This is a genomic window from Pseudomonas sp. PvP001 (assembly GCF_040546375.1).
Taxonomy (GTDB): domain Bacteria; phylum Pseudomonadota; class Gammaproteobacteria; order Pseudomonadales; family Pseudomonadaceae; genus Aquipseudomonas; species Aquipseudomonas coleopterorum.
Map to the genome: position 1 here is coordinate 3941325 of NZ_JBEPNQ010000001.1, position 57671 is coordinate 3998995.

The following is a 57671-nucleotide window of genomic DNA, read 5'->3' on the forward strand; positions in this document are numbered from 1 at the left end:
CTGTTGCGTTGGGCAACCAAAGCGCCGCGCATGCCGAAAAAGCGGCAATGGTTACGCGGGGCACGTCGGTGCAAAGATTGCGGGCCATACCCCAGACTGCTTGAGCAACGACCGCAACTGCGACGATTTTGAGTCCGCTCAATAGGCCGCTTGGGAAAGTGCTTCCCCACGTCGCCATACCCTGAGCAAATAAAACCAGGATGATAGCTGATGGCAATGTGAAACCGGCCCACGCAGCAATGGCACCTGACAAACCGGCACGCGATAGCCCCAATCCTATGCCAACTTGACTGCTCGCAGGTCCTGGAAGAAATTGGCAAAGCGCGACCAGGTCGGCATAGCTGCGATCGCTAAGCCATTGCCGTCGAACAACAAACTCCTCGCGAAAGTACCCCAAATGCGCAATCGGGCCTCCGAAAGACGTAAGTCCCAAGCGTAAGAACACTAGAAACACTGACCAGGCGGAATCAGGTCTTATCACTTTCGTGCCGTTTTCTGCTGACAATACTCAAGCTCCACGGTAGCTGATGCCATTGGATTACTGAATTCCATCCACTCGGATTTGGAGCAAGCTCAGCACTCAACATTGGGATCGAGATGAGCCCTATCTGGCAAAATGTTTGTCTAGATAGAACGCTGGTTCACCCGTTTGGAAAGGGCCTCGGCGTCTTCCTTGCGTTCCGAATAGCGGTCTACCAGGTAAGTCTCTCGACCTCGTACCAACAACGTGAATTTCACCAATTCCTCCATCACGTCCACTACCCGATCGTAGTAGGCAGACGGCTTCATGCGCCCGGCTTCGTCAAATTCAAGGAAGGCTTTGGGTACCGAGGATTGATTCGGGATCGTGACCATACGCATCCAGCGCCCCAGGATACGAAGCTGATTGACCGTATTGAATGACTAGGATCCACCACATACCTGCATCACAGCCAATGTCTTGCCTTGCGAGGGTCGTACTGCGCCCAACGCCAAAGGTATCCAATCGATCTGCGCCTTGAACACGGCCGACATCGACCCATGCCGTTCCGGCGAACACCACACCTGACCCTCGGACCACAACACCAGGTCGCGCAGTTCCTGCACTTTTGGATGTTCCACCGGTGCATCATCAGGTAACGGCAGACCTGAAGGGTCGAAGATGGCCGTCTCTGCGCCCATGAGGTTTAGGAGTTGCGCTGCCTCCTGGGTCAGCAACCGACTGAACGAGCGCTCACGGGTGGATCCATAAAGCAACAGGATGCGAGGCTTGTGATCGGGCTGCATACCCTGGCTAAGCTTCTCAGGCGTAGGCACATCGAGCAGGGTTAGGTCCAGGCTGGGAAAGTCTTCCGGATATTCGGATGTAGGCTCGATCATTACAGCGCTCCAATCCTGTCCAACGCATGCTTGAGCTCTGTTGAACTGAGCGCATCCAAATCCAAAGCAAAGAAGGCCGTAAATCGGTTCCGGATAGTTGTCACGGTGGCATCAAAGGCTGCCTGCTTCTCCTCGTCGCGGCCAATGACATCCGAGGGGTCAGACAGCCCCCAATGACTCTTGATAGCTGGGCCAAAATAGACGGGGCAGGGCTCGCCTCCAGCCTTGTCACAGACGGTGATCACAACGTCAGGGGGATTATCCTGGAAGCTCTCTGAACCCTTGCTATGTAGCACTGACGTATCGATGCCGAGCGCTTGGAGGGTACTGACCCGCCCGAGCATTAAGTCGTCCGCTCGGAAAGCTGCCGGAGCTTACTGCTGTGATGCCTTCAGGGGCCAAGTGGTTGAACAGCGCCTCAGAAAGCACGCTCCGACAGCTATTAGCGGTACACATGAAAAGGATTTTCATCGGTGGCTCCTAGGCTTGGATGCTGAGCCGCAGGGCGAGTGCGGCCAGGGTAATAAGCAGAACAGGGATGGTCAGCAGGCTGCCAACTTTGAAGTAGTATCCCCACGTGATGCGGATGTGTTTTTGAGCCAGTACGTGGAGCCACAGCAACGTGGCCAGGCTACCGATCGGAGTGATCTTGGGCCCCAAGTCGCAGCCTATGATGTTGGCGTACACCATGGCCTGATGGACCACGCCTGTGGCCTGACTGGCCTGGATGGATAGGGCACCGATGAGCACGCTGGGCATGTTGTTCATAACAGACGACAGCAATGCAGCCACCACACCGGTACCCATAGTTGCAGTCCACAGGCCCTGTTCAGGCAAAGATATTGAGCAAAGACGTGAGAGCGCCCGTGAGCCCTGCGTTGCGCAGTCCATAGACGACCAGGTACATCCCTAGCGAAAACACCACGACTTGCCACGGTGCATTTTTGATAACCGTACGGGTAGAAATCACGTGACCTTTGCCGGCGATCACCAGAAGGATGAGTGCGCAGCTGGCTGCCACCGCGCTGATCGGGATCCCCAGCGGCTCGAGCGCAAACAGGCCGACAAGCAGTAGTGCCAAGACCCACCAGCCAGCGACGAAGGTAGCCTTGTCACGGATGACAGTCTCAGGTGCATCGAGCTGCTGCGGATCGTAGATGGTGGGTATGTCGCGCCGATAGCACAGCCACAGCATGAGCAAGGTCGCCGCTACGCTGACAACGTTCACAGGCCACATGACCGCGGCATATTCAGCAAAGCCAATCTGGAAGAAATCGGCCGACACGATATTGACCAGGTTGGACACCACCATGGGCAGGCTCGCGGTATCGGCGATGAAGCCTGCAGCCATGACAAAGGCCAGAGTAGACGCCGGGCTAAAGCGCAAGGCTGTGAGCATGGCAATGACGATGGGGGTCAGGATCAACGCGGCGCCATCGTTTGCAAACAAAGCTGAAACAGCGGCGCCCAGCAGGATCATCAGGATGAACAACCGGATGCCCTTGCCTTGGCCCAACCGTGCCATGTGCAAGGCAGCCCACTCGAAGAATCCGGCCTCATCCAGTAACAGGCTAATGATGATGACAGCGATAAAAGTGGCAGTTGCATTCCACACGATGGCCCATACCGTAGGTACGTCGCCTAGACCAACCACACCCGTAAGCAAAGCCAGTACTGCGCCGGCAGCGGCGCTCCAGCCTACGCCCAATCCCTTCGGCTGCCAGATGACCAACGCAAGTGTCAGAACGAATATTGTGATTGCAGCAACCATATGGACACTCTCCAGCAAAATCAGCAGCACGCGGCCTGGCGGACCGGACGATCTTCCATTAATGCAAGACGGCTCGCGTCTTGATCTATCCAGGACTGATTAGCACTGCGTGTTATCTGGAGCACCTGCAAAACCCATTCGGGCAATTGTGGATGCAAGCCGTAATAAATCCACTGCCCCTGACGGCGGTCCACTAATAACCCGCAATTACGAAGTTGGGCTAAATGCCGAGAGATTTTCGGCTGACTATCATCCAGCGCCCAAATCAGCTCGCAGACACAGAGCTCGTCTTGGTCAGCGAGCATGAGCATGATGCGTGTGCGCGTTTCGTCGCCAAGACACTTGAAGACGGTCGCCGGTGACAGATCCATGAGCGTTCCTAGATATGCATGTATTCGAATATTCGAATATACACATATTGTTCTGACTCCGCACGCCACAGGAAGGATTCTTTTTTTCCTGTCTGTCAATACTTAAACCGCAAATTAGGTTGATTTATGACTTTCGAGACATACGCAGGCTTTTACGCTGTTACTGGTGATAAAATACGTTGTTCCCATTGGGACGTGCGGTGGTAGGGCATAGCATATCGATCATCTGCATTCGGCTGCTATAGATGACCTAAACGGTTTTAGATCGATTGGCAAGGGAAGAATGCAGCCTTGATTGCGCACAAAGCTGGCGGTTTCGGACTTGGAATCGGCGAAAAAGGTACGGCGTTGCTTGGTCATCAGACACCTCTCTGTGGCGACCATTTTCGCCTAAAAACGTGTCCGGGGTTAGTAAACCACTACAGAGTAACAGGCGAGGTGTGTCGTACTTCGGAGAGTTTCCATCGCATAGAATGCCTGCATCATAGGCATCGCAATTTGACAGCGCGAGGTCTAAAGCCTGCAAATCAAACATAGCGGGCCTTCGAATGGCAATTTCTTGACAATAGAAGGGTGCGTGCAAGCAGTGTTACCTAATCAAATCACCGCGCAGCAGGAAATTTCGTTACAAGCGCGCGAAGACCTTCTGCTGTTGCCGAACGTTGCGCAATTGACACGCTGGGTGAATTCCCAGTCCACGGACAATAAAACGTTGCCGTATTTCGATCCGTTGGATGGCGGGGTCTTCGCCCGAGTATTGATCTTGTTGGAATCGCCGGCTCGAACGGTCAGTCGTCCACGGTATGTCTCACGAGACAATCCAGGGCCCGCACAACGCAACCTCAAGGGTTTCATGGAGCAGGCTGGATTGGCACGCCAAGAGACAGTCCTTTGGAATCTGTACCCTTGGCTGCCCAACCTCGAAAAAACCAAGGGTGCGCTCCGCAGAGCGCAAATTGACGAGGGTATAGAGATGCTGATCACCCTGCTGCCTCGTTTCCCAGATCTCGTCACTGTCGTGTTTGCAGGGCGTGTCGCTCAGCAGGCAATGCCGCGTATCCGGTTAGCCTTTCCTGATTTCGAATTGCTGGAAATGCCCCATCCCAGTCCGCTTTCTGTTTGCACTCACCCAAGTGTCCGGCAACGCATCCTGTCCGCACTGTTTCACGCCAAACAGTCGGTTGAGTAGCCAAAGGCTCAGGCTTTGCTCGCCTTGTTCAGCGAGGCGATACAAGGCGACACGAACAGGTTGCCGCGATAGGCTCCCGCCAGGGTTTTGGCCGCGACGATGATCCACATGACAACCAGCAGCAACACCAGCACCATGCCCATGATGTCAAAGAAAGCGAGGTGCAGCATTGAACCCAGTTTGAGGGTAGTCACGGCGTACACCCCCAGTGGAAAGGTGAAGCCCCACCAGCCAAGGTTGAAAGGGATGCCTGCCTTGAAATAACGCCCCGTGATCAGCAGCGCCAATACCATCCACCACAATCCCAGCCCCCAGAACAGCACACCACCGATCAGGCCGATGCCCTCGGCGACGGCACCGATGCTGGCCATTCCATGGGCAGCGAAGATCGTCGGAGCATCGTTGCCTAGCACCAACATCCCCAAAGCACCGGTGCCGATCGGCCCCAACGACAACCAGCTCGATGCCGCCATGCTTTCATGAGGTAATTTGTGCAACGCCATGCGTAGCAGCAGGATCACCAGGATGCTCAAGGCGACCGGCACCGAGTAAGCCCATAGCACGTAGCTGGTGATAAGCAGGGTGAACTGTGCACTCGCGTCAGCGAGGTGCGGCGCGAGGAGTCCGCCACTTGCGGCGGCTACCTCGGCCGCCACCACAGGCAGTAGCCATACCGCTGTCATCTGATCGATGCTGTGCTGCTGGCGAGTGAACATCATGTATGGGATCAATACCCCGCAGGCCAATGCCATGGCGACATCGATCCACCACAGCATCTCAGCCACAGCGACAACCCCATCTCCCCACTGCGGTACACCATAAAGCAAGAAGCCATTAATGATGGTCGCTAGCCCCATTGGGATAGTGCCGAAAAACATTGATACGGTGGAGTGACCGAAAATCTGTTTGGCCTCATCAAAGAACAGAACCCAACGGCTCGCGTACATCACTGTGAACAGGCAAAACAGCGCGATATTGAAAAACCACAAGGCTTGCCCTAACGCTTTGGGCCATTGTGCAGCGAATGGCAGTTGGCCCAACGCCAGAGCCAGAATCCCGGTCCCCATCGTGGCGGCGAACCAGTTGGGTGTGAATTGCCGGATTACTTCCTGCGGATTGGACAGGGCAGCCAGTGGATGGCTGCCGCCCATGATCGCTGCGAGTCGTGTGTCACTCATAGTGTTACTCCCGCTTCGTTATTCATTCGATGTGGCATGCCTGAAGTGTAGTTCGATGAACATAGCGGTAAAAACGGATAATATGGGTTTTGGTTACCTATCAACAAGGTAGATCCTTTGAAGCTAAGTCTGCGTCAACTGCAAATTTTCTGCGCCATTGCGCAACAGGGCAGTACCACCAGCGCCGCCATTGCGGTTTCACTTTCGCAGTCGGCCACCAGTGCTGCACTTAACGAACTGGAAAACGCGCTGGGTACTCGGCTGTTCGACCGCGTCGGCAAGCGCCTGGTGCTGAACGATAACGGCTTGGCCTTACTGCCTCAGGCCAGAAGGATGCTGGAGAACGCACAACAAATAGAGACCCGTTTCCTTCCAGGGCATGCCGAGCTGAAGACACGCTTGCGAGTGGGCTGCAGTACCACCATTGGCAATTATGTTCTGCCATTGATCCTTGGTGAGCTACGCCAATCGGCGCCGCATTTACGGGTCGATGTGGACATGGCGAACAGCATGGCTATTGCAAGGAAAGTCGCTGATTTCGAGATCGACATGGGCCTGATCGAAGGACCGTGTCACCTGCCCGAATTGAATGCCGAGCCATGGCTTGTGGATGAGTTGCTCATCGTCGCAAGCCAGCGACATCCTTTGGCGCTCAGGCAACAGGTCTCGCTTGATGACCTTCGGACCGCTGAGTGGCTACTCCGCGAGCCAGGGTCCGGTACCCGTGAAGAAGTCGAACAGTTGCTGCTGCGTCATCTGCATAATCTTGCTGAAACCCACCAGATCGGTAGTTCAGAGGCCATCAAGCATACCCTTGCACAAGGCATCGGCATCAGCTGCTTGTCGCGCTGGGTAGTGAGGGATCTGCTGGTTTCTCAAGAGCTCATTGAACTGCCGCACGCCTTGCCTATGCTAACCCGACGCTTTTTCTTGATCCGTCACCGGGACAAATTCATTTCACCGGGTCTCGGTCGATTTTGGGAGAGCTGTGGCCAGTTTGCGAACCAACCCTTTCTGGACCTATGTAGAAAATAGGTAGGTGATACCTTAACAAGTTGTTTCCGGAACTTAGAAGAGACGCATAAGGTCAGCTCGTTGCCACATGCCACCAACGAGTTGCATTTGCCAAGGCGCTATCCCATGCCTGGCCGACCCTGATGAGGAATCTTTGATGAATGTACTGAAGAAAAAAATAACTGCCCTTACGCTGGGTATTACCTTGGCAACATCGCTGAGCGCCTTGGCAGCGGAAGATCGCTGGACCTTCGACGGCGCTATTCACAACAACTCGCTGGCTATCAGCCCGGATGAAACGACGGCGGTGGCCTTCCTACAGCCAGCGTCCTGACGTCGTGGTCTACGATTTGAAAACTGGTAAGGTTCGTCAGATTCTCACCGGCTACATCACGCCGCGCAACATTGTATTTTCGCCAAAGGGTGATGTGTTCTACCTCTCCGACAGCAGCTTGGGAGTAGTACGCAAGATAGACACCAAAACCTTGAAAGTCATTGCAGACCTGCCGTTGGGCGCAGGTGCTTTTGGTACCACGCTCAACAAGGACGGCAGCTTGCTCTACGTCAACAATCAAGCGGCCAGCACGCTGTCGGTCATCGACCTGGAGCATCAGCGTCCTGTCGCCGTGGTACCCGGTTTCTCTCAACCGCGCCAGGGCATCCGGTTGAGCCCTGACGGTAAAACCGTTTATGTCACCAACTTTCTGGGTGACAAGATCACCCTGGTCGACAGCAAGACTAATGCGATCGAAGGTGAAATTACTGGTTTCAATAAGCTGCGGGCCATCTCTATTTCTGCCGACGGTAACACCTTGTACGCGGCCAACAGCGGCAGTAACAGCATTGCCATTGTTGACACTCAAAAGCACGTCATCACGACCACCGTTATGGTGGGCAAAGACCCCTACGGTGCAGCCCTGACGCCAGACGGCTTGCAGGTCTACACAGGCAACCTAGGCGACAATAGCCTTTCAGTGATTGACACCAAAACGCTGAAAGTGACGACCACGGTGACCGGTTTGAAGGCACCTCGCCAAGCTATCGTCTTCACCAAAGATAAGTCGAAGGCTTATGTGCTCAATGAAGATCTGAGCATCTCCACAGTCGACCTCGCCAGTAACAAGGTTGTATCTACGCTCACGTCCGACTGATTGACACAGCCAAGGCCTTCTCGGAGGCCAAGTACTCCATGATCAGAACCTGTCAGGCGGCTTGGACTACTCGGGAAATCGCCGGAATATTGTCCTAGGCTTGGATGCTGAGCCGCAGGGCGAGTGCGGCCAGGGTGATAAGCAGCACAGGGATGGTCAGCAGGCTGCCAACCTTGAAGTAGTATCCCCACATGATGCGGATGTTTTTTTGAGTCAGTACGTGAAGCCACAGCAACGTGGCCAGGCTACCGATCGGAGTGATCTTGGGCCCCAAGTCGCAGCCGATGATGTTGGCGTACACCATGGCCTGATGGACCACGCCTGTGGCCTGACTGGCCTGAATCGATAGGGCACCGATAAGCACGCTGGGCATGTTGTTCATAACAGACGACAGCAATGCAGCCACCACGCCGGTACCCATAGTTGCAGTCCACAGGCCCTGTTCAGCGAAGACATTGAGCAGAGACGTGAGAGCGTCCGTGAGCCCCGCGTTGCGCGGCCCATAGACCACCAGGTACATCCCTAGCGAAAACACCAACCTGCCACGGTGCATTTTTGATAACCGTACGGGTAGAAATAACGCAGCCTTTGCCGGCGATCACCAGAAGGATGAGTGCGCAGCTGGCTGCCACCGCACTGATGGGGATCCCCAACGGCTCCAGCGCGAACAGGCAACAAGGAGCAACGCCAAGGCCCACCAGCCGGCGACGAAGGTAGCCTTGTCACGGGTGACAGTCTCAGGCGCATGAAGCTGCTGTGGATTATAGGTAGTAGGGATGTCGCGCCGATAGCACAGCCACAGCATGAACAAGGTCGCCATCACGCTGACTATGTTCACGGGCCACATCACCGAAGCATATTCAGCGAAGCCTATTCGGAAGAAATCCGCTGACACGATATTGACTAGGTTGGACACCACCATCGGTAGGCTCGCGGTATCCGAACCCAGCAATAAGGGCGATGTTCTCCACCTAAAAATACGTGGACACCATCACTCTTATCGTCAGGATTCCCATGCGCCAAAGAACCTCTTATCCCAAACCCCTCAAAGCCCAGATAGTCCAAGAATGCCTGCAACCTGGCGTGTCCATGGCCAGTGTTGCCCTGCGCCACGGCATCAATGCCAATCTGGCTCGAAATTGGATACCTCTTTATCATGATGTTCAGGCTCCGGCGTTACCTGCCTTCGTTCCAATAAAAATGGAGCCCATAGCTCGGCCCGATCAGCCATTGCTGGTGAGTCTCGAGATCCCTTTCGGTCAGCAAACCATCACCGTCAAATGGCCTTCGGCAGATCCTGATGGCTAAAGCCCTTCACAACTGGATGTTGACCCAGCGCGATCTTGTGCCCAACGGATCAGCGACGGCTAAAGCCTTGGATTACAGCCTTAAACGCTGGGTAGCGCTGACGCGCTACCTGGAAGATAGTGCTGTGCTCATCGACAACAACCAGATCGAGAACTTGATCCGGCCGTGGGCGCTCGGGCGGTCGAACTGTTTGTTTGCTGGGTCGCTGCGCAGCGGCAAGCGGGCGGCAGCGATCATGAGCCTGATCCAGTCGGCGCGCATCAATGGGCATGATCCGTATGCTTATCTCAAGGATGTGCTGACGCGGCTGCCGACGCAGCAGGCCAGCGAGATCGAGCAGCTGCTGCCGCATCAGTGGATGCCCGCCTGATCTGTGCAAGGTTTTTTTGCTTGCCGCTTACATTGCATGGACTTAATCAGGGCAGGGACTCGCCTTGACCAATAGAGATCGGCTGAAGCAGACACTTGAATTTACGAGTGAGATGCGACTCGATGCTCCTGTCACTCATGACAAGCTTTTAGGAAAGCTATTCGTCCTTCTACCTGATGACCAAGTTTACATCTCCGGGAGAGATCGCTATATTCGGGCCCTGGAGATGGCATTCCTCCACTTACCAACCGCTGCGCCCGTAGCAGCTGATGATGCCTACAGACACCTGATCAAGACAGGACTGTAGGCGTTCGCGCGAAAAAATTCCTTTTTGGTCAGGCTCACTTTCCTTGTGTGGCCGACCCTATGTCAAAACTCAGAAAACCTGAACAACTCGTTCTGCTTCCCTACATCGGGAAATGGCTGGTACTTGCCAGCGCCGTGGCACTTTTGGCGGGATCGGCATCCGCGCTATTTCTGTTCTCCCTCGATCACGCCACTCAATGGCGCGAGACCCACCGCTGGGCGATCTGGCTGCTGCCGCTGGCAGGCTTTGGTGTAGGGCTGGTTTACCACCTGATTGGCAAGCCGGTTGACGCGGGCAACAACCTGCTGATCGACGAGATTCACGACCCGAAGCAAACCGTGCCGCTGCGCATGGTGCCTCTGGTGCTTGCGGGTACGCTAATCTCGCATCTGTTTGGCGCATCGGTCGGACGCGAAGGCACCGCCGTGCAAATGGGCGGTGCTCTGGCCGATCAGATAACCCACCTGTTCCGACTGCGCCCCGAAGATCGCCGAATCATGCTCATGGCAGGCATCAGCGCAGGCTTCGCTTCGGTCTTCGGCACCCCGCTGGCGGGAGCATTGTTCGGCCTTGAAGTGCTCGCCATTGGCCGCATGCGCTACGACGCGTTGTTTCCATGCATGGTCGCCGCGATCGTCGCCGATCAAGTCGGGCTGCTCTGGGGCGTCGTCCACACCCACTACGTCATCGGCGAGATCGCGCCCGTGCAGTTCTGGACAGTGGTGGCAATAGTTGTCGCAGGCATCGTGTTCGGACTCGCGGGGCTGCTGTTCGCCACCGCCACCCATACCCTCGGGGCGTGGATAAAAAAGCTGATTCCCTATTCGCCTTTGCGCCCTGTTCTCGGCGGGATAGTGGTGGCCACGGCGGTGTGGGCATTGGATGCCTATCAGTACGTCGGCCTAGGTATTCCGAGCATCGTCCAGTCCTTTGCCGCCCCCGTTGCGCCATGGGACTGGTTCGGCAAACTCGCGTTTACCGTCGCATCACTCGGCACAGGCTTCAAAGGTGGCGAGGTCACGCCGCTGTTCTATATCGGCGCGACGCTGGGCAACGCGCTTGCGCCGCTGCTACACCTCCCATTCTCGATGCTCGCCGGTATCGGCTTCGTCGCAGTCTTCGCCGGCGCCGCCAACACACCATTGGCGACCATCGTCATGGCCATGGAGCTGTTCGGCCCAGAGATTGCTCCACTTGCCGCGATTGCCTGTATCGCCAGTTATCTAGTGTCCGGCCATACCGGGATCTATCACGCCCAGCGCGTGGGCCACAGCAAACACCGCCATGCCCTACCGACTGATATCCGTCTTTCGGACATCAATAAATTTCACTCTCAGCGCAACGCCGTGAGCGCCCCGAAAAAAGTCGAGGAGGACGAACCAAAATGAGCAAGTCAGACCCCGATTCATGAAGTAACAGGCGGTCACCTGGGCCTGTTCGAAATGCCACATCCGAGCCCGCTTTCAGTGTGTACAAATCCCAACGCAGCCAAGGCTATCGTTGTGACGCTGTCGCGGGCATCAAGGCGGCTACATGATTTGAATTAACGCTGGGCCTGCTTTGCCTTGAGAGAAGCAATGCACGGGGATACGAACAGATTCCCTCGGTAAGCACCTATGGTGGTCTTCGCCGCCACCACCAACCACATTACCGCCAACATCAACACCAAAATCACACCCAGAACGTCAAAAAAAGCCAAGTCCAAGATCACGCCCAATTTCAGAGTGGTCACGGCGTAGACGCCTAAAGGAAATGTGAAGCCCCACCAGCCCAGGTTGAATGGAATACCACCTTTCGCATATCGGGCAGTGATAAGCAGTGCCAAGAGCATCCACCACAAGCCAAGGCCCCAGAACAAAATGCCAGCGATCAGGCCAATCCCTGCTGCCACGGCTCCAACATTAGCCATGCCGTGAGCGGCAAAGATGGCAGGGGCGTCGCCGCCGATAACCAGCATGCCCAGCGCTCCTGTTCCAATAGGCCCCAGCGATAACCACGATGATGCAGCCATGTTCTCGTGAGGCAGTTTATGAAGCGCCAGGCGTAGCACCAGGATCACCAGAATGCTCAAGGCTACAGGGACGGAATAGGCCCATAGCACGTAGCTGGTAATCAGCATATTGAACTGCGCGCTCGCGTCGGCTAAATGTGGAGCGATCACCCCACCACTGGCGGCAGCGACTTCCGCAGCGACAACGGGAAGTAACCACACAGCAGTCATCTGGTCGATGCTGTGCTCTTGCCGCGTGAACATCATGAATGGAATGAGAACACCGCATGCCAGTGCCATGGCGACATCTAGCCACCACAGGCCATGGGCTAATGGTATTAGAGCATCACCCCAGGTAGGTACGCCATACTGCATCAAGCCGTTGATGATGGTTGCCAGCCCCATCGGGATCGTGCCGAAAAACATAGAGACGGTTGAATGACCGAAGATTTGCTTGGCTTCGTTGAAAAAGAAAACCCAACGTGCCGCGTACATAAGCGTAAAGGCACTGAAAAGCACAATGTTGAACAGCCAAAGTGCTTTTCCCGCGTATGACAGCAGCGCGATATCTCCTGGAAGCTGTCCTAATGCCAGGGCCAGAATGCCCGTACCCATCGTGGCGGCGAACCAGTTCGGGGTGAACTGCCGGATCGCTTCCCTTGGATTTGAGAGCGCCGACAGCGGCTGCCCTCCTTGCATTACTTTTGACAAGCTGATGTCTCGCATGGTGCCTCCACGGCGTACTTCATCGGAGCAGTGCCTACAGAATAGCGGGGTGAATTTATCTAGGAAAACGGGTAATTTCTCTATGCCATACCCACTTAATAGGTAAGTTCGTGAAGCTGACTCTCCGCCAGCTGGACATTTTTCGAGGCATCGCTCAGCTGGGCTCCACGACCCGGGCGTGTCACTGGCTTTGTCTCAGTCAGCTACGAGCGCTGCCCTCCAGGAGTTGGAAAGCGCGCTGGGCACCCAGTTATTTGATCGGGTCGGCAGACGCCTAGTGCTGAATGAAAACGGGCAAACGCTTCTACCTCAGGCCATCCGGCTGCTGGAAGCGGCGGCACAAATTGAAGAAGGTTTTCAAAAAGGACACGACGGCTCGGATGAGGATCGGTTGCAGCACTACAATTGGCAATTACATCATGCCCCTGCTGATCGAACGTTTGGCTGCGCGAGCGCCGGGCATTCAAGTCGATGTCATCATGGGCAACAGTGCAGATATCGCCAAGCAAGCCGCACAGCTTTCGATTGATATCAGCTTGATTGAGGGGCCGTGCCGCCAACCCGAGCGGACGATTCGTCCATGGTTTGAGGACGAACTAGCGATCATCGCAGCCTCAAATCATCCCCTTGCCGCTCAGGAAAAGGTCACTTCAGACGACCTCAATGCCGCTACCTGACTGATTCGCGAGGACGGCTCAGGAACTGCTGATGAGGTGCTTCAATGGCTACTTCCCTACCTTGGCGCCTGGAGCGACGCTCGCCGGATCGGTAGCTCTGAAGCCATTAAGCGAATGGTCGCTTCCGGAATCGGAATCAGCTGTCTGTCTTACTGGGTAGTGAGCGATGCAATCGCGGAAGGTAAGCTGAGGTTGTTGAACCATGACCTGCCGCGTCATAAGCGACAGATCCACATCGTGCATCACCGCGAAAAATTTATTTCTCGATTTCTCGAGGTTTTCTTACGGACTGTGGAAGACTTTGAGGTGAGTGGGGCTGAAAGCCTCGAAATCACATCCAATTCAGTGTGAGTTTGCTGAACGCTTACCACACGATGGCCCATACCGTAGGTACGTCGCCTAGACCAACCACACCCGTAAGCAAAGCCAGTACTGCGCCGGCAGCGGCGCTCCAGCCTACGCCCAATCCCTTCGGCTGCCAGATGACCAACATAAGTGTCAAAGCGAATATTGTGATTGCAGCAACCATATGGAGACGCTCCGGCGAAATCAGCAGCATGCGGCCTGACGGACCGGACGACCTTCCATTGATGCAAGACGGCTTACGTCTTGATCAATCCAGGACTGATTAGCACTGCGTGTTATCTGGAGCACATGCAAAACCCATTCGGGCAACTGTGGATGCAAGCGGTAATAAATCCACTGCCCCTGACGGCGGTCCGCTAATAACCCGCAATTACGAAGTTGGGCTAAATGCCGAGAGATTTTCGGCTGACTATCATCCAGCGCCCAAATCAGCTCGCAGACACAGAGCTCGTCTTGGCCAGCGAGCATGAGCATGATGCGTGTGCGCGTTTCGTCGCCAAGACATTTAAAGACGGTCGCCGGTGACAAATCCATGAGCAATCCTAAAAGATGTTTATATGTGTGTATTCGAATATACACATATTTTTATGATAGCGCATGATCAGGAGCGATTTTATTTATGCCGTCCTGTCAAGACTAAAACTGCAAATTAGGTTGATTAATGACCTTGAGAGTCTGGACAGATCCTTTGACGTGTTACTGGTGATAAAATAGGTTATCACCAGTAATAAACCGTTTTCGGGTAAAGTGGACGAATAGGCGCCAAAACGTCCTGGCAAGGACCCAATTGCGGTGAGGATTCCTCAGATGACCAAAAACATGGTGAACGTTCAGAGTAACGTTGTTGCAGTGCGAGAAGGGGAGAGGCGGCTGACTGCGATCGAGTTTCAGCAGCTGGCCGCGGTACCGGCCGCGGTCGAATGGTTTGCCAACATCGACAATCCACGCACGCGCCGTGCCTATCAAAATGACCTGACGGATTTCTCTTCCTTTATAGGGCTGGCCAGTGCCGATGACTTTCGCCAGGTCACCCGATCGCATGTCTTGGCCTGGCGTGCGGATCTGGAAGGGCGCGGCCTGGCAGGAGCTACCATTCGCCGCAAACTCGCGGCGCTGGCCAGCCTGTTCGATCACCTCCTGGACAGCAACGCCGTGGCCGGTGGCAACCCGGTGCATGGCGTCAAACGGCCCCGGATCGAAACCAATGAGGGCAAGACACCGGCCCTGGGCGATCACCAGGCCAAGGCACTGCTCGATGCGCCGGATGAGACGTCGCTGAAAGGCCTGCGCGATCGGGCCATCCTGGCCGTGTTGCTGTACCACGGCCTGCGCCGGGAAGAAGCTGCGCAGCTGCAGGTCAATCACCTGGTCGAACGTCGAGGCATTCGACACCTCATGGTGCACGGTAAGGGCGGCAAGGTGCGATACCTCCCGGTGCATCCCGTGGCAGCGGATCGAATTCATGCTTATCTGGAACGTTCAGGGCATGGGCTGGCCAATCCAAAGGCGCCGCTGTTCGTGCCATTGCGGCACTGGGCAAGGGGCCTAGGCGTCACGGCCAATGGTATCTACACACTGGTAGAGGCATACGCAAAAAAGGCTGGCATCCAGGTCGATGGACTTGGGGTCCATGGCCTGCGTGCTACAGCGGCCACCAATGCCCTGGAGCATGAGGCTGACATCGCCAAGGTGCAGGCCTGGCTGGGGCATGCCAACATCAGTACAACCAAGATCTACGATCGGCGGGAGAACCGGCCGGAGGACTCACCCACGTATAAGATTCGATATTGACCCCAACTGACCGAGAAAATAACGAGGTGCGTACGTGAAAACGAGCTCCTTAGCCGTGCTCTGCGTTACACAAACCACATAGGAGTGGGCAAAAAACAAAGATTTTTAGGTGCGATGCACAAACAGTGATTTGCTACTAAACTTGTATTTTTCCTTGTCGGATTTCCACGATGCAATCAGAGCTCAAGTCACTCTCGAAAATTTTTTCAGAGGTTATTTTTAGGATACCCGACTATCAACGAGGTTATTCTTGGGAATCAAAGCACTTAAAAGATTTTTGGAATGACATAGAACAGCTACCAGACAACAAAAGTCACTAAACGGGAGTACTTACTCTAGAGCCAGTTTCGGAAGACAATTATGAAAAGTGGGAAGACGATATATGGATAATTGAATCCAAGCACTATAGCCCTATGTATGTAGTGGATGGCCAACAGCGTTTAACTACTGCCATTATATTAATGCAGTGCATACTAGAAAGAGTGCCAGAAGACGAACTGCTTAATTTTACCGAAAAAAGTGAAATTCGGAAGAAATATATATGTGAGCTTAAAGGAAAAGGGATATCCAAATCGTATATATTTGGATATGAAAAAGACAACCCTAGCTATGAGTTCCTTAAGCAAAAGATTTTCGGCGATGAATCCGTATTACACGGGCTACCTGAAGAAACTATATATACTAAAAACCTAGTCGCCGCTAAAGAATTTTTCAGTAGCAAGCTGAGCGATCTGTCCATAGATGATCTAGAATATATTTTCACGACCTTAACGCAGCACTTACAGTTTAATATATTTTACATAGAAAAAGACCTTGATGTTTTTGTAACGTTTGAAACAATGAACAATAGAGGCAAACCACTATCTCATCTTGAATTGATGAAGAACCGCCTTATTTATCTTTCCACGAAGTTTCAAGTAGAAACTTCAGAAAGCAATCATCTCCGCAAAGCTATTAATGAGAGCTGGAAGTCTATATATCATTATTTAGGGAAAACCAATCATCGCAAGCTTGATGATGATGAGTTCTTACGCACGCACTTTATAAGCTACTTCGGTCCTAAGCTAATGGATACCTCAGAAAATAGCAAAGATGTAAGTAGTTACCTAGACTACGAAGAATCGTATAAAGATTATTTATTAAATGACATATTTACACCAAAAAAAGTTCTCAATAGCAGCTTCAACCGTGGAAAGGTTTCAAACACGCAAAGTAACGGCAATCAAATTGACAAAAAAGTAAATAATACTCTCGATATCTCAGACGTTTACGGATATTCGCAAAGCATCAAAAGTCTAGTTAAAACATACTATTTTGTTGCCCATCCAAACGATAGCGATTGGACGGACTATGAAAAGTTAAAATTGAGCCAAATCAATAGGTTAGAGGAAAAAAGCCTAATGATGTTGTGCGCTGCTATCATGCATAAACTGAAAAGTCTGATGCTAGAGCTGCAGCTTTGATGGCTATAGAAAGGGTGGGATTTCTTTTTAAACTACGTAGGTATTTCTTTGATTTCGATATGATAGGAATGACTGTAAATCTATTTTCCGGAAAAGTCGGTTTTGGTCCCATTACCAAAGCTTTTATGGATGCTGGAGATAGCTTTGCCAAATCCAAAGAACTCAAGGATGCTATAATCTCGATCGGCAAGCCTTCTGGTGGTGGATACTATGGCTGGAGACAACTACGTTATTTTATGTATGAGTACGAGCAAGAGCTTCGTATACAATCAAAAACAAGCCGGCAATTACTTCGATGGTCTGAAGATCTAGGTCGAGAAAATTTCGAAAAAGATCATAAAACAATCGAGCACATCTATCCTCAAAAAGGCGATGGAAATGCCTGGTCTAAAAACTTTTCAAAATATAGCATCAAACAAAGAAACTTACTGAAAAATTCTTTAGGCAACCTTCTCCCCGTGTCGCATGGAAAAAACTCATCACTGAGTAATAAATCTTTTATTTTGAAAAAAGGTGATGAAGCTCATCAAGTAGGATATATGTATGGTTGTCTTTCCGAAATTCAGGTTTCGACAAATAAAGATTGGACCGCAATAGAAATCCTTCGTCGCGGATTATATCTTTTAGATTTTCTCGAAACCAGATGGAAAGTGAACTTGGGCAATGCAAAAAATAAGGTTTCGATCCTTGGACTGGATTTTGTTTTAGAAACTGAGAAAACCACCATAGCGGCAATCCAGTCCATTAAATTGCCAGTACCAAATCCGCCGTTAGCTAAGATAGAGTATCGTGACGATATAGTTGCATTTTAATAATTGTAAACGCTGAGTACTAATCACTAGGCGCTGCTCGGATCAAATTGATCGTCGAACAACTGCGGTGTCGCCCTACTCAGCTTTTGCCTTGCGGTAAACTGGCCTGTGCAGAGGATAAAGCTTGCCCAAGATATTCAGCTCGTTATCCGCCGTAGCAGTACGTTTTCGCTGTTCTAAGGTAAAATTATGCCGCTCTACAATATGGCTGATAATGTGACTACCTCGGCCACAGACGATCGACTTCGGCCAAGAGCGGTCATCGAGTGTATCTACCAATATGGCCCGATTCACCCATTTTCCCTGCTTCATTGCCTTCAGCAGCTTCTTGGGCAAGACAATACAGATCACCTTGGGCCTTGGTGCGGGCTACGTACAGTTTTTTTGCGAGTTTGCGGGTTGGCCTGATGTAGCCTCTCAGCCACATAGTCTTTCCAGACACCCGACCATATCACAACGCAAAAATCGTTAAAGTAATCCATACCCTTGCTTGCGCCCAGTTTTCAGAGTGGCAGCCGTACTTGTAGTGTTCGCTCAAAAATAGCTCACGATAGCTGGGTCAGCATGCAACACGTTGGCCCGTCCTTGGTAATGAACGGTAATGATCCCGCTACCCGGTCCGCATCGGTGCCAATCGAAATTTGTAGCTTTGCGCTGATGAATTCGCAGACTGTTTTTGCGCATCGCCAGCTGCGGCCCAACGTGGCCTTGTCTTCCGTGATATCTTTGAATTGTTTTACTATGTGGACCGTTGCCATTCTTATCCTGAGGCGTCCGGGGCTAACTCTACGCAGCCTGCCAGGGTTTATAAGATGAGTATCTCAGGACACGCGTGAGGCCACGGTTGCGATAAAAAGCTGCGAGATCCCTTCAACCAAGGAATAGGTTCAACGCCAGTGTTTACAGTAATTCGCCCTGGGCAATCGCTTCCCAATCAAGGCCGTTTTCAGGCCTACCTCGTCTGCGACAATTGGGACGATTGGTTCGCGTATCGAACGATGTTCACTCTGTTCGTATTCGACGGAGCTGGCGTCCGCCATAGGCCAGGCTCTGTAAAAATTGGGGAAGTGGGGTTAGTTGGAGGACCTGGCGGCCCGGAAACCCCGCGAGGCACACGCTTTCCAACGCTTACTGACCACTTCAGCCAGCTCGATCCTTCGGTGCACTTTTCACTTGGCCAAGACGAGGACTACTACGAAACACTGACAGGTCTCTCCTACGGGTTTGGTGTGAAGGTGCTCAGGGCACTGTGTGACTGTGCCTATGATTTGGGCATTTTTCGGCGTCACAAGGGGGAAGATGTTATGTCCGTTTCCCTGTTGCGATCTGTGCACGAGTCGTCGGTTCTCAATCGGCTGCATCGACTCGCTCATGGCAACCCCATACTGACCAAGTTTGAGTTTCAGTTCACGTTTCCGCCGGCTCCGCTGGGTGAAAACGAGATTCCATGCATTCCGCCGATTATGAACTTCAATGTAATCCCTAACTCGGAACCCCCAACAAATCTGCACGTGCTGGTTGGCCGCAATGGTGTAGGGAAAACGCGTTGCATCCAAAGCATAATCAATACGATTCTTGAAAGAGATAGCGACACGGCCCCTCGCGGGCAATTGATGCGTCTAGGGGAAAATAAAGAAGAGTGGGCATTTTCTCGCTTGGTGTCCGTTTCATTCAGCGCCTTCGACAGTTTCGAGCTCCCGCCAGTCGGCCAGCAGCGCACAGCAGCTACCTTTGTTGGCCTTCGAACCCAGCGACCATCAGATGGGAAGATGCTTGATGAGCTCAAGACGCCTGACGCACTGGCTACAGATTTTGTGGACAGCTTGTCTGTATGCCGTAACGGCCCCCGAAGGGATCGTTGGCTGCGCGCGATTCAAACGCTTTCTACTGATCCGCTTTTCGGTGAAACAGGCGTGGAAACTTTGGTTGAGCATGAATTCGATTGGCAGGAACGAGCCAGGCGTTTCTTCAAGCTGCTTAGTTCTGGGCACGCGATTGTGCTACTGACGACCACGCGCCTTGTTGAGTTAGTCGATGAGCAGACGCTAGTCGTGCTCGATGAGCCCGAGGGACATTTACACCCCCGTTTGCTATCAGCATTCATCCGTACCATCGCAGACCTCTTGGTCGCAAGAAACGGATTTGCGTTGATATCTACTCATTCTCCGGTTGTACTGCAGGAGGTGCCTAGAAGCTGCGTGTGGATGCTGCGACGCACCAGAGCACTGGCGGCTGTAGAGCGCCCCTCTATCGAAACCTTTGGTGAAAGTGCAGGGGTGTTGACCCGAGAAGTATTTGGGCTTGAGGTCTCCAACTCCGGATTCCATCAACTGATAGCAGCCGTCTCGAACCAGCCGGGAACCTCGTTTGAGGCAGTTGAGCGGCACTTTGGTGGACAATTGGGAGCAGAGGCGCAAGCACTGGCCCGAGGGTTGGTCATCAGGCGTAGCAATCCATGATCCGCTTACCGCTACCGACCTTCGACGTGGCCGAAGCCGTGCAAGTGTGCGCGTCCGGTATCACGATAGCGGAAAGGGCTCAGGCGCTGTTAGATGCATTACCGGTGATTCAGTATACTGAGACGGCGTATCGTGAACTTGCTCCGTACGGAAGGCTCTACGAAATGCAGCGCAGCGATCAGGTTACACCTGATTTGGACGGGGCCCTGATGTCCGATGCCTTTCCCAACCTGAGAATCTCTGACCGAAGCTACGTGGTCGATCTGAAGCGGGTGACCTGCGCGGGTGCCAGCAGCTCGTTGCGCATGATGCTGGAATACATCCGCGTCACAAACGGCAATTCCCTGGCCCCCGCGGTAGAGGAAATCCTGGGTTGTGACGAACAGGAACAGGTTTCTGGGGTATCGACGGTTTCTGTCGACTCGGATCCCACTTTGCCACAGGCCTTGAAGGTGGCACTTGAGCTGATGCAGAAAAATATCGAGGAGCCACTGAGCCTTGATGATCTGGCAGCGTGTGGGGGGATCTCGAAAAGACAGCTGGAGCGCCGCTTTTTCCACTTTGTCGGGGCAGCGCCCGCTCGCTACTATCTCGAACTGAGACTGACCCGGGCCAGGCAATTGGTGCTGCAAACCAATCGATCCATAACGGACATCGCCATGGCGACCGGATTTGTGAGCATGCCGCATTTCCACCGGCGGTTTCGCGATTTCTTTGACGCTGCTCCCGGGAGTTATCGGGCGACCTACGAAGTTCAAAAATAGACGGCTCATCAAAAAATTAGTATTTATTTTTTATTTGAGGATAATGAGCTACTAATTTTCTGTGAAATACATCGCAAGATCATATGGAGATACAAATGCCCAGCGACAACGTTGGTCTAGAGAGCGGCGCTGCTGATTCCTCCAGGGATCGCATTGCTTTGGGCGAAGAAATTCGCAAGCTGCGCAAAGCTCGCTCGAAGACCCTGGCAGAAATATCATTGGCAACTGGACGGTCGATAAGCTTTATCAGCCAGCTTGAACGTGGTCGCGCCGAGATTCCAATTTCCGATCTGAAGCGCATCGCGCTTACTCTTGGTGTACCGCTGGATTGGTTTTTCATGGTGAATGGACAACCAACAGCAGAGTCCGGGAGAGTGATTCGTGCTGCTAGCCGACGGCGGTTGGGATCATTGACAGGAGGGCTTACGGAAGAATCGTTATCACCTACTATCGGAGGAGCGTTCGAGATGTTCTTGAGCACGATGGCCTCCGGCGCCAGCTTCGAAGCCAAGACCACCCGCGGAACCGAAGAAGAAGGTTTTCTGATTAGTGGACAGCTGAATCTGTGGATAGGCGAGCACCCTTTTAGCCTGAATGCGGGAGACAGCTTCCGTATCGTCAATGAGCCGTATCGCTGGGAAAACCCAGGCGAGGTTGACGCCGTTGTCATTTGGGTCATCGCACCCCCAGCCTTCTAGCTGAACCGAGGAGGGTAGAGAAAACCTTGGTATTTATCAGGCTCATGCTGATATGAGGTTGAGTTAATAGTCCAGTCGATTTACCCCTCATTGCGCTTCCTTTATCAATCGAGCCTTGGCTGTGGGCGTGTCCCATGGGTTTCGATGGGTGAGCGCGACTCGGCAGCTCCGCGGTGGTCCGCCGCGAGATGTTCCGTATCCCTCAAGCAGCCGTATCCCTGAAAAAACCCGGTATCAATGTCAACGCTTCGTCGATTGCCCATACGACCTGCGTCAGGCGCCTAAACCCTGCCAAATCGTCTCCATTGATCATGACTATCAATCCACGACGGATCCACAAAAAAAATAAGTGCAAAAATTATTCTTATGTGCATAATCATGTTGTAATATTTTTACCAAGAAAATATCTGAGAAAAAACTGCACTCGGTCTTGGGGATTAATCGTGAACGACGTCGCTGACATAGCCAGAATGGAGCTCGGGGCTGAAATGCCTGGAAACCCCTTCGCTTGGGGCAACGAAATTCGCAAGCTGCGAAAAGCACGGGGCAAGACCCTTGTCGAACTCGCATTGGCAACAGGTCGGTCGCCTAGCTTTCTCAGCCAACTTGAGCGCGGTAATACCGAGATATCCATAACCGACCTGAAAAAGCTCGCAGCAGTGTTGGGGGTTACCGTAGGGTGGTTTTTTACCGCCGATAGCAGACCTACTGCGGAAACAGGGCGTGTTGTGCGTGCAGACAGTCGTCGGCGGTTAGGGGGATTTCTCGATGGTATTACCGAAGAGCTTTTGTCGCCGGACATCGGTGGGATGTTCGAAGTGTTCCTCACCACGTTTGCTAAAGGTGCTACACGGCCTTCCGCAACGCCCCGTAATACTGAGGAAGAGATTTTTGTTATCAGTGGGCAGTTCGATATATGGATAGACAAGAATAAATTCAGCTTGAAAGCAGGTGATAGTTTTCGAATTGTGCGTGAGTCGTACCGGTGGGTGAATACCGGCGATGGTGAGGTTAAAGTTCTCTGGGTCATTGCTCCGCCGACTTACTGAATACTGCTCCCTCGATGACCGGGGGCTCTAAGAATCCGTTGTACCATGAATTTCTAGTGGCGTGGGGTTGCAGACCTGGAGTGTGCTCAGTCGTTAGCTGAGTCTTGAGGCGCGACTAAAATCTTCAAGGTCCATGTCTGAAATAAATAGCTTGCGCGTGAAGGTGTGAAAAAGCAGACACTGCAGGGTAGAGTCCAAATAAAACTCCGTTTTCGGATCGAGATTGAAAATCTGATCAAGCAGATGTCATACGACTGTTTTTCTATTTCAGGAGATACCTAAGTTGGCTTCCTCATCCGATAAACGTATTGACGTGACGCCGCCGCAGATTGAACCGACCGATTCGGGTTGGTATAGGGCGAGCGGAGTAGGCTTGGCGCTCAATCCTCTTACCGCCGATGTAACCTGTGAATGCCTGGTGATTGGTGCGGGCTGGATGGGATTACATGCCGCACGTCGCTACGCTGAACTCAATTCCAATGCCCAGGTTGTATTAGTTGATGCGGGTCGAATTGGTAATAATGCGTCCGGTCGATGCATGGGCTTTGCCATCGACCTGGCACACAATCCCCGCAAGCGTGACTTTGTCGAGGACTTGAAAGGCAACCACGAAGAGCTTCACGTAAACCTCGAAGGCACCTCATATATGAAGAGTGCAGTTGAGGCCGGTGTGGAGTGTGACTGGGATCCCCAGGGGAAATATCACAGTGCGGCGACAGAGGGTGGCGTGGCCGACCTCGTGCATTTTTCCAAGGCCCTTGACGCTATGGGGCAGAAGTACAGCTGGGTGGACGCCGAAGGGATGCGTGACTTGACAGGCAGTCAGCATTACCTCAAAGGATTGCATCACCCCGGTACTGTTCTTCTTCAGCCTGCAAAATACCTGATGAATGCGGCGCGCGCGCTTCCGAAAAATGTCAGGGTTCATGAAAACACAGTTGTGACGTCTGCCAAATTTGGCAAACCCCATCACGTGTTCGAAACCGCAAATGCCGTCATCCGGGCGCAGAAAGTAATCATCTGTGCCTCAGGATATCTGACAAATTTCGGCTTCTATAAGAATTCCGCCATTCCGGTTTACACGTTTGCCAGTATGACGCGTGAGCTCACTGAAAAGGAAATCTCAACCTGCGGGTCTGGCGCGTTTGGTCTGATCCCGGCCAATAGCTTTGGTACTACTGTACGCCGCACAAATGACAACAGGTTGATATTCCGTAACGTCTATTCGTACGCCAAGAAATACAAAACGACCACAGACGACGTAAATCAGGCGCGTTTTCAACAACAGATATCGTTTGACCGGCGTTATCCAGAACTCGCCTCCATGGGATTCGACTACAGCTGGGGAGGGTTGCTGACCTTGGCCCAGAACGGCGGAATGATCTGGGGTGAACTGGCCGAAAACGTTTACGGTTCGGGTATCTGCAATGGCACTGGCGTATCGCGCGGCACCGCTTTCGGGAAAGCTCTCGCTGAGCTGGCCTCAGGCATGAACTCCACCACGATTGAAATTCTCAAGCGCCGTAAGGCTCCCTCACGAGCGTATCCGGAAATCATCACGTCCCTGGGTGTGAAGTTCGTAACAGGGCGTCGATTCAAAGAAGCTGGACAAGAAATTTAATAATAGGAGAACTTGCGATGGCAAATCTGGCCGGCATCAATCTTGCGATGCAAACCACGTTTAATGATCGTGGCGAAATAGATTACACCGCGTTCGAGATACTGATCGAGCAATATATTGAGGCGGGCGTGCATGGGCTGGTGCTCGGCGCGGGTACAGGTCAACACCCGTATCTGACAGAAGCTGAATGCAACAAGCTTTATGAAGTTGGCGTCAAGCGGATCAACCGCCGTGTCAACGTCATTTGCCAGACCTCGGCATTGAACATCGATGAAGTGGTGCGCCGCTCTCAGCACGCCGAAGGCATAGGCGCCGACGCGCTAATGGTCTTGCCACCGTATCTGGAAGGTCCGAGGGATGAGGATGGCCTGTTTGAGTTTTATCGCGAAATCGACGCCGCTGTAAATATCGATATTATCGGTTACAATATTCCATACGCCACGCAGATCTCGATTTCCCCGCCGCTCTTAGGCCGTCTGCAACAGTTGAAAAACTTTAACTATATTAAAGATAGCGGCGGCGACTTCACCATTCAGCAGCAGTACCTCCAAAGTGGGGGCGGCGTATTGAACGGCGCCGACACCATCACGTTGTACGCTTTACTGGCGGGAACAAAAGGGGCTATCTGGGGCGCGGCCAATTATATGCCCCGCGAGGCGGTGGATCTGTACAACCTGGTTCAGGAAAAGCGCTACGACGACGCATTCGCGTTGTGGAGCCGCATGCTGCCGTCGTTGCTGCTGGTTCAGACTACAAACTATATCCCGGCTGTGCTGTACGCGGCTCACTTGCGCGGCTTCGGCACTGGCAATTTGCGCAAGCCACTACGGTGTATCAGCGAGCAAGAAGCAACGGTGCTCAAAGCCGCCCTTGAACCACTTATCAACGGCTGACTCGCGGAGTGTAAAACCTGACATCGGCCCCGCGTCTTGATTCTGCGATCATTTTTGCCTTCTCAGGAAATTGTTTGCAGTGCTGATTTCTACGGCTATTTAGCCGTGTGGATACCGATGACGATGCGGGCTTCAGTCGGTGCCAGGGTCTGTAATTGTTCGTCAGACTCTTCGATTGACTATAAAGAAACAGACGTCTGATACCGGGTGGAAGGATAAGCGGGGAATTCGCCGGAAAGTGGCCGTACAGGTCAGGCAATAGACGATGCCCGGTCGGCGCAGATGAAGGCGCTCGGCCGAAACAATAATCAGCTTCCGGATAGGCCTATGAATATGATTACTCACCCTTCTCACACAGTCGCAGCGCCAATCGTGGAGTGTCGCGGCGTTTGGAAAATATTCGGCAATCAGAGCGCTGCGGCAATAGATGCCGCCAAGCGCTTTACAGAAGGCAAGGACGCGTTACTGAGACAGCATGGCTCGGTCGTCGCGGTAGCGGACGCGACTTTTGCCGTGCAGCAAGGAGAGACGTTTTGCATCATCGGCTTGTCCGGTAGCGGAAAATCGACGTTGATCCGGCATTTCAACCGGCTGATCGCCCCGACCTGCGGTGAAGTACTCATCCATGGGCAAGACATCTGCAAAATGGCCTCTGGCGACCTGAGAGACTTGCGCTCCCGGAAAATGGGAATGGTATTTCAGAACGTTGCTCTGTTGCCTTATCGCACTGTGTTGGAGAACGTGATGTTACCCCTTGAGGTACAAGGCATCAATAAATCCGATGGTGTGCGCAAGAGCCAGGAGGCTCTGGACAAGGTTGGTTTGGGCAATTGGGCCAATCGATACCCGGAAGAGCTTTCCGGAGGCATGCAGCAGCGCGTGGGGATCGCGCGAGCATTGGTAGCCGATCCGGATGTACTGCTGATGGACGAGCCGTTCAGCGCGCTTGACCCCTTAATCCGCAAACAACTGCAGATCGAATTCAAAAAGCTCTCATCTGAGCTGCGTAAAACCACCATTTTCATTACTCACGATATCGATGAAGCCATCCGTATCGGTGATCGCATCGCAATCATGAAAGAGGGCAGGATCATCCAGATCGGTACCCCTGAAGAAGTAGTGCTCAACCCAGCTGACGAATACGTCGCCAGTTTTATGGAAGGTATCTCTCGGCTGAAGTTGCTCAAGGCGCGCTCGATGCTAAAGCGTATCGACAGTCAGGACCTCTCCCAGTTTGGCGGACGTTCGCTCGACGCTCTGGCCAGCGTCGACATCGATGCCGATCTCGAGACGCTTATCGATGTAGCCGTTGGCAAACGGGAAGACGTGGTAGCTATCAAGCAGGATGGCCAGATAGTAGGCACCGTTTTGCCGTGAAACTTTGCTCAGGGCCGTTCGCGGCCTCGACCTGGCTTGATTCATGAAGCCTGGAACGCGTTATGGGGGGAGAGTATGAATACAGTCATTGAGGCATTCGACACCGTTGTCGATACAGCTCTTGCCTGGTTGATCGACGAAGCATCCGGATTCTTTGCGGCGATCAGCACCGGTATGGAAGCTGCCTATGGTGCTTTTAATACCCTGCTGATGTTTGCTCCCTGGTGGGTGCTGGTGCTGATTGTGGCGCTGGTCGGCTGGAGAGTGAATGGTGTGTTGTTTGCCCTTGCCGCCGCCGCTGGCCTCTGGTTGTGCCATGCCATGGGCTTGTGGACTGAAACCATTGCCACGCTCACTCTGGTGTTCAGCTCAACTTTGCTGGCCCTTTTGATTGCTATCCCACTGGGGGTGTTGGTGGGGTTGTCGGCAAAATGGAAGCACAGTGCCGAGCTAGTGCTGGACTTCATCCAGACCATGCCACCGTATATCTTCTTGCTGCCAGGTATCGCCTTACTCGGGTATGGACCGGCGACGGCAATCTGGGCGACCTGCCTGGTTGCGATTCCACCCGCTTTGCGTCTTACCGCACACGGCATTTTCATGACCCCGACGCAGTATTGCGAACTGGGCTCGGCTGTGGGCATGAAACCTGTCTCGCAGGTTTTGAAGATTCGACTGCCATTCGCGCTCCCTTCGATCCTGGCGGGCATCAACCAGAGTCTGATGTTGAGTTTTGGCATGGTCGTCATCGCCGGCATTGCAGGATCCGGCGGCCTTGGTCAGACCATATATGAGGCAGTGCGAACGCTGAAGATTGACCTGGCCGTCAATGCAGGTATTGCTATCGTTGTGCTGACGATCATTCTCGACCGCATCTCGCAAGCCGTATGCAGCACTCAAAAAGGAGCACTGTGATGGACTCAAACATCTCCCCCGGCTCCGTCGTCGCGCCATTTCTCAGTTACCTGAACAGCAACTTTCATGCTGTGTTCGTGGCCATTTCGCAGTTCTTTGATGTGCTGATTGGCGGCATAGTCGCGCTCCTCTCATTGGGTTCGCCGGAACTCGTCATTGGCTGTTTATCCTTAATGTGCTTGCTGGTCGCCGGTTGGCGGGTGGGGCTGATGTCCCTTATTGGATTTGGCTGTTGCCTGGTTCTGGGGATGTGGCCTGCGGCAGTGCATACGATTGCGTTGATTATTATCGCGGTGGCGTTTTCGCTGTCGATCGGAATCGTTTTGGGGGTCCTGTTATCGCGCAGCGAGGGACTGAAAATTTTCTCGCGACCAATTCTCGATGTCATGCAGACCATGCCGCCATGGGTTTACCTGGTGCCCGCAGTAGTGCTGTTTGGCCTCGGCGCCGTACCCGCGTTGCTGGCCACGATCATCTTCGGTATCCCGCCAATGATTCGCCTGACCATCCTGGCAATGAGTCAAATCCCTGGAAATCGACTTGAGCTTGGCGCCGCGATTGGCGCAAGCCCACGGGAGGTCTTGTGGAAAATCGAACTCCCTTCTGCATTGCCGACTTTGCTGGTAGGCGTCAACCAGTGCGTTCTGTTGTCGCTGGGGATGGTAGTACTGGCCGGGTTAGTAGGCGCAGGCGGGCTCGGTTCTGAGGTGACGCGCGGGCTTAGCCGCATGGAGTTTGGACTAGGTATACGCGCGAGTCTTGCCATCGTAGTCCTTGCACTGATCATTGACCGGGTATGTCGCGGGACGGTTCCTGCACGGTTTCTCAAGCATTGATCATTGCTGGATCGACGTAGCAGTGGTTGCCACTACACAAAAAGTCTGGAGAAAGCATGCGTACTCAACTCTACATTGATGGTCAATGGATCGACCCGGTCAACAAAGGCAGTCTGGACGTCATCAACCCGTCCACCGAGCGAGTCATTCATGCCATCCCCAAAGGCGCCGCTGGGGATATCAACCTGGCCGTCAATGCGGCCCGTCGAGCATTTGACGACGACGGCTGGCCAAACACGACAGGTGCCCAGCGCGGCGCCTATTTACGCCGCATTGCTGAACTGATCCGCGAGCGATCCGAGGATCTGGCCCGCCTGGAAGTGCTCGACAATGGCAAACCGTTGCCAGAAGCGCGCTGGGACATTGGTGACGCGGCGGGTTGTTTTGAATACTACGCGGGCCTTGCCGAGCAACTCGACGATTCCAATGATGTAGATGTTGCTATTTCCGATGACCGTTTCCGGACCAAGGTGCGCAGGGAAGCGGTGGGCGTGGTAGGCGCGATCATCCCATGGAACTACCCGTTGTTGATGGCATCCTGGAAGGTTGCTCCGGCTCTGGCAGCCGGTTGTACCATTGTGCTCAAGCCAGCAGAAAATACTTCGTTGACCGCATTGGAACTTGCGGCGATTGCACAAGAAGCGGAGCTACCGGCAGGGGTCCTGAATATTGTGACAGGTCTTGGCGGTGAGGCCGGTCAGGCGTTGGTCAGTCATCCGTTGGTGGATAAGCTGGCGTTCACGGGATCAGGCCGTATCGGCTCGCACATCATGGCTGAGGCTGCGAAGGACATCAAACGCATAAGCCTTGAGCTGGGCGGTAAATCTCCCCTGATAGTGTTTGATGATGCCGACATCGAGGGTGCCGTCGAATGGATCATGTTTGGTATTTTCTGGAATCAGGGTCAGGTCTGCTCAGCTACATCAAGAGTGCTGGTGCAGGATGGCGTTTACGAAAAACTGCTTCCACGTCTGATCGAGGAAGCTAACAAGATTACCCTGGGTGACGGGCTGAAAGAGGGCGTCCTTCTTGGCCCACTGGTGTCCAAGCAACAGCATGAACAGGTCGTTGCTGCTGTTGCGCGCGCTCAGGAAGATGGGGCGCGACTGGTCGCTGGCGGTCGCAGACCTGAGGAGCTGACTCAGGGTTATTTCTTCCAGCCGACGATCCTTACCGAGGTACCGCTGGACAGCGACGCTTGGAAGGAAGAAATCTTCGGCCCAGTGGTCTGTGTTCGTCGATTCGCCACCGAAAGTGAAGCCTTGAGTCTGGCCAACGACAGTCGTTTTGGCCTGGCTGCTGCGGTAATGACCAAAGATGACGTGCGGGCTGACCGAGTGTCGGCTGCATTGCGTGCCGGCATCGTCTGGATCAACTGCTCTCAGCCGACTTTCACCGAGGCGCCGTGGGGAGGTTATAAGCAATCCGGGATCGGTCGTGAGCTTGGCAAGTGGGGTCTGGATAATTACCTCGAAACCAAGCAGGTTACCGCCTACGTGAGCCCGGATCCTTGGGGTTGGTATATAAAATAAGTTTTACACCGTTGTGGTCGCCAACCGGCGGTCCAGATTGATTCGGCTGAAAAATTGGCGACGATTTAATCGAGGAGGTAAGTTTTGATAAACACATTGGTTGTCGTGGCGCACCCCGACTTGTCCAGTTCACGTATCAACGCAACTTGGTGCAAAGCCATCGAAGGTCTCGCGGGTGTCACCGTCAATGATCTCTACGGACGATACCCAACTGGCAAGATCGACATCGGTGCCGAGCAAAAATTGATTACGGCGCATGATCGCATCATCTTGCAGTTCCCGATGCAATGGTACAACTGCACGCCATTACTCAAGCAGTGGATCGACGATGTCTTCGCTGCTGGCTGGGCCTACGGTGGTGGTCGAGCCGTTGCGGGAAAGACCTTGTGCATTGCTGTTTCTACTTACTCCAAGGCGTCCGACTATGAAAAAGACGGCCGTTATGGACGCACGCTTGATGAGTTGACCAGTCCATTTGAAGTTCTGGCTTTTAGAGTTGAAATGCTCTATCAGCCTGGCTTCTTTCTAAGTGGGTCAGAAAATCTCAGCGATGAATCGCTAGCGGTAAGTGCTTCGCGGTATCGGCAATGGGTTGCCGGCGCTCAATGCACATACGGTGGCAGGAAGGCGCAACCCGTCACCTCTTGAAGTGATGCAATCGGCGCTGCATGCGGCATCACAGATCGCGTTCGTGCAACCATTGTTATATAGGGATAGGGACAGCACCGCTAAACGAAGCCAATAGCTGCAGAAGCGTCTGCGCTTATATTTCATACACGAAAGAAGGGTGAAACTATGCACAAGCTGTTGAAGGTCCTCGCCGTCTCATTGATGTGTCTGTTCGCGGGCTTTAGCCACGCAGCAGAGAAAACCACGATCAAGATCGGTACGCTCCCCTGGGAAGATATCGTGCCGATGTCCATAATAACTAAAAAGCTTTTGGAAAAGCAGGGGTATAACGTCGAGCTGACGACCTTTCCGGATTGGGGGATAGCATTTGCTGCCCTTGCCAGGGGGGATGTGGATCTGATGGTTTCGCACATCAATAACATTACCGCTGATTATTGGAAGAAAAATTACCAGCGCCTCGAAAAGGTTTCGGTTGTTTCTCATGGCTTGCGTCAGGGAATTGTTGTGCCTGATTACATGCCGATCAAAAGCATTGATGAGTTGAATGCAATCAAAGATCAGGTGGGTGCCAAGATCATAGGTATCGAGTCGGGTGCGGGCCTCATGCAGCAAACCGCTGACGCGATTAAACAGTACAACTTGCAGTACACACTGGTTGACGGCAGTACCGCCGCCATGGTCGCTCAATTGCAATCCGCCATTGAGCGCAAGGCACCTATTGTAACGATGTTGTGGCAGCCGTCCTGGATGGACTTGAAGTTCAAGGTTCGTTACCTGGAAGATCCAAAAGGCGTATTTCCTGCCCCGCAAAGCTATTACTGGATAGCCAAAAAGGGCTTTTCCAACGATAACTCCCGGGCCCGGGAAACGGTGGCAAGTGTATTCGTACCGATCGACGAAGTTACTGCAATGAACGTTTCGATCAATGACGGAATGACCGTTGAGCAAGCGGTGCAAAAGTGGTGGGACGCCAACACCAAACTGATCGACCATTGGGCAATCATGTCCGGGAAGTGATAAAGCCCGGGCCTGATACTGCGTGACGTAGAAGTGCAGCTCGTGCTCGATTTTCACCTGCAAGGCGAGGTCATGCGGCCTCGTCTTGTGGTTTGGCGCACAGTAATCATAACGTCAGGGGATGACATGACGGTTGCCGTATGAGCCCACATAAAATACTCCTTTGATCACAGATCGCGGCGGCCCTGTAGGCAATACTCAATCCTTGCTTATATCGCTGGCAGGCGTTTGGCAGCTTGAAAATCGGCATCAGTCTGATTGAGGCGGTATCGTTGGACAGTGAGCTCAGGCCCACGGCCTACGATGGACGCCAAGTCTCGAACTTATCGGAACTTTACCTTTACCCAGGCACCTTGAGAGGTCACATTACAGGCGCCGGTTCGCAGGTATCAGTGGGAGCTAAAATGAATCAGTTGTTAAAAACTCGACAACATAAGGGATATCGCCGAATCATCCCGTCGATGAACGCGCTTGTGGCGTTTGAGGCGGTCGCCCGAAACGGTAGTTTCACTACTGCGGCGCAGGAGCTTGGCGTCACCCAGGCTGCAGTCAGCAAACACGTAAAGTTTCTTGAAACGACCTTCGGAACGCAGCTTTTCTATCGACTTCACCGTTGCAATCAATTGACAACAGAAGGCATAGCGCTTTATGACGCTATGTCAGAATCAATGCAACGCATTGCCGGCGTGTTTGACAAGTATGCCGAAGGACAAGGCGAACACGCTATTGCACTGGCGAGTACCGCAGATTTCTCAAACCTGCGAATCATGCCGCGATTGCATCTTCTGAGGGATCAATTGCCGAAACTCCGATTGCGCCTGACGACACCTTCGGATCGTGATGCCGATCTTTCAGTCCGCTTTGGTCACGGAAAATGGGATGACGGCGCGGCACTGTTTCTCTTCGACGAGGAGATTTTCCCAGTGTGCTCTCCATCCTGGCTTGCGCGCAACGGGACGCCGGTCTCACTGGAGGAGATTGCCCGAAACCAGCTGATTGACACTGCTGCAACGCTGGAGGGATGGATGACCTGGAGTACCTGGTTTCGTGCGCAGGGCTATATACCGCCCAAGCTTGAGTTCAGCCTGCGTTGCGCTATGTACGGCGACGCCATTCTTGCTGCGGTTCAGGGCCACGGTATTGCGTTGGGCTGGGGGCGGCTGCTTGAGAACTACCTGGCGTCCGGTCGACTGGTCCGTGTCTCCAGTCACGTCATTGTGCCAACAGATGCTTACTACATCTTTCTCGCCGCAGGACGCCCCGAAACACACGTTATTTACCAGTTGATAGATTGCCTGCGTGCCGACCATATCGAGCCGCACCAAGATCGCAGGTGACTCATAACCTTGAGTCATGGCCGCTTGAAAATATACCGCATTGACCAATGTTTACTGCTGTTCAGATACTGTCACCCATCGCTGGCAATACAGCCTGCTCGTGAGGTGCCTATGAATAACTTAAAACAAAAAAGCCATCTTGAAGTTGTAAAGGAGCGCGCTCAGTGGACCGCTCTGGATGGCGCGGTATTTGGTCGCGAAGATATCTTTGAGAATGACCTGGATATATTTTTTCACAAACACTGGATCGTTGTTGGTGTCACCACAGAAATCCCCGAACCCGGTGATGTATCTACCGTCGACATTGGAAAGTCATCAATCATTATAGTTAGAGATGATGATGAACAAGTCGTGGCATTTCGTAATGTGTGTCGACATCGCGGTGCCCGCCTAAAGGAAGCGGGTCTTTCCACTGTCGGGATGCTGGTGTGCCCGTACCATCAATGGACATACGATCTCGACGGGTCACTCAAGCATACGCGTGATATGGGCAAAGACTTTGACCCCACATGCCGCAGTCTCATTCCGGTAGCCTGCCGCGTCGTGGGCGCACATATTCTGGTCTGCCTCAGCGATGACCCGCCATCCGATATCGATTATCTGGTCGAGAACATGGCGCCGCGTTTTGCTCCCTACAACTTGACCCACACCAGGATCGCCTATGAAACGGAGATCATCGAGGAGGGTAACTGGAAGCTGGTGATCGAGAACAATCGCGAGTGCTATCACTGCGCGGCGGGCCATCCAGAGCTCAATGTCTCGTTTCTGCCTGAGGACTTTGCGGGTAGTACTGAAGGCATGACTGAGGAATCACTTCGTGTGCTGGAAGCGCACAAGGCGAAAAGCGTAATCGCCAAAGAGAGCTGGGAAAGCGAAGGTCTGGTCTGTGACGCCATCGAATATCTGGACGAGGACGCTGTCACTCAATTCCGGGCGCAACGGTTGGTGATTTCCGGGCATGGCGAATCGCAGACTCTGGACACCCGAGTCGCCTGCACAAAACTGTTCGGTGAGCTGAGCCGCCCGGATCTGGGGGACACCCACTTCTGGACGCATAACTCGTGGACCCATGTGATGAGCGACCACGCGGTTATTTCGTGGCTGATCCCGCTGTCGCCTGGCAAAACACTTGTGCGATCCAAGTGGCTCGTGCACAAAGATGCCGTCGAAGGTAAGGATTACGACCTGCAGCGATTGACCGAAGTGTGGATCGCGACCAATCAGCAGGATGCCGGTCTGGTCAAAATCACCTACAGCGGTACTCAGGACCCAGCTTACATACCAGGCCCGTTTTCGCACCTCGTTGAAGCCTACGTTCACCAGTTCACTCGCTGGTACACCGCACGCCTCATCGCGCATAGCGCCTGAACCGGAGCTGTCTGATGAGTATCTGCCTGACAGTCCCTGTATCGGTAAAAAAGCTACGCTTCAATGACGCAGAAGTGTGGTCAGCTTTCGATACCGGTTGGAGCAGCGGCGAATCTAAACGCCTGAAATGTTGTGATGTCCGGGATGAAACCCACGATGTGAAGACCTTCACCTTTCACTGCGATGAGTTCCAGGCACTCGCCTTCGAACCGGGGCAGTTCATCACAATCGTGCCGACTATCAATGGGCAGGCAATTTCACGCTGTTACACGCTTTCATCCTCCCCGGCGCGGCCGTTCACCTTTTCGATCACGGTGAAGCGGGTACCTGGCGGATTGGTGTCGAACTGGTTGCACGAACACTTGCATGCGGGTGATCAACTGACTGCATACGGCCCGGCTGGAGCCTTTACTTCGACTTGCAGCGACGCTCGCAAGCTGCTGTATCTTTCGGCCGGGTCGGGGGTTACACCCCTGATGTCGATGACTCGCGCAAGTCACGATCTTGCGGCCGACGTTGATATAGCCTTCGTCCACAGCGCTCGGTCTCCGGTCGATATCGTCTTCAGGCAAGAGCTTCACTTGCTCGAGGCACTCAAACCCAGCCTTCGAGTGTTTGCGGTTTGCGAAACGACCGAGACCGAACCACAGTGGAGTGGCCCTGTCGGGCGCCTGACCCTTGAGATGCTGCGTCACTCTGTGCCTGATTTTCTGGAGCGCGAGGTCTTCACTTGCGGACCAAAAGGTTACATGGACGCCGTGCAAGCGCTGCTCGCCGGGGCAGGCTTCGACATGGAGCATTACCACCAGGAAAGCTTTGACCTGGGTGATCCATCAAGTCCGGTGGTGGTGCCTGTAGCTACGCTGCCGGCTGCATCAAACGATGGGTTTACTATCACCCTGGCAAAGTCTGGCAAAACCTTTCAGATGGGCGGCGGCGAAACGATCCTTGCCGCAGCCAAGCGCGCTGGAGCGGTGGTTCCCAGCTCATGCAGCCAAGGTATTTGTGGTACCTGCAAAACCGCGGTGCTGGAGGGCTCTGTTGACATGAACGCGAATGGAGGCATCCGACAGAGAGAAATTGATAAAGGATTTCGGCTACTTTGTTGCAGTCGACCAACGTCTGACCTGGTTATCGACCTTTGATCGTCGACGCCGTCACCTGCTTCTCAATGCACCGAGCATGGAGGTTTGTATGGCTCTTTCTGAATCGCTTTGGCAACAGGCTGCGCAACTTGAACAGGCTCAACAACTGTTGGTTCAGGTTGCTGAAAATCTTGGCTCTTACCAAGGACAGGACTGGACTGATGAAATATCGGCGAGCCGCCGATCTGTTCAGTCCGCGCAACTGTCAATCAATGCAGGTATTGAGGCGCACATCGAAGACGATCAATGTATCCACGACTGGCTGCTGCAAAGCCTGGCCAATGCGGCGGCCTCTTCGCTGGTCGACGGTGCTCTGGTAGAACGCATCGGCAGGCTGCTACCGGATGCGGTATGGATCAAGCGCCATGCGGCCCCGAATGAAGACGCTGACTTTGTTGATCGGCATCGGCACGCCTTGCTCATTGGCAAGGGAAGCCGGATTCAGTGTGACTCGCTAACGCTGGGGCTGATGGTCATGGCACCCGACGTCCGCTATCCCTTTCACCACCATCCCCCCAGAGAGTTTTACATCGTGCTATCAGAGGGGGAGTGGTACCAGGAGGGCTGCGGTTGGTTTCGGCCCGGGCCCGGTGGGCTGGTTTACAACCCGCAATCGATATTGCACGCCGTGCAGTCTGGCACCGGACCATTCTTGGCGCTATGGGGACTGATGCATACCTAAGCACAGTGATTTTTTTCGCGCCCCAACCGACGTCGGCACTGGACGTCGGGATTTGTCGCACAACCACACGTAACTCCGTGCATCTCCTCACATAACGGACTCCGTCAGCAGTCGATGCGCTAAGGCAAGATCAACGTTGCCATCACATTGGCCACCGAAGTGCTTAGTGGCAACGTTTCTGGATAGCGCTTTGCACAAGTACTATTCATAGCGGTGAGCTTTGTCGCTTTCGATAGCGTCAGCCGCTATCAGCGTGTTACGCATTAAACAAGCCACCGTCATTGGGCCTACGCCACCCGGTACAGGTGTAACGGCGGCTGCGACGGAGCTGACAGCCGCGAAATCCACGTCTCCCACCAGCATTGAACGCCCGTCTTTTTCGACACGATTTATACCCACGTCGATGACGATAGCGCCGGGTTTGATAGCCTCGGCTTTGATGAACTCTGCCTTACCCATAGCAACGACAAGAATGTCAGCCTGACGGCATTCGTTATTGAGGTCCTGAGTTCGGGAATGCACGATTGTCACGGTGCAGTTTTCCTGAAGAAGCAGATTGGCCATTGGCTTGCCGACAATGTTAGACCTGCCCACGACGACGGCTTTTTTTCCGCTCAGGTTGCCGAGCTGGTCCTTCAACATCATCAAGCAACCCAAAGGTGTGCAGGGGACGAGCGAAGCTTTACCTTGGGTTAGCAGCCCAACATTGATGGGGTGGAAACCATCCACGTCTTTGGCTGGATCGATGGCAGTAATGACTTTGGACTCATCGATGTGGGCAGGTAGGGGTAACTGCACCAGGATCCCGTGTACATAGCGATCATTGTTCAGCTTGTCGATCAGCTGCAGCAATTCGGCTTGTGATGTACTGCTGTCAAGCAAGTGTGGAAATGAGTCAATGCCGGATTCCAGCGCTTTTTTCATCTTCGTTTTGACATAGACCTGGCTGGCAGGATCCTGACCCACTAGCACGACGGCAAGGCCTGGGGCTTTGCCGTGCTTTTCGCGAAATGCCCGGGCGCCCAGGGCAACTGATTTGCGCAGCGTTTCAGCAAAATCCCTGCCGTCGATAATGCGGGCCTGGGTGCAAAGGATTTGATCCAGTTGTTGAGTCATCGTCATATCGTTCTATCCTGTCAGCGGTCAGAAGAAACGGCGTCCAAAATTCAGGCAATCGCCCTTTGAGTCATTCAGGCAGCCACGCCAATCTGCGCCGGATGTTCCCTCAGTGTCTGCGCAACAAGATTCCTTGCCGCGCCTCCAGCGCCCTCGACCCCATCCGTTTGAAAGGGCAGTCGGGCAACCTGGCTGGGCTCACGCCAGGTGCGATGAATGCTAAGGTGCTTGAGTAGTCGCTACAAACGATGTATGCGGCCTATATTTATAAGTAAGGCTTATGCGGAGCTATCCATGTCATTGACCAACCTTCAGTTGAACTGGCTACGAACGTTTGAGTCTGTCGGCCGGCATCTGAGCTTTTCCGCAGCGGCCATCGAGCTGAATATGAGTCAGTCGGCAGTAAGCCAGCAGATCAAATTGCTGGAGCACAAACTTGGCAAGCTACTTTTTCAGCGTCAAACCCGTTCGATTCAGCTGACCGTGTCGGGCCGGGCGTACTTGACCGTGGTTAGAGAGGGTCTCTGGCACATGCACCAGGGCATGAACAATATTTTCAGCTCGGTTGCGCAGGGGGTGCTTGAAATCAGCGTGAATAACTCATTTGCCCAGCTCTGGCTCGCACCAAGAATGGAGCGTTTTGCCGAGCTTTACCCGCAGATCTCACTGCGCATGTATGGCGTGAATTGGGAGGCCGATGCGCCGCCAAGTAGCGCGGAGCTTGAGATACGATACGGCGCCGGTAACTGGCAGCAATATGATGTCCAGCAACTGCTTTCCACCGAATTACGCCCCTACTGTTCCCTGGAAGTCGCGGTCAAACTCCGCAACGCGGGAGGGTTATTGAGTCTGGCGCTGATCGACGTGCTGGGAACGCCCAGCGGTTGGAGCGATTGGCTAGCCTCGCACCCGCAGGGTGAGGGGGAAAACTATCAGCGGTTCTACGTCGACAGTTACGCCATCGCCGCAAGCATGGCGATCGAGAGCGCAGGTGTGTGTCTGCTTAATGAAGAGCTGGTCGAAAAGTCCAGGCTTGGCAGGCAACTGGTTTCACCGTTGGACCAGAGCATTGACAGCCTGGCGGGGTTCTATCTGCTCAAGCCCCTTAGTAAACCGCTGTCGGGAGCGGCGCAGGCATTTTGTACTTGGCTGGAATCTGAACTTCATTGACGAATTAGCTCCCCTTATAAAACGGTGATGGATAGATCGTTTGCCGCAAAGTCAGACGCGCTCGTAGCATGAACTCCAGGGGCACGATTCAACGCCGATGGAGGTTGTTATGCAACGTGATTCGATGGAATTCGATGTAGTCGTAGTGGGCGGTGGACCCGCAGGGTTGTCCACCGCGATTCGCCTGCGACAACTGGCGCTTGAAGCTGGACGAGAGTTGTCGGTATGCCTGGTGGAGAAGGGTGCGCAGATCGGTGCACACATTATGTCCGGCGCTGTGTTCGAACCTTCAGCGCTCAACGAATTGTTTCCCGATTGGCGCGAAATGGGGGCGCCGCTGCAAACGCCGGTAAGTTCGGACGAGATTTATTACCTGCCGTCGTCACGGCTATCCATCAAGGTGCCGGGTGTTCTTGCACCCGAGACGATGCACAACGACGGTAACTACATTGTCAGTCTCGGCAACGTCTGTCGCTGGCTCGGCCAGCAAGCTGAAGCATTGGGGGTGGATATTTTCGCTGGCTTTCCCGCTTCTGAAGTTCTGTATGACGAGCAGGGAAGAGTCAAGGGCGTGATCACTGCTGACATGGGAGTTGATTGGTCCGGAAACCACAAAGGTAGTTACACCCCGGGTATCGAGTTGATTGGCAAGCAGACCGTATTTGCAGAAGGTTGCAGAGGTCACCTGGGCAAACAACTTATCCAGCAATATCGGCTCGACGCTGATTCTGATCCGCAGCACTACGGTCTGGGCATCAAGGAAGTCTGGGAAATTCCGGTCGAACAACATGTTCCGGGATTGGTCATTCACAGCACGGGGTGGCCGTTGACCGCAAGCGGCGCGCAAGGTGGCGCATTTATGTATCACCTGGAGGACCGCCAGGTTGTCATCGGCCAAGTCGTGGACCTCAATTACCGCAACCCCTTTCTCTCTCCTTTTGACGAGCTGCAGCAACTCAAACACCACCCGCTCTACGAACAATTCCTGCGGGGTGGGTCACGCATTAGCTACGGTGCACGGGCAATCGCCAAAGGCGGACTCCAGTCATTGCCTAAAATGCACTTTCCGGGTGGCCTATTGATCGGTTGTGACGCCGGCACTTTGAATTTCGCCAAAATCAAAGGCTCGCATACCGCAATGAAGTCCGGAATTCTTGCCGCGCAGACAATCTTCGATGCGCTGTTGGTCGATGACGCGTTTGGCCAGGATCTCGCGGGCTACGCAGCCCGGTTCAAACAGTCATCGATCCATGCAGAGCTGCACCGGCAGCGCAATTTCGGCCCCGCATTACATCGCTTCGGCAGCCTTGGCGGCGCCGCTTATGCGTGGTTCGACCTGAACCTGCTCAAGGGAAAAACGCCTTGGACACTGCGTGATACGCATGCCGATTACGCGACCATGGTCAGCGCCGATCAAGCGAAGATCCTTGATTACCCCAAGCCGGACAATGTGCTGAGCTTTGACAGGAACTCCTCGGTTTACCTGTCTAACACCAACCACGAGGACGATCAGCCCTGCCATTTAATGCTCAAAGACCCGCAATTGCCGATCGCTTTCAACCTCCCGACCTATGCCGAGCCAGCGCAGCGCTACTGTCCTGCAGGGGTGTATGAGGTGGTAGAGGAGGGGGGACAGATGCGTTTTCAGATCAACGCGCAGAACTGTCTGCATTGTAAGACCTGTGACATCAAGGATCCGAGCCAGAATATTATCTGGCGGACCCCAGAGGGAGGCGGAGGTCCTAACTACATCAGCATGTAAGCAAGTCAGACGTTTTCGTACATTGCGAATTACGAGTCGTAAAAATGATTGGATGACTTTCAACCCGGCATATGCCGGGTTTTTTTTCAGCAAAAGCCGACTGTTCATTCTCGTACGGATAAGTAACGCTTATCTGTAGGCAGTAGATAGATCGTTTGTAAGGGGTTATTGAGGCTTCTAACATCCGTCCAAGGCAGTTTTGGTCTTATTCGGAGGTAGCTATGAAGGTGCTGGTGGCGGTGAAGCGGGTGTTGGACGCCAACGTCAAAGTCCGGGTTAAGGCGGATGAATCTGACGTGGAATTGAGCAATGTAAAAATGTCGATCAATCCTTTTTGTGAGATCGCGGTCGAGGCGGCGTTGCAACTGAGAGAGAGGGGGCAAGCCAGTGAAGTTGTCGCAGTATCGGTGGGGCCCGATGTTTGCCAGGAACAGTTGCGTACAGCGCTGGCAATGGGGGCGGACCGCGCCGTGCTGATCAAATCCAAAAGTGATCTTGAACCGTTGGCCATCGCCAAGTTGCTCAACGTGGTGGTCAAGCGCGAAGCACCCGGCATCGTGCTGCTGGGCAAACAGTCTATTGATGGAGACAACAATCAGACGGGCCAGATGCTGTCCGCTTTGATGGGCAGTTCTCAAGGCGCTTTCGCCTCCAACATTCAAGTGGTTGGGGAGTGGGTCAACGTAACCCGGGAAGTTGACGGCGGTCTGGAAACTCGCAGTCTTCGGCTCCCGGCCGTCATTACAGCTGACTTGCGCCTGAACGAGCCGCGCTACGCGTCGCTGCCCAACATCATGAAAGCCAAGAAAAAGCCGCTGGAAATTATCCAAGGCGATGAGCTGGGCGTTGACGTCGCTCCACGACTGAAAGTCATCAAGGTGAGCGCACCGCAAGAGCGCATGGCTGGCGTTCTCGTGAGCAGTGTGGAAGAACTGGTTCAAAAGCTGAAGAACGAAGCGGGGGTGATCTGATGGCTGTTTTGTTGATTGCTGAGCACCACGATGGCGTGCTCAAGCTGGCAACCTTGAACGCATTGACCGCCGCCGCGCGCTTTGATGGTTCAGTTGCAGTGCTGGTCGCCGGGAAGCACGCAGGTCGTATCGCGGAAGAAATCGCAACTTACACCGGGGTCAATCAGGTGTTCATCGCTGATGCACCGGCCTATGCAGACCAGGGGGTCGAAAATGTGGCGGCGTTGGTGACCGAATTGGTGAACACATCAACTTACAGCCATGTACTGGCCGCTTCGACAGCCTATGGCAAAAACCTGTTGCCGCGCGTCGCGGCATTGCTTGATGTGGCCCAGATCAGCGACGTGGTGGATATCATCTCAAACAGTCGCTTTGTTCGTCCGTTTTATGCCGGTAATGCCTTGGCCACCATTGAAAGTGTTGATCCCGTAAAGGTTCTGACGGTACGCACCACGGCATTTGCAGCAGCCGAAAAATCAGGCTTCAGTGCTGCAGTCACTGCACTGACACTTGCCCACGAAACTGGCCTCTCCAGATTCGTCAACGCCGACTTCAGTGTGAGTGAGCGGGTTGAGTTGACCTCCGCCAAGATCATCGTTTCGGGAGGTCGCGGGATGGGCAGCGGGGCAAATTTCGCACTGTTGGAAAGTGTCGCCGACAAGCTAGGCGCGGCGGTTGGAGCATCCCGGGCCGCTGTCGATGCCGGATTTGTGTCCAACGACATGCAAGTCGGACAAACCGGCAAGATTGTCGCGCCCCAGCTGTATATCGCGGTGGGTATCTCAGGGGCCATCCAGCATTTGGCGGGTATGAAGGATTCAAAAATCATTGTTGCGATCAACAAGGATCAAGACGCCCCGATTTTCCGTATCGCCGATTACGGCCTGGTTGCCGATCTTTTCGAAGCTGTTCCTGCGCTTGAAGCTGCATTGTCTTGAGGACCCTGAAATGAGTACAAAGCGTACCTATACCTTCGCCTTCGATTGTCCTGATCGTGTAGGGATCATTACTCGCACAGCCGGGCTGTTTGCCAATCACGGCGGTTGGGTTGAAGAAGCGTCTCAGTTTTCCGATGAGGAAAGTAACCGCTTCTTCAGTCGCATGGTGGTGCGCGCCGATTCGCTTCCCTTTGATATGGAGGTGTTGCGCAGCAAGGTTGAGCCGATTGCTCTGGAAATGAACATGAACTGGCGGCTGGTGGACAGTGATCAGCATAAACGTGTGGTTTTGATGTGCAGCAAGGGCTCGCACTGTATGACGGACTTGTTGGATCGCTGGAAGACCGGAGATTTGGTCTGTGACATCGCTTGCGTAATTTCAAACCACGAAGACTTGCGCAGCCTGGTGGAGTGGTACGGCATTCCTTTTGAGTACGTGCCAGTGGACAAGGAAAACAAGTCAGCAGGCTTTGCCCGGACCGAACGTGTGATTGATGAATACCGCGCCGACTGCATTGTATTGGCGCGCTACATGCAAATTCTTCCTCAGAACCTATGCGAAAAATACCGGCATAAGGTCATCAATATTCACCATAGCTTTCTACCGTCATTCATCGGTGCCAAGCCCTACCACCAGGCCTCTCGACGCGGCGTGAAGCTGATCGGCGCGACTTGTCACTACGTCACCGAGGACCTCGATGAGGGGCCGATCATTGAGCAGGACGTTGCCCGGGTCAGCCATGAGCAAACGGTCGATGACCTGGTCAGGCTTGGCAAGGACGTCGAGAAGACTGTATTGGCGCGGGGGCTTCGAAACCATCTTGAAGACCGCGTGCTGGTGTATGGCAATAAAACCGTCGTTTTATAACCCAACTATCGAGTCGGTTGCCGGTTCGGCAACAGGCCTTGGAGTTTCACATGAGCAATAGCATCCCGAGTTCAGCTCGCGTAGTCATCGTCGGTGGTGGGGTAATCGGTTGTAGTGTTGCCTATCACCTGACCAAATTGGGTATCAAAGACGTGGTATTGCTGGAGCGCAAAACGCTGACCTGCGGTACCACCTGGCACGCGGCCGGCCTGGTGCCGACTCTGCGGGCCACTTACAACATGAGCATGCTGGCCAAATACAGTGCCGGTTTGTATGAAGGTCTTGAGGCGGAAACCGGACAAGCAACGGGATTTGTTCGAAATGGTTCGCTGAGCATCGCTACTCACCAAGAGCGTTTCACCGAACTCAAACGTGGTGCGTCAATGGCCAAATTATGCGGCTTCCCTTGCGAGGTGGTGAATCCTGAGCAAGCGCTGGATCTATGGCCGCTGCTGAACATTGATGACATCGTTGGCGGTGTATATCTGCCACTGGACGGCGTGGTGAATCCGGTGGACGTGACCCAGGCGCTGGCCAAGGGCGCTCGCCTGGGCGGTGCGCGCATCATCGAGAACACACAGGTTCTGGACATCAAGATCAAGGACGGGAAAGCTGCAGGGGTAGTAACTGCCCAAGGCGATATAGACGCGGAGTTCGTGGTCAATTGCGCAGGCATGTGGGCGCGCAATTTTGGTAAGAAGGCGGGGGTAAACATCCCTCTGCACGCGGCGGAACACTATTACGTTGTGACCGAGCCAATGCCGGAAATCAACGGCATCATGCTGCCCACCCTGCGCGACCTGGACAACTACAACTACTTCAAGACTGATGCCGGCAAACTGCTGGTGGGTACGTTCGAGCCCAACGCCAAGCCTTGGGGTCATGAGGGCATTCCCGACAGTTTCTGCTTTGATGAATTGCCTCCTGATCTTGACCATCTTGAACCCTACCTTGAAGCGGCCATCCGGCGTATTCCAGCAATGGAAAAGACCGGTCTGCAAGTATTCTTTAACGGACCGGAAAGCTTTACCCCGGACGATCGCTACCACTTGGGAGAAGCGCCTGAGCTGCGTAATTACTTTGTCGCTGCCGGTTTCAACTCGATCGGGATTCAGTCGGCAGGTGGTGCCGGTAAAGTCCTGGCGGAGTGGATCGCAAAAGGCCATGCGCCGATGGATCTTTGGGACGTTGATATCAAGCGCAATATGCCGTTCCAGGGCAACTCACAATACTTGTATGACCGCACTACTGAAGGCCTGGGTCTGCTGTATGCGATGCATTGGCCATTCCGTCAGTTTGAAACTGCACGGAACGCCCGCAAAAGTATTCTCCACGATCGCCTCGTCGCAGCGAATGCCTGCTACGGCGAAGTCGTGGGCTGGGAGCGCGCAAACTTTTTCGCCCCTGAAGGCGTCAAGCCTGAATACGGATACAGTTGGGGCAAACAGAATTGGTTCGATTGGTCGGCAACCGAACACCTGGCAGTGCGCAAGGCAGTAGGGTTGTTCGATCAAAGTTCCTTCGCCAAAATCATGGTGCAAGGTCGCGATGCGATGTCGGTGTTGAACCGAATCTGCAGTAACAATATCGATGTTGAGGTCGGCAGGATCGTTTATACCCAATGGCTCAACGAGCGGGGCGGCATCGAAGCGGATCTGACCGTCACACGGCTGGAGAAAGAATCTTTCCTGATCGTCACCGGTCCATGGACACAGACTCGTGAATTGAACTGGTTGCGGCGCAATACGCCGGCGCAGGCAAACGTGGTGATTACTGATGTCACCTCGTCCATGGCGGTAATCAGCATCATGGGCCCCAACGCCCGCAATCTCTTGCAACCGCTTACCACCGATGACCTTTCCAATGACGGGTTCCCGTTCGCAACCTCCCGAGAAATCGAGTTGGGCTACGCCCGAGTGCGTGCCTCGCGTATCACCTACGTCGGAGAATTGGGCTGGGAACTCTATATTCCTACCGAGTTTGCACCTGATGTATTTGACCGAATCGTTGCTGCCGGTGCGCCGCACGGGCTGAAACTCTGTGGCTACCATGCATTGAATTCGCTGCGCATCGAGAAGGGCTATCGCCACTTTGGTCATGACGTAATGGAGGAGGACACTCCATTTGAGGCTGGTCTGTCCTTCGCTTCAGATTTCAATAAGGAGGGTGGTTTTATCGGCAAGGAAGCGTTGCTCAAGCAGAAAGCCGAGGGCGTTAAAAAACGTATGGTGCTGTTCAAGTTCCTGGACCCCGAGGCTACCAGTTACCACGAAGAGCCGATTTTCCGAAATGGAGAAATCGTCGGCCGCACCACGTCCGGTATGTACGGTCATTTTATCGGCGGCAACGTAGCGATGGGGTATGTGTGTAATGATGCAGGTGTGAGCGCTGATTGGGTCAAGGAGGGCAAGTACGCAATTGAAATTGCGGCGCAAAAATATGAGGTCGAAGCGAGCCTGCGCGCTTTCTATGATCCAGAGATGACAAACATCAAGTGCTGACAAGCTAGCGCTAACCTGTGCAGATGAATGGCACAAGGGAGCGTGAGCAGTGGAAAAACTAATCGATTACATCGCAGCGGTTGTTGTATGGCCGCTGTGTACCGATGGGTTTAGCAAGCGCTGAATCAATGGCTGGGCAAGTAATAGTAGTACCCTCGCAGCTACAAAGGATTTTCACAGCCATGTCGACGTTGGTATATCTAGGGTTGGGGAGTAATCACGAACGGGAGTTGAACCTGCAATACGCACTGGATTTTCTCTGTGCATTACTGAGTGATGGACGATGTTCTCCGGTGTACGCCTCAGCGCCGATGGGTGTACGCGGTCGTGCATTTTTTAATCTGGTGATGTGCGGAAAAACTGATTTATCGCTGGAACAACTTTCTCGATTGATCAAGCGTTTCGAGTCGAAATACTTACGTCGATGCAAGCCATACCTGGTAATGCCTATTGATATTGACGTACTTCTATATGGCCGTTACGTCGGTGAGTTCAAAGGGGGCGTTTTGCCGAGACGTGATCTTGTCGAAAGTCCCTACGTCATGCTACCGATTTCCATGCTAGCTCCTCACGATACTCATCCCTTGTCTGGTATGACGTTCAGCGATATCTGGCGGGCGTTTGAGCATCAGGTGGCCCGGAAAAACCGACCGGTGATGGTGAAGACATCGAAGTACATCAGAATGGTCTTGCCAGCAGCTCAGTCCACTCAGTACTCCGACCTGGCCTTTGATTCAAGCTATTAATTGGAGACACTGTAACGAATTGTCGAACTTTCAACAGCGTACTGACGAATTAATGGGGGTGTTGATGAAGTGCAACGCTATGGAGCGCGATGTCATCGTAAGAGGAGGATTGAATCGGCCACAAGCGGTCTCACACGAATGCTTTTATTGAGCAAATGGCAACCTTTAGAGCCATAAAAACTCGGATCTAGCGAAGAGAGGCACCGTCATATGGTGGCTTGTATTTCGGAGTCTGGGTCATGTACCGATTCGACATGCTTTGTTTTGCAAGATTGATTGCGTCCAGTTGGCTTTGAGTCGAAGCAGATTACCTAGTCCGAAGCCTACGCGCCGGCCTCTTAATACCCTAAAAAAACAAGTAAAGAATTAGGTCATTACTCGCCTCGGCAAGATAACAAACCACCTAGATTTCAACAGATCGGACACTAGATTTGAACCTCGTTCCCAACTTTCTAATAGTTTATCTGTATCATCAATCGATGGGGGCTCGCGCCGCGTTTTGCCGCAACTGGTTTACGTAGTTCGCCCATTGCTGAGCCGCCTCCCGGCGTCGCACTAGCATTTGAGTGCGGGGATATACAGCTCCAGCGCACTTGGCATACGGTGAGATAGCGAGAGTTCGAGCACGATTGGGTCAATACGCACGTGCTTGTGAGCGATGGTTCGGTACGTGGCACGAAAGCCGTGAGCAGTGATGTCACACTCCGGCCAGATACGCTGAAAGGACTTGAGCATGGGGGTCGGATTGATGGGGCGACCCGGATAGACCGGCGAGACGAACACCCGGCCCCTTCATTCACCACGCATGTTTTAGGTAGTTTGCGTAGCAGAACCAAGGCTTGTTCAGGCGGCGGCACGATGTGTTTGCTCTTGTCCAGATGCTTGGTCTTGCTCACCACATAACGCCAATCGGTGCCCACCAAGTCGACATCTTCCTAGCGCATCTAGACCAGTTCGCCTGGGCGGACCTGCAAACTGACCCGCAGGCGCATTGCGGTTGCACTGCTGCCGTCGTTGCAGTCATCAAGGCGTAGACGAAGCCTGCCCAGGTCGGATGGCTTTTCGATCGCCGGGTTGCTGGTCACGATGTGGCGAATCTTCAAATCCTCAATGTTGCTGAGCGCCACGTTGCGCTCTAACCTGCCGCGACCTTCGGCAAAGCCCCGAACGGCGCGGATGATGGTACGCACGCGCCGGGCCATGGCCACGGTGTGCTGACGGCGCAACTCAGTAATGATCGTAGTGACGTGCTCCAACTTGATCTCGCTGATCGGTTTTTTGCCAATGGCAGGCAAAATGTGGTTGTTCAGCCATGCTGCTAAGGACCTTAGGCTGAGCCTGCGCACCTCCAGCATTCGTATTGACTTCTGCACCAACCAGCTTGATGAAAACCGGCTAATGGTCAGCTGTCCGTCCGGTCCGCCCAAGCTAAGCCCAAGGCGACTGGTTACTCGCTATGATCCCGCGAGTCATCTCAATCAAGGGCCGGCTTCGGACGGGCAGCGAAGATGACGTCGACGTCTTCAAAACGGATGATGCTCATGCGTCACCTCTTCTCAGGGTTTCACGTTGCCTGCAGATGCGGTCGAGCGTGATCGCCAGCAGCACGATCGCTAGGCCCGCTTCGAAACCCATCGAGATATCGGCGGTGTTCAACGCATTGACCACCGGCTTGCCAAGCCCGTCCGCCCCCACCAGGGCGGCGATCACCACCATGGAAAGCGACAACATGATGCATTGGGTAATGCCGGCGGCGATGCTTGGCATGGCGTGGGGCAGTTCGATACGTGCAAATAATTGGCGGCGCGAACAGCCAAAAGCCTTGCCGGCATCCATCAACGCTTCAGGTACGTCACAGATGCCCAGGTAGGTCAGGCGAATAGGCGCGGCGATGGCGAAGACCACCGTGGATATCAGCCCCGGGACGACCCCCAGGCCGAAAAGCGTTAGGGTAGGGATCAGATAGACAAAGGTGGGGACGGTTTGCATCAGGTCGAGGATGGGCCGCAGGGTCGCATAGAACCAGGGTCGATGTGCCGCGACAATGCCCAGCGGTACGCCGATGACCACGCAGACCAGTGTGGCGAAGCTCACCTGTGCGAGGGTCTCGAGGGTCTCCTGCCAATAGCCGAGATTAAGGATCAGCAGGGACGAGAACGCAACGAAAAGGGTGAGGCTCACCTTGCGTTGGATGTAGTACGCAAGCAGGGCAAATACAGCGATCAACACCAAGGGGTTGAACCAGAAGAGCGTCTTGGTCAATGCAGTGATGACGCCAGACAGCGACATTGAGATGGCGTCGAAAATACCGGCGCCATGTTGAGTCAACCATTCCACATACCGGGCGATATGTTCGCCTAGTGGAAGCTTATCTTGTGTAAGCCACATATCACTCGTCCTGCTGAAGGAAAGAAACAGCACTCAAGCAATCGCCCGGGCGAAGCTTCGTGCGCCAGGTTTACAGGCAACACAAAGCCACTTTGCGAGGCGCCGCGTAAGCAGTTATCTAAGTTTGGGCAGGAGATGAATAACAGAAGATATGTGTGAAAACGCGAGTCGGCCCGGCTCTCTTGGGCCGGATGTCGAAGGTCTTTCGCAGGTGTGCATTGCAGGATTCATAGTGGCAGCTCGTTATTGTTTTGGTTTGGAGTCCGTTGCCTGGGGAGATAATTATCCAAGTGCTTTTTGCTGACAAACCATTTTATGTCAGTGTCTCATGAGTTTTTCTCATTAATCATTTGTCACTTCCGAAAGAAATAAGTCGATTAAATGTACTTCGGTGTACATTTGGCACTCATAAGCGTACATTTACGCCACGCATTATTGAAAGAAGGTAAACAGAATGCCTCAGTTAGGAAAGGCACGCGGCAAGGCCCAGGACGCGGGCTGGCGGGGTTCGCCGGAGGGCTGGCTGGAAGCGGCCTATGAGGCTCTAAAGGAGTCGGGCATCGATGCGGTTCGGGTTATGCCGCTGGCGAAGCAACTGGGCTTGTCACGCACCAGCTTTTACTGGTTTTTCGAGGACCGCGAGCAACTGCTGGCGGCATTGCTGTCGCGTTGGCGGGAAACCAATACAGGGGGGCTGATACGTCAAAGTGAAAGCTATGCCGAAAGCATTTCCGAGGCGATCCTGAATGTGTTCGAGTGTTGGCTAAACCCGCAATTGTTCGACTCGCAATTCGAGTTTGCCGTGCGCAGTTGGGCGCTTCAGTCCGCTGAAGTGGCCCAGGAAGTGGCTGTGGTTGACGAACAGCGAATGAACGCCTTGGCACACATGTTCAAGCGCTTTGGCTATGACAGCGAGGGCGCTGACGCTCGGGCCCGAACGATCTATCTGACGCAGATCGGTTACATCACCATGAACACGACAGAGCTGATCACTGTACGCTTCGAGCGCATCCCTCATTACGTGAGCATCTTCACTGGCAAAGCCCCCAAGCAGCGTGAGCTGGATCGGTTCTACGGGAAGTTCGGATATGCCGAAAAAGAGCCTGGGCTCTTCGTTCCCTTGACGGACACTTTCGAAAGCAATAGCGATGATCAATAACACCTTGGGGATTATTGGCGGCACCGGCTGGTTGGGCGGCGCGATTGCCAGAGCGGTCCTGGTGAAGGGACTGGTGCCAGCGGCAAGTCTGATCATTTCCAATCGCTCGGGCAACCATCCGTTGGCTGAACAAGGCGCTTGCCTGGTCGCGGACAACCAGGCGTTAGTGGATCGCAGCGACGTAGTGATCATCGCAGTGCGCCCCGAGCATTTTGCCAGTCTGAATATCAACGCGACGGGTAAAACCGTTATTTCTTTGATGGCCGGGATTAGCGCACAGGCAATTGCCGCACAGACTTCGACTTCGGCGGTGATGCGAGCGATGCCCAACGCGGCGGTAGAAATTGGGCAATCCTTTACGCCTTGGTATTGTTTTGCAGAGGTAGCGGCAACGACGAAAAGCTTCGTCCAGAGCGTGTTCGAATGCGTGGGCACGGCGGCAGAGGTACAGCAAGAAGACTTCATCGACTACCTATCGGCGCTCTCTGGCACGGGCCCGGCTTTCCCTGCCTTGTTGATGACGGCGCTGGCCAATCAGGCAATGGCAGCCGGTATTCCCGCCGATATCGCGCAACTCGCCGCGAAAAATGTCGTGGTCAACAGCAGTCAATTGCTGGTCAGTCACAATGCTCAACAGATGATCGACGCCTTGGTAGCCTACCGTGGGGTGACGGCCGCTGCCTTGCAGGTGATGATCCATGGGCACTTCGAGGAGCAGATCGGCGAGGCGCTGCGAGAAGGTGCTGCCGTTGCCCGCCGAGGACTTGAAGCCTAATGAACCGAAGCCCCTTCACAGAGACTTCGGTGAGCGGTGTATTTACTCCGCTTTGAAGCAGTACACAGCCAGCTTGTTCCCGTCCAGGTCACGAGTGTAGGCGGCGTAGGCGTTCTCAGCCCAGCTACGAGGGCCAGGCAGGCCTTCGCAGACGCCGCCGTTTGCCAAGGCGGCCGTATGGAACGCCTGGACCGCAGCGCGGTTCGGTGCTTCGAAGCTCACTGTGACACCGTTGCCGATGGTGGCCGCACTGCCGTTGGCCGGGTTGAGGACAAAGAACGACGGCTTGTCGACGCCCCAGATGGAGCCGGCATCGTCGAGATCGGCAACACGCGTGAGGCCGATCTCTTTCAAGGTGGCGTCATAGAACGCACGTGCTTTTGCCAGGTTGTTGGTGCCAACGGTCACGTGGGTAAAAACAGACATCGTGATTTCCTTTCTATGGGCTATTGGGATGTTCGGAGGAATATGTAATCGCGGAAATGCGGTCAAATGTCCTTGAGCAACCGCAGCGCATCGTAGATGGCCGCGTGGGTGTTACGTGCCGACACCGCGTCGCCGATCCGGAATAGCTGGAAGCGGCCCTCAGGGTTGGTCACGATATTTTGGGTTTTTCCGGCGATCAGATCGTGCTGTTCCACCGCGCCGTTATTGCTCGAATGCGGGCGCAACTCGAAGTACAAATCGTCCAGAGGCAGGGTGCCGTGGTTGATCACTACCTGATCGACTACCTGCTGTTTGTGCACTTGGCCATAGTCGCTACCGAAGTTGGCCAGCAACTGACCGTCGCGTTTCTCTACTGAATCGACCCGATAGGTGACCGTGAAGGTGACGTTCAGGTCTTGCAGGCTGCGCATGTAAGGCACCAGGTTCATCGCCATCACCTCCGGCGCAAACGACCGGTCCGGTGTCACGATCTCCAGTTTGGCACCGCTATTGGCGATGACCTCGGCCGCCTGTAGCGCCGCGTGGTCGCCGGCATCGTCGAAGATCAGCACGTTCTGGCCTGGCTTGACGTCTCCGGAAATGATGTCCCAGGTCGACACTACCAAGTCATTGCCCTGCTTGAGCACCTCGGTATGTGGCAAGCCGCCGGTGGCGACGATCACAACGTCCGGTGCTTCGGCCATGACTGTCTCGGCCTCGGCCCAGGTGTTGAAATGGAACTTCACTCCCAGCCGTTCGCATTGCGTCATGCGCCAATCAATGATGCTGATCATCTCGCGGCGACGTTCGTTCTGCGCGGTCAGGCGGATCTGGCCGCCAGGTTGGTCAGCCACCTCGAACACCGTAACATCATGGCCACGCTCACCGGCGACCCGTGCCGCTTCCAGGCCCGCCGGGCCGGTGCCGATCACCACCACTTTACGCTTGACCGGCGCCTTGGGAATTTCGTGGGGCATGGTGGTTTCGCGCCCGGTGGCGGCGTTGTGGATGCAATACGCAGCACCGCCCTGATAGATGCGGTCCAGGCAGTAGTTGGCGCCGACGCAGGGGCGGATCTCCTCTTCACGCTTCTCGATAATCTTGCGCACGATGTGTGGGTCGGTCATGTGCGCCCGGGTCATGCCAATCATGTCCGCCTTGCCGGAGGCGATGGCGTGTCGAGCCGTGGCGACGTCCGGTATCTTGGCCGCATGGAACGTCGGGAAACCGGTGGCCGAGCGAATCTCACCGGCAAAATCCAGATGCGGCGAGTTGCGCATGCCCTGGATGGGGATCACGTCGGTGAGGCCGGCATCGGTATCAATGTGCCCGCGCACGACGTTGAGAAAGTCCACCAGCCCACTGTCCTTGAGCATGTGGGAAATCTGGAGGCCATCGCTGGCACCGAATCCACCGGGCAGGTCTTCATCGCCGGTGTAGCGCACTCCGAGCAAGAAGTCTTCGCCGCAACGTTTACGGATGCCGCGCAACACATCAAAAGTGAAGCGCATTCTGTTTTCCAGCGAACCACCGTAAGGACCGTCGAGATCGTTGGTCAGTGGCGACCAGAACTGATCCATGAGGTGCCCGTAGGCCTGCAGTTCCAGGCCATCGAGACCGGCGGCTTTCATACGTTCGGCAGCATCCACGTAATCCTTGATGATCCGGTCGATGTCCCAGTCTTCCAGTTTTTTCGGGAAAGCCCGGTGTGACGCTTCACGGCGATGGGACGGCGAGACGACCGGCAGCCAGTCAGCCTTGTCCCAACGCGTGCGCCGCCCAAGGTGGGTCAGCTGGATCATCACCGCCGCGCCGTGTTCGTGGCATTCGTCAGTCAGGTCCTTCATCCATTTGACCACTTCGTCCTTGTACGCCAGCACGTTGTTGAACACCGGCGGGCTGTCCCGAGAAACGGCGGCGGAACCCGCGGTCATGGTCAGCGCCACGCCGGCCTTGGCGCGTTCGACGTGATAGGCGCGGTACAGATCCTTCGGCATGCCGTCGACAGGATAAGCGGGCTCATGGGAGGTGGTCATGATCCGGTTCTTGAGGGTCAGGTGTTTGATCTTATAGGGCTGCAACAGAGGATCGCTGGACATGTTGGTGCGCTCCGGGAACAGAACATCAGGCTTGGTTTGACATAACGGTATGTCGAATGTTCATGTATGTCAACGCAAGAGACACACGTGTACATTTTCCTTGCGTGGCGGAAAAGCCGGGATTACCATCCAGTCGAAACAGGGGCGGTCCGGCTTGTGCGGACGGGCATTCCGCATTGATCCAAAGTGCGAGGGGGGCTGTGCGAAGAACCATGAAAGTACTCGTTGCGGTAAAGCGCGCCATAGACCCGGACGTGAAAGTTCGGGTGAAAGCCGACGGTTCAGACGTCGAGCTCAATGGCGTGAAAATGGCATTGAACCCGTTTTGCGAGATCGGGGTGGAAGAGGCAATTCGCCTCAAGGAGAAAGGGCTGGCATCTGAAGTGGTGGTAGTGTCGGTAGGCACTTCGGCCGCCCAGGAACAACTGCGTACGGCACTGGCACTCGGTGCTGACCGGGAGCTGCTGGTCGAGACCAGTGCGGTCCTCGAGCCGCTCAACGTCGCCAAGTACCTGAGCAAAGTGATCATTCGGGGAAAGCCGCAATTTATCCTATTCGGCAAACAGGCGATCGACCAGGAAAACAACCGGGTTGGGCAAATGGTCGCGCAGTTGATCGGCAGTGGACAGGCCACTTACGCCTCTGCTGTCAATCAGGTCGACGGGCAATGGGTGGTCGAGCGTGAGGTCGACGGTGGCAGTCAGGTGCTTGCCCTCGCGATGCCGGCCGTGGTGACCTGCGAACACTCGTTTATTAGGAGTTGTTCCGCCGGCAGTGCGCAAAGCGGGGATCAACGTCAGTTCGGTGGCCGAGTTGGTGGATAGATTGAAAAACGTTGCGGGGGTGATTTGATGCGCACATTGGTAATCGCCGAGCACAACGCCGGCGAGTTGACGGCAGGTACGTGGAGTGCCATGACCGCCGCATTGGCCCTGGGTGCCGAGACGGATTTGCTTGTGATGGGCGGGAAGGACGCATCGGCAGTCGCGCATCACGCGGCGCTGGGCCAGGGCCTGGACCGGATATTGCTCGCACAAGGGGCGATGTTCGGAAACGCTCTGGCGGAAAATGTCCAACCGCTGATCACTTCACTGGTGGCCGAGGGGTATACACACGTCGTTGCCGACGCCAGCAGCATGGGCCCCAATGTGCTGCCACGGGTCGCAGCCAGCCTGGATGTCGGCATGCTGTCCGACGTCACCCACGTCGTTTCGACGGACACGTTCCAGCGGCCCATTTATGCCGGCAATGCCATCGCCACGCTGCAGTCCCTCGATCCGATCAAGTTGCTCACGGTCCGCGCCTCGGCCTTCGCCCAGGCCTTGTCCCATCAGCATCGCTGCGAAGTGGTGGCGGTGGAGGTCGGTCAAAGCGCAAGCAACGTGCGCTTCGTGAGCCAACAACTGACGGCCAGCGAAAGACCCGACCTGTCGAGCGCTCGCGTCGTGGTGTCCGGCGGCCGTGGGATGCAGAGCAAAGAAAATTTCGCCCTGATCGAGCGAGTGGCGGACAAGCTGGGCGGTGCCGTAGGGGCCTCGCGTGCCGCAGTAGATTCGGGGTTTGCGCCCAACAATTTGCAGGTCGGCCAGACGGGGAAAATCGTCGCGCCAGAGCTCTACATCGCGGCGTGTATTAGTGGCGCCATTCAACATCTGGCAGGCATGAGTGATTCAAAGATCATCGTTGCGATCAACTAGGACGTTGAATCGCCGATCGCCCAGGTGGCGGATTACATGTGGGCAGCGGATTTATTCGAGGCCTTGCCGGCGCTCGAAAAAAAAGCATTGTGAGTGCCCAGATTTATAAGTTCCGCCAAAGGCGGAGGAGGGCCGAAGGACAAAAATACATAAAGGGTTATCCAATAACTAGAACTTATCCATGCATAACAGTAAATCCCTGCTCCGATGAGGGAACGTTAATTCTTCTGCTGCCCTGCCAATAACTATTAATACAGTACGCGGAGATGCATCATGATGAAGTTGTCCAGTAAAACCTATATCGGCTGGTTTGCCGGCTTGGCGATGGCCGCCGGCAGCCTCATGGCCCAGGCCGAGGAACCTGCGCCTATCCGTATCGGGTGGGTGAATTGGTCGGATACGGAAATAGCTGTAAAGCTGGCCGATACTGCATTGCGCGACCACTTGAAGCAACCGGTCAAATTGGTGCTCGCCGACATTGGCATTCAGTTCCAGGCCTTGGCCAACGGCAATATCGACCTGATCCCGATGGTCTGGCTGCCGAACACGCACAAGGCGTTCTACGACAAATACCAGAACAAGCTCGAAGACCTCGGCGTGCTGTATGAAGGTCGTATCGGCATGGCCGTGCCAACCTCTATTCCTACCAGCGAACTCGCCAGTGTTGAAGACCTCAACAAGCCTGAAGTACGGGAAAAACTCGGCGGAAAGATCCTGACTTCGGAAGTGGGCAATGGCCAATACAAACTCACGGAAAAGGCCATCAAGGAATACAAGCTTGAGGACTACAAGATGGTCGCCTCTTCAGAGTCTGGCATGTTGAGCGAGCTGGATCGCAACCTCAAGCGTGACAAATGGGCATTGATAAACGCCTGGAGCCCTCACTGGATGTTCGCCAAGTGGCCACTGCGCTACCTGGACGATCCAAAGCAGGTTTTCGGTGGGGAAGAACAAATTCACGCGATCGCCCGCAAAGGCTTCAGCGCCGAACATCCTGATGTCGCACACTTCTTCGCCAACTTCAAGATTCCCAAGGCCGACCTTGAGAAGTTGATGTCGAGCGCCCGCGACAGTTCGGCAGACAAGGTCGTTGCAGAGTACTACGTCGCCAACAAACCTCGTTTCGAAGCGATGTTTAGCAGCCCGACCGCTTTCGCGACACCGTCCCAGCAATAGCTGCTGCTGTCCGATGGTTGCGTTGACGTCCTTTGCCCTTTGTGAAGGGCATCGGATGCATCGCCGGACTCTGCAGTAGTCAAGCGTGCTTAGCTGCTGCTGAGGGGGACTAGGATCCGAGTGACTCGTCTAGACCGGTGGTTTAGCAAATGGCAGCTTTCGGCCAATAGGAGCCTATCGCTAATGACTGTACCGATTCGGCTGCTTGTCGGGCTGCCCATACCTCTCGGAACGGATCGGATCAAAACAAAAAAGAAAGCAGATCCCTAGGCCTATGGCCCAGAGGTCTGCTTGCTTTCTGCCTTTATTAAACAGGCGTACTTAGCCCATTCGTCCATCATCGCTCTACGTTTATCAAAAAGATCAGTTCGGAAATAAGCTGCCTCCGCTTTGTCTTGTCGATTATGCGCTAACGCTTGCTCACAGACTTCACGAGGGTAGCTAGTCGATTCTGCCGCCCAGTCCCTGAAGGTCGAGCGGAATCCATGGATAGTGAGGTCTCCACGTTCCAGATACCGTAGCCCCATCAGCATAGCCATATTCGAGAGATGCTTCCCTTTCTGGGTGCTGGGGAACACGTAGGGGTTGTCTTTGATCCTTATCAAGCTGCGCAATACGTCACATGCCGGCTGACTCAAGGGGATCCGGTGCTCCTTGCCAGCCTTCATGCGATGAGCTGGTATTTTCCAAACCGCATTCCTCAGGTCAATCTCATCCCACGTTGCTGCCAAGCATTCATTTGTTCGGCACGCCGTCAAAATGGTCAGCAACATTGCTTTGTAGGTGGGCTCGTGCCTAGCCTTGATGCGGCTGATCAAACCCGGCAGTTCGCGCCATGGCAAAGCAGGATGATGTACGACCGCTTTCACCTTTGAACGAGGTGGAAGAAGCTTGTCCAAATGCCCGCGCCAGCGGGCTGGATTTTCACCGTCTCGGAGGCGCCTTGCCTTTGCTGCATCAAGCACCATCTCCATTCGGTTACGAACCCTTGACGCAGTTTCAGGCTTGGTGTGCCAGATAGGGGTAAGGATCCTCAAGATTTGCTCAGTTGTGACCTCTTCCGTTGGCGTGCCCCCAATCACCGGAAAAGCATAGGTAGTCAGCGTATTCAGCCATTGCTGACTGTGCTTCGCATTCTTCCATCCCGCTTTATGTGCCGCTATATAGTCTTCTGCTACCGTTCTGAAGCTGATAGCGCGCGCCTGCCGAGCTTCCTCGGCAAGTCGCGATGCTTTGCGTTCAGCATCCCTGCTCACCAGCGGATCGATCTCTTGGCTAAGCATTTTTCGATGTTCGGCCGCAGCTTCTCGCGCTTTCTTCAACGTGATCGTAGGAAAACTGCCTAGGCCCATTTCCCGTCGTTTACCCGCCAGTTGGTACCTCAGAACCCAGTACTTCTTCCCGGTCGGTTTGACAACCATTCTGAGACCTTCGCCATCTTCGTAGGTCCCTGAGGTCGTTAGGTTTTCGATTTGCTTCGGGTTGAGTTTACCCATGACGTTGTACTCACATTCCTACAAGCTCGGGAGAATCGTTCCCCCATTTGTTCCCACATTTTTAGATGGATGCAGTGATATCTTACCGGACATCCTCGGACGGTATGATAGGCTGAGAGGCCCGATTTACCTCGCTTCCTCGGACATTGTGGGACAAAACAGGATGAGCCGATGGCGGACTTCTTCACCGCCATATTCGATACGTCAAAAACCCCCG

Annotated in this window: 43 protein-coding genes, 13 pseudogenes and 1 riboswitch (1 of these 57 only partly in view); of the genes and pseudogenes, 39 read left to right on the plus strand and 17 right to left on the minus strand. The window is 54.1% G+C overall.

The features are described 5' to 3' along the window. From chrA to ABMD26_RS18125, 5 genes and pseudogenes are all read right to left on the minus strand, one after another. On the minus strand, positions 1-505 hold the start of the coding sequence (gene chrA / locus ABMD26_RS18105; RefSeq protein ID WP_354311077.1) for a chromate efflux transporter. The gene continues 713 nt to the left of window position 1, outside the view; 505 of the gene's 1218 nt are visible here — the first part of the coding sequence; its start codon is at positions 503-505; the stop codon falls past the left edge of the window. Positions 506-624: 119 nt separating this feature from the next. Further along, positions 625-1359: pseudogene (gene arsH / locus ABMD26_RS18110) on the minus strand (arsenical resistance protein ArsH). Then, positions 1359-1830, minus strand: a pseudogene (locus ABMD26_RS18115) (arsenate reductase ArsC). The pseudogenes arsH and ABMD26_RS18115 overlap by 1 nt, the downstream one beginning before the upstream one ends. 9 nt (positions 1831-1839) lie before the next feature. Then, positions 1840-3130: pseudogene (locus tag ABMD26_RS18120) on the minus strand (arsenic transporter). 20 nt (positions 3131-3150) lie between these two features. Beyond that, positions 3151-3501 carry a metalloregulator ArsR/SmtB family transcription factor gene (locus tag ABMD26_RS18125; RefSeq protein ID WP_354311080.1) on the minus strand — a complete coding sequence of 117 codons (351 nt, stop codon included), beginning with the start codon at positions 3499-3501 and terminating at the stop codon, positions 3151-3153. Between the two features lie 586 nt (positions 3502-4087). Here ABMD26_RS18125 and ABMD26_RS18130 point away from each other — a divergent pair. Further along, positions 4088-4690, plus strand: a complete 603-nt coding sequence (locus tag ABMD26_RS18130; protein WP_090362448.1) for a uracil-DNA glycosylase — start codon at positions 4088-4090, stop codon at positions 4688-4690. Positions 4691-4698: 8 nt separating this feature from the next. On the opposite strand, the gene ABMD26_RS18135 is transcribed toward ABMD26_RS18130, so the two are convergent. Next, positions 4699-5868 (minus strand): TDT family transporter, encoded by a 1170-nt coding sequence (locus ABMD26_RS18135; RefSeq protein WP_090361414.1) that lies wholly within the window; start codon positions 5866-5868, stop codon positions 4699-4701. Positions 5869-5985: 117 nt separating this feature from the next. Between ABMD26_RS18135 and ABMD26_RS18140 the strand changes: the two genes are divergently transcribed. Both ABMD26_RS18140 and ABMD26_RS18145 read left to right on the plus strand, forming a co-directional pair. Then, on the plus strand, positions 5986-6903 hold the full coding sequence (locus tag ABMD26_RS18140) for a LysR family transcriptional regulator (protein WP_090361411.1): 918 nt from the start codon (positions 5986-5988) through the stop codon (positions 6901-6903). Between the two features lie 136 nt (positions 6904-7039). Beyond that, positions 7040-8033: pseudogene (locus tag ABMD26_RS18145) on the plus strand (YVTN family beta-propeller repeat protein). 94 nt (positions 8034-8127) lie between these two features. Here ABMD26_RS18145 and arsB read toward each other — a convergent pair. Continuing rightward, positions 8128-8976 (minus strand): annotated as a pseudogene (gene arsB / locus ABMD26_RS18150) (arsenite/antimonite efflux transporter); the annotation flags it as partial. Positions 8977-9047: 71 nt separating this feature from the next. Here arsB and tnpA point away from each other — a divergent pair. The 3 genes and pseudogenes from tnpA to ABMD26_RS18165 all read left to right on the plus strand — a co-directional run bounded on the left by tnpA (position 9048) and on the right by ABMD26_RS18165 (position 11406). Further along, on the plus strand, positions 9048-9341 hold the full coding sequence (gene tnpA / locus ABMD26_RS18155) for an IS66-like element accessory protein TnpA (protein WP_192067646.1): 294 nt from the start codon (positions 9048-9050) through the stop codon (positions 9339-9341). 1 nt (position 9342) lies between these two features. After that, a pseudogene (locus ABMD26_RS18160) lies at positions 9343-9711 on the plus strand (IS66 family transposase); the annotation flags it as partial. A 213-nt stretch (positions 9712-9924) separates the two neighbouring features. Continuing rightward, a riboswitch (Fluoride riboswitch) is annotated at positions 9925-9997 on the plus strand. A gap of 80 nt (positions 9998-10077) precedes the next feature. Next, positions 10078-11406 (plus strand): voltage-gated chloride channel family protein, encoded by a 1329-nt coding sequence (locus ABMD26_RS18165; RefSeq protein WP_192067649.1) that lies wholly within the window; start codon positions 10078-10080, stop codon positions 11404-11406. Positions 11407-11561: 155 nt separating this feature from the next. On the opposite strand, the gene ABMD26_RS18170 is transcribed toward ABMD26_RS18165, so the two are convergent. Further along, complete coding sequence (locus ABMD26_RS18170; protein WP_090361400.1) at positions 11562-12734, minus strand: TDT family transporter; 1173 nt, start codon at positions 12732-12734, stop codon at positions 11562-11564. 178 nt (positions 12735-12912) lie between these two features. Here ABMD26_RS18170 and ABMD26_RS18175 point away from each other — a divergent pair, with 178 nt between their 5' ends. Beyond that, positions 12913-13263, plus strand: coding sequence for a LysR family transcriptional regulator (locus ABMD26_RS18175; RefSeq protein WP_320498481.1), 351 nt, complete (start codon positions 12913-12915; stop codon positions 13261-13263). Next, positions 13154-13762: pseudogene (locus tag ABMD26_RS18180) on the plus strand (LysR substrate-binding domain-containing protein). The gene ABMD26_RS18175 and the pseudogene ABMD26_RS18180 overlap by 110 nt, the downstream one beginning before the upstream one ends. Before the next feature lie 16 nt (positions 13763-13778). On the opposite strand, the pseudogene ABMD26_RS18185 reads toward ABMD26_RS18180, so the two are convergent. Together ABMD26_RS18185 and ABMD26_RS18190 are read right to left on the minus strand one after the other, a co-directional pair. Further along, a pseudogene (locus tag ABMD26_RS18185) lies at positions 13779-13940 on the minus strand (ArsB/NhaD family transporter); the annotation flags it as partial. A gap of 20 nt (positions 13941-13960) precedes the next feature. Next, positions 13961-14311 (minus strand): metalloregulator ArsR/SmtB family transcription factor, encoded by a 351-nt coding sequence (locus ABMD26_RS18190; protein WP_090361397.1) that lies wholly within the window; start codon positions 14309-14311, stop codon positions 13961-13963. 273 nt (positions 14312-14584) lie between these two features. Between ABMD26_RS18190 and ABMD26_RS18195 the strand changes: the two genes are divergently transcribed. From ABMD26_RS18195 to ABMD26_RS18205, 3 genes and pseudogenes are all read left to right on the plus strand, one after another. Continuing rightward, positions 14585-15568: a tyrosine-type recombinase/integrase gene (locus ABMD26_RS18195; RefSeq protein WP_354311085.1), complete on the plus strand. Its 984-nt coding sequence runs from the start codon at positions 14585-14587 to the stop codon at positions 15566-15568. A gap of 170 nt (positions 15569-15738) precedes the next feature. Further along, positions 15739-17031 (plus strand): annotated as a pseudogene (locus ABMD26_RS18200) (DUF262 domain-containing protein). Continuing rightward, a complete protein-coding gene (locus ABMD26_RS18205) occupies positions 17031-17843 on the plus strand; it encodes an HNH endonuclease family protein (RefSeq protein WP_354311841.1) in 813 nt (270 codons plus the stop codon). Before ABMD26_RS18200 ends, ABMD26_RS18205 begins: the two are co-directional and overlap by 1 nt. 75 nt (positions 17844-17918) lie before the next feature. On the opposite strand, the gene ABMD26_RS18210 is transcribed toward ABMD26_RS18205, so the two are convergent. Then, positions 17919-18179, minus strand: a complete 261-nt coding sequence (locus tag ABMD26_RS18210) for a hypothetical protein (protein ID WP_354311086.1) — start codon at positions 18177-18179, stop codon at positions 17919-17921. 662 nt (positions 18180-18841) lie between these two features. Between ABMD26_RS18210 and ABMD26_RS18215 the strand changes: the two genes are divergently transcribed. The 16 genes and pseudogenes from ABMD26_RS18215 (at position 18842) to ABMD26_RS18290 (ending at position 36166) form a co-directional block, all read left to right on the plus strand. After that, entirely contained in the window at positions 18842-20302 is a 1461-nt protein-coding gene (locus tag ABMD26_RS18215; protein WP_354311088.1) for an AAA family ATPase, read from the plus strand. Positions 20303-20505: 203 nt separating this feature from the next. Beyond that, positions 20506-21066, plus strand: a pseudogene (locus ABMD26_RS18220) (helix-turn-helix domain-containing protein); the annotation flags it as partial. A gap of 95 nt (positions 21067-21161) precedes the next feature. Continuing rightward, entirely contained in the window at positions 21162-21764 is a 603-nt protein-coding gene (locus tag ABMD26_RS18225) for a helix-turn-helix domain-containing protein (protein WP_354311090.1), read from the plus strand. A gap of 188 nt (positions 21765-21952) precedes the next feature. Then, a complete protein-coding gene (locus ABMD26_RS18230; protein ID WP_354311092.1) occupies positions 21953-22813 on the plus strand; it encodes a helix-turn-helix domain-containing protein in 861 nt (286 codons plus the stop codon). Between the two features lie 283 nt (positions 22814-23096). Further along, entirely contained in the window at positions 23097-24434 is a 1338-nt protein-coding gene (locus ABMD26_RS18235) for an NAD(P)/FAD-dependent oxidoreductase (RefSeq protein WP_354311094.1), read from the plus strand. A gap of 17 nt (positions 24435-24451) precedes the next feature. Beyond that, positions 24452-25327, plus strand: coding sequence for a dihydrodipicolinate synthase family protein (locus ABMD26_RS18240; RefSeq protein ID WP_354311096.1), 876 nt, complete (start codon positions 24452-24454; stop codon positions 25325-25327). Between the two features lie 327 nt (positions 25328-25654). After that, positions 25655-26704 carry a quaternary amine ABC transporter ATP-binding protein gene (locus ABMD26_RS18245; protein WP_354311098.1) on the plus strand — a complete coding sequence of 350 codons (1050 nt, stop codon included), beginning with the start codon at positions 25655-25657 and terminating at the stop codon, positions 26702-26704. A gap of 75 nt (positions 26705-26779) precedes the next feature. Then, a complete protein-coding gene (locus tag ABMD26_RS18250) occupies positions 26780-27619 on the plus strand; it encodes an ABC transporter permease (RefSeq protein WP_354311100.1) in 840 nt (279 codons plus the stop codon). Beyond that, a complete protein-coding gene (locus ABMD26_RS18255) occupies positions 27619-28455 on the plus strand; it encodes an ABC transporter permease (RefSeq protein ID WP_354311102.1) in 837 nt (278 codons plus the stop codon). Before ABMD26_RS18250 ends, ABMD26_RS18255 begins: the two co-directional genes overlap by 1 nt. Before the next feature lie 56 nt (positions 28456-28511). Beyond that, positions 28512-29987 carry an aldehyde dehydrogenase family protein gene (locus tag ABMD26_RS18260; RefSeq protein WP_354311104.1) on the plus strand — a complete coding sequence of 492 codons (1476 nt, stop codon included), beginning with the start codon at positions 28512-28514 and terminating at the stop codon, positions 29985-29987. 84 nt (positions 29988-30071) lie between these two features. Further along, complete coding sequence (locus tag ABMD26_RS18265) at positions 30072-30635, plus strand: NAD(P)H-dependent oxidoreductase (RefSeq protein WP_354311106.1); 564 nt, start codon at positions 30072-30074, stop codon at positions 30633-30635. A gap of 147 nt (positions 30636-30782) precedes the next feature. After that, the gene (locus ABMD26_RS18270) at positions 30783-31634 is read left to right on the plus strand and encodes a glycine betaine ABC transporter substrate-binding protein (RefSeq protein ID WP_354311108.1); all 852 of its coding nucleotides are present in this window, start codon (positions 30783-30785) and stop codon (positions 31632-31634) included. A 404-nt stretch (positions 31635-32038) separates the two neighbouring features. Continuing rightward, complete coding sequence (locus ABMD26_RS18275; protein WP_354311110.1) at positions 32039-32971, plus strand: LysR substrate-binding domain-containing protein; 933 nt, start codon at positions 32039-32041, stop codon at positions 32969-32971. Positions 32972-33082: 111 nt separating this feature from the next. Then, a complete protein-coding gene (locus ABMD26_RS18280; RefSeq protein ID WP_354311112.1) occupies positions 33083-34339 on the plus strand; it encodes an aromatic ring-hydroxylating oxygenase subunit alpha in 1257 nt (418 codons plus the stop codon). 14 nt (positions 34340-34353) lie between these two features. Further along, positions 34354-35484 (plus strand): FAD-binding oxidoreductase, encoded by a 1131-nt coding sequence (locus ABMD26_RS18285; protein WP_354311114.1) that lies wholly within the window; start codon positions 34354-34356, stop codon positions 35482-35484. 49 nt (positions 35485-35533) lie between these two features. Further along, a complete protein-coding gene (locus ABMD26_RS18290; protein WP_354311116.1) occupies positions 35534-36166 on the plus strand; it encodes a dimethylsulfonioproprionate lyase family protein in 633 nt (210 codons plus the stop codon). A gap of 201 nt (positions 36167-36367) precedes the next feature. Here ABMD26_RS18290 and folD read toward each other — a convergent pair whose 3' ends face one another. Continuing rightward, positions 36368-37288: a bifunctional methylenetetrahydrofolate dehydrogenase/methenyltetrahydrofolate cyclohydrolase FolD gene (gene folD / locus ABMD26_RS18295; protein WP_502948323.1), complete on the minus strand. Its 921-nt coding sequence runs from the start codon at positions 37286-37288 to the stop codon at positions 36368-36370. Positions 37289-37576: 288 nt separating this feature from the next. Between folD and ABMD26_RS18300 the strand changes: the two genes are divergently transcribed. The 7 genes from ABMD26_RS18300 to folK all read left to right on the plus strand — a co-directional run bounded on the left by ABMD26_RS18300 (position 37577) and on the right by folK (position 46238). After that, positions 37577-38452, plus strand: coding sequence for a LysR family transcriptional regulator (locus ABMD26_RS18300; protein ID WP_354311120.1), 876 nt, complete (start codon positions 37577-37579; stop codon positions 38450-38452). Between the two features lie 109 nt (positions 38453-38561). Beyond that, positions 38562-40214 carry an electron transfer flavoprotein-ubiquinone oxidoreductase gene (locus tag ABMD26_RS18305; protein WP_354311122.1) on the plus strand — a complete coding sequence of 551 codons (1653 nt, stop codon included), beginning with the start codon at positions 38562-38564 and terminating at the stop codon, positions 40212-40214. Between the two features lie 221 nt (positions 40215-40435). Next, on the plus strand, positions 40436-41185 hold the full coding sequence (locus ABMD26_RS18310) for an electron transfer flavoprotein subunit beta/FixA family protein (protein WP_354311124.1): 750 nt from the start codon (positions 40436-40438) through the stop codon (positions 41183-41185). Continuing rightward, positions 41185-42123, plus strand: a complete 939-nt coding sequence (locus tag ABMD26_RS18315) for an electron transfer flavoprotein subunit alpha/FixB family protein (protein ID WP_354311126.1) — start codon at positions 41185-41187, stop codon at positions 42121-42123. Before ABMD26_RS18310 ends, ABMD26_RS18315 begins: the two co-directional genes overlap by 1 nt. Positions 42124-42133: 10 nt before the next feature. Further along, positions 42134-42991: a formyltetrahydrofolate deformylase gene (gene purU / locus ABMD26_RS18320; protein ID WP_354311128.1), complete on the plus strand. Its 858-nt coding sequence runs from the start codon at positions 42134-42136 to the stop codon at positions 42989-42991. A gap of 50 nt (positions 42992-43041) precedes the next feature. Beyond that, positions 43042-45492: a GcvT family protein gene (locus tag ABMD26_RS18325; protein ID WP_354311130.1), complete on the plus strand. Its 2451-nt coding sequence runs from the start codon at positions 43042-43044 to the stop codon at positions 45490-45492. Between the two features lie 182 nt (positions 45493-45674). Continuing rightward, positions 45675-46238: a 2-amino-4-hydroxy-6-hydroxymethyldihydropteridine diphosphokinase gene (gene folK / locus ABMD26_RS18330; RefSeq protein ID WP_354311132.1), complete on the plus strand. Its 564-nt coding sequence runs from the start codon at positions 45675-45677 to the stop codon at positions 46236-46238. Positions 46239-46710: 472 nt separating this feature from the next. Here folK and ABMD26_RS18335 read toward each other — a convergent pair. Both ABMD26_RS18335 and choW read right to left on the minus strand, forming a co-directional pair. After that, positions 46711-47548, minus strand: a pseudogene (locus ABMD26_RS18335) (tyrosine-type recombinase/integrase); the annotation flags it as partial. A 229-nt stretch (positions 47549-47777) separates the two neighbouring features. Continuing rightward, positions 47778-48626 carry a choline ABC transporter permease subunit gene (gene choW, locus ABMD26_RS18340; RefSeq protein WP_354311134.1) on the minus strand — a complete coding sequence of 283 codons (849 nt, stop codon included), beginning with the start codon at positions 48624-48626 and terminating at the stop codon, positions 47778-47780. A 454-nt stretch (positions 48627-49080) separates the two neighbouring features. On the opposite strand from choW, the gene ABMD26_RS18345 reads away from it, so the two are divergent. Continuing rightward, the gene (locus ABMD26_RS18345; RefSeq protein WP_354311136.1) at positions 49081-49785 is read left to right on the plus strand and encodes a TetR/AcrR family transcriptional regulator; all 705 of its coding nucleotides are present in this window, start codon (positions 49081-49083) and stop codon (positions 49783-49785) included. Then, positions 49775-50560 carry a pyrroline-5-carboxylate reductase family protein gene (locus tag ABMD26_RS18350; RefSeq protein WP_354311138.1) on the plus strand — a complete coding sequence of 262 codons (786 nt, stop codon included), beginning with the start codon at positions 49775-49777 and terminating at the stop codon, positions 50558-50560. The genes ABMD26_RS18345 and ABMD26_RS18350 overlap by 11 nt, the downstream gene beginning before the upstream one ends. A gap of 42 nt (positions 50561-50602) precedes the next feature. On the opposite strand, the gene ABMD26_RS18355 is transcribed toward ABMD26_RS18350, so the two are convergent. Both ABMD26_RS18355 and ABMD26_RS18360 read right to left on the minus strand, forming a co-directional pair. Beyond that, a complete protein-coding gene (locus tag ABMD26_RS18355; protein ID WP_354311140.1) occupies positions 50603-50986 on the minus strand; it encodes a VOC family protein in 384 nt (127 codons plus the stop codon). A gap of 62 nt (positions 50987-51048) precedes the next feature. Continuing rightward, entirely contained in the window at positions 51049-53085 is a 2037-nt protein-coding gene (locus tag ABMD26_RS18360) for an oxidoreductase (RefSeq protein ID WP_354311142.1), read from the minus strand. A gap of 212 nt (positions 53086-53297) precedes the next feature. On the opposite strand from ABMD26_RS18360, the pseudogene ABMD26_RS18365 reads away from it, so the two are divergent. The 3 genes and pseudogenes from ABMD26_RS18365 to ABMD26_RS18375 all read left to right on the plus strand — a co-directional run bounded on the left by ABMD26_RS18365 (position 53298) and on the right by ABMD26_RS18375 (position 55958). Next, a pseudogene (locus ABMD26_RS18365) lies at positions 53298-53937 on the plus strand (electron transfer flavoprotein subunit beta/FixA family protein). Next, positions 53937-54875: pseudogene (locus ABMD26_RS18370) on the plus strand (electron transfer flavoprotein subunit alpha/FixB family protein). The pseudogenes ABMD26_RS18365 and ABMD26_RS18370 overlap by 1 nt, the downstream one beginning before the upstream one ends. Before the next feature lie 180 nt (positions 54876-55055). Further along, positions 55056-55958, plus strand: coding sequence for a glycine betaine ABC transporter substrate-binding protein (locus ABMD26_RS18375; protein WP_354311144.1), 903 nt, complete (start codon positions 55056-55058; stop codon positions 55956-55958). Between the two features lie 272 nt (positions 55959-56230). Here the strand turns inward: ABMD26_RS18375 and ABMD26_RS18380 are convergent, their stop codons facing one another. Continuing rightward, positions 56231-57454 carry a tyrosine-type recombinase/integrase gene (locus ABMD26_RS18380; RefSeq protein WP_354311146.1) on the minus strand — a complete coding sequence of 408 codons (1224 nt, stop codon included), beginning with the start codon at positions 57452-57454 and terminating at the stop codon, positions 56231-56233. Between the last annotated feature and the right edge of the window lie 217 nt (positions 57455-57671).

Excerpts from the sequence above, each read along its gene's own strand:
- ABMD26_RS18230 (WP_354311092.1), top strand. The coding sequence starts at position 21,953 with ATGTTCCGTATCCCTCAAGCAGCCGTATCCCTGAAAAAACCCGGTATC.
- ABMD26_RS18190 (WP_090361397.1), bottom strand. The coding sequence starts at position 14,311 with ATGGATTTGTCACCGGCGACCGTCTTTAAATGTCTTGGCGACGAAACG.
- ABMD26_RS18355 (WP_354311140.1), bottom strand. The coding sequence starts at position 50,986 with ATGTCTGTTTTTACCCACGTGACCGTTGGCACCAACAACCTGGCAAAA.
- ABMD26_RS18260 (WP_354311104.1), top strand. The coding sequence starts at position 28,512 with ATGCGTACTCAACTCTACATTGATGGTCAATGGATCGACCCGGTCAAC.
- ABMD26_RS18195 (WP_354311085.1), top strand. The coding sequence starts at position 14,585 with ATGACCAAAAACATGGTGAACGTTCAGAGTAACGTTGTTGCAGTGCGA.
- tnpA (WP_192067646.1), top strand. The coding sequence starts at position 9,048 with ATGCGCCAAAGAACCTCTTATCCCAAACCCCTCAAAGCCCAGATAGTC.
- ABMD26_RS18305 (WP_354311122.1), top strand. The coding sequence starts at position 38,562 with ATGCAACGTGATTCGATGGAATTCGATGTAGTCGTAGTGGGCGGTGGA.
- ABMD26_RS18270 (WP_354311108.1), top strand. The coding sequence starts at position 30,783 with ATGCACAAGCTGTTGAAGGTCCTCGCCGTCTCATTGATGTGTCTGTTC.
- folD (WP_502948323.1), bottom strand. The coding sequence starts at position 37,288 with ATGACGATGACTCAACAACTGGATCAAATCCTTTGCACCCAGGCCCGC.
- ABMD26_RS18245 (WP_354311098.1), top strand. The coding sequence starts at position 25,655 with ATGAATATGATTACTCACCCTTCTCACACAGTCGCAGCGCCAATCGTG.
- ABMD26_RS18350 (WP_354311138.1), top strand. The coding sequence starts at position 49,775 with ATGATCAATAACACCTTGGGGATTATTGGCGGCACCGGCTGGTTGGGC.
- ABMD26_RS18375 (WP_354311144.1), top strand. The coding sequence starts at position 55,056 with ATGATGAAGTTGTCCAGTAAAACCTATATCGGCTGGTTTGCCGGCTTG.
- ABMD26_RS18170 (WP_090361400.1), bottom strand. The coding sequence starts at position 12,734 with ATGCGAGACATCAGCTTGTCAAAAGTAATGCAAGGAGGGCAGCCGCTG.
- folK (WP_354311132.1), top strand. The coding sequence starts at position 45,675 with ATGTCGACGTTGGTATATCTAGGGTTGGGGAGTAATCACGAACGGGAG.
- ABMD26_RS18125 (WP_354311080.1), bottom strand. The coding sequence starts at position 3,501 with ATGGATCTGTCACCGGCGACCGTCTTCAAGTGTCTTGGCGACGAAACG.
- ABMD26_RS18275 (WP_354311110.1), top strand. The coding sequence starts at position 32,039 with ATGAATCAGTTGTTAAAAACTCGACAACATAAGGGATATCGCCGAATC.
- ABMD26_RS18290 (WP_354311116.1), top strand. The coding sequence starts at position 35,534 with ATGGCTCTTTCTGAATCGCTTTGGCAACAGGCTGCGCAACTTGAACAG.
- ABMD26_RS18280 (WP_354311112.1), top strand. The coding sequence starts at position 33,083 with ATGAATAACTTAAAACAAAAAAGCCATCTTGAAGTTGTAAAGGAGCGC.
- ABMD26_RS18205 (WP_354311841.1), top strand. The coding sequence starts at position 17,031 with ATGGCTATAGAAAGGGTGGGATTTCTTTTTAAACTACGTAGGTATTTC.
- ABMD26_RS18300 (WP_354311120.1), top strand. The coding sequence starts at position 37,577 with ATGTCATTGACCAACCTTCAGTTGAACTGGCTACGAACGTTTGAGTCT.
- ABMD26_RS18215 (WP_354311088.1), top strand. The coding sequence starts at position 18,842 with ATGTTCACTCTGTTCGTATTCGACGGAGCTGGCGTCCGCCATAGGCCA.
- ABMD26_RS18380 (WP_354311146.1), bottom strand. The coding sequence starts at position 57,454 with ATGGGTAAACTCAACCCGAAGCAAATCGAAAACCTAACGACCTCAGGG.
- ABMD26_RS18165 (WP_192067649.1), top strand. The coding sequence starts at position 10,078 with ATGTCAAAACTCAGAAAACCTGAACAACTCGTTCTGCTTCCCTACATC.
- ABMD26_RS18225 (WP_354311090.1), top strand. The coding sequence starts at position 21,162 with ATGCCCAGCGACAACGTTGGTCTAGAGAGCGGCGCTGCTGATTCCTCC.
- choW (WP_354311134.1), bottom strand. The coding sequence starts at position 48,626 with ATGTGGCTTACACAAGATAAGCTTCCACTAGGCGAACATATCGCCCGG.
- ABMD26_RS18135 (WP_090361414.1), bottom strand. The coding sequence starts at position 5,868 with ATGAGTGACACACGACTCGCAGCGATCATGGGCGGCAGCCATCCACTG.
- ABMD26_RS18250 (WP_354311100.1), top strand. The coding sequence starts at position 26,780 with ATGAATACAGTCATTGAGGCATTCGACACCGTTGTCGATACAGCTCTT.
- ABMD26_RS18325 (WP_354311130.1), top strand. The coding sequence starts at position 43,042 with ATGAGCAATAGCATCCCGAGTTCAGCTCGCGTAGTCATCGTCGGTGGT.
- ABMD26_RS18310 (WP_354311124.1), top strand. The coding sequence starts at position 40,436 with ATGAAGGTGCTGGTGGCGGTGAAGCGGGTGTTGGACGCCAACGTCAAA.
- ABMD26_RS18345 (WP_354311136.1), top strand. The coding sequence starts at position 49,081 with ATGCCTCAGTTAGGAAAGGCACGCGGCAAGGCCCAGGACGCGGGCTGG.
- ABMD26_RS18255 (WP_354311102.1), top strand. The coding sequence starts at position 27,619 with ATGGACTCAAACATCTCCCCCGGCTCCGTCGTCGCGCCATTTCTCAGT.
- ABMD26_RS18315 (WP_354311126.1), top strand. The coding sequence starts at position 41,185 with ATGGCTGTTTTGTTGATTGCTGAGCACCACGATGGCGTGCTCAAGCTG.
- ABMD26_RS18240 (WP_354311096.1), top strand. The coding sequence starts at position 24,452 with ATGGCAAATCTGGCCGGCATCAATCTTGCGATGCAAACCACGTTTAAT.
- purU (WP_354311128.1), top strand. The coding sequence starts at position 42,134 with ATGAGTACAAAGCGTACCTATACCTTCGCCTTCGATTGTCCTGATCGT.
- ABMD26_RS18360 (WP_354311142.1), bottom strand. The coding sequence starts at position 53,085 with ATGTCCAGCGATCCTCTGTTGCAGCCCTATAAGATCAAACACCTGACC.
- ABMD26_RS18285 (WP_354311114.1), top strand. The coding sequence starts at position 34,354 with ATGAGTATCTGCCTGACAGTCCCTGTATCGGTAAAAAAGCTACGCTTC.